Source organism: Streptomyces sp. NPDC059679, from assembly GCF_042734105.1.
Lineage (GTDB): Bacteria > Actinomycetota > Actinomycetes > Streptomycetales > Streptomycetaceae > Streptomyces.
Window position 1 is genome coordinate 115,344 of the sequence record NZ_JBHWES010000017.1, and the last position, 53,783, is coordinate 169,126.

Genomic DNA, 53,783 nt, shown 5'->3' on the forward strand with positions numbered 1-53,783 from the left:
GACGACGCCCCCGAGCCGCTGCGCGAGGACCTCCAGCAGGCCCAGGAGATCACCCGGGAGAGCCTGGACGAGGTCCGCCGCCTGGTGCGCCGGCTGCGCCCCGGTGTCCTGGACGACCTGGGCCTGGTCAGTGTGCTGACCTCGCTCACGCAGGACTTCGCCACCCACACCGGGCTGCGGGTCGTACGGCGCCTCGACGCCGATCTGCCCGCCCTCGACCGGGAGAGCGAGCTCGTCCTGTACCGGGTGGCGCAGGAGAGTCTGACCAATGTGGCCCGCCATGCGGACGCGCATCGGGCCGAGGTGAGCCTGTACCGCGCGGGTGAGGCGGTGGTGCTGGAGATCGCCGACGACGGCCGCGGCATCGAGGCCGCCTGCGAAGGCGCCGGGATCCGCGGTATGCGCGAACGGGCCCTGCTCGCCGGGGCCACCCTGGACATCACCTCGACACCCGGCACCGGCACCCGGATCCGCCTGATCACCCCCGTACCCAGGAAGCAGTCCTGACCATGCACGATCCGACCTCGTCCGAACCCACCGCGGCCCCGGCACCCGTTCCCACGGCCGCGACGCCGATCCGCATCCTGCTCGCCGACGACCACGCCCTGGTACGCCGCGGTGTGCGGCTGATCCTCGACCGGGAACCCGATCTGGAGGTCGTCGCCGAGGCCGGGGACGGCGCCGAGGCCATCGAGGCGGCCCGGAACCAGGAGATCGACCTGTCCATCCTCGACATCGCCATGCCGCGCCTGACCGGTTTGCAGGCCGCCCGTGAGCTGGTGGCGCTCAAACCGGGGCTGCGCATCCTGATGCTGACGATGCATGACAACGAGCAGTACCTCTTCCAGGCGCTCAAGGCCGGGGCCTGTGGCTATGTGCTGAAATCCGTCGCCGACCGCGATCTGATCACCGCCTGCCGGGCCGCGATGCGCAATGAGCCGTTCCTCTACCCCGGCGCCGTCACCGCCCTCATCCGCAATTACCTGGACCGCGTCCGGCACGGCGAGGAGAACCCCGACCAGTTCCTCACCCCTCGCGAGGAGGAAGTCCTCAAACTCGTCGCCGAGGGGCACTCCTCCAAGGAGATCGCCGAGATCCTGTTCATCAGCGTCAAGACCGTGCACCGCCACCGGGCCAACCTCCTGCACAAACTCGGTCTGCACGACCGGCTGGAGTTGACCCGCTACGCCATCCGCGCGGGTCTCGTCGAACCCTGACACCCGCCCTTCCGACACCGGGGCACCCCGTGTCGAGCACCCAGCAGGAAGCCGAACGCCCAGCAGGAAAGGGACGGTGCATGCGCCCAGCACCCCGCACCGTCCCGACCGCCGGTCGTCACGGGCTCCATCTGCTCCACAGGCACTGCGGGCTCCACCGGGTCCACCGGGTCCACCGGGTCCACCGGCTCGCGGGGACGCTCATCGTGCTCCTCGCCGTCCTGCTGGCGCTGGTGCCCGCGGATACCGCGCGCGCCGCTTTTGGGCCGGTGCCCGCCCCCGCCCCGGCGGCCACGCACGCCGAGCACCCGCACGCCGAGCGCCTGGACACCGGGCCCCGCGCGGACGACCCGGGTGCCGCCGGCTGCGCGGCCCAGGCCCGGGCCCGGCACGACCGCCCTTGCGACCGTCCGTACCCACCGGATCACCACGCCACCGACCCCCGCGGTACGGATACCGGCCCGGCCGTCGGTATCCGCGATTCGGCGCCTTCCACGTGCGCACCCCTCACTTCCGGCCGACCGGCCCACCTGCGCGGCCGGGCACCTCCGGCGCCTTCCGGTACCTGACGCACCCCATCACCCTTTTCTCCGTCGCGGCCGCGCGAGCCGCCGCCGCGACATGCCTGCCGGAGGCTCGTGTTGAAACGCCGGAACAACCAGAACAAGCGGAACAGCAGCCGGAACACGCGGCACAAGTCCCTGCGCGCGCGTGCGCTGATCGCCCTCGCCGTGATCGCCGGATCGCTGGCCATCGCCCTCACCGTGCCGGTCCGCCTCGGCCTCGACCTGCGTGGCGGCACCCAGATCATGCTGGAAACCCGCTCCACCTCCACCACCGAAGCCGACGCCGCGGCCACCGACCGCACCGTGGAGGTGCTCCGCGGCCGTATCGACGCGCTCGGCGTGGCCGAGCCGACCGTCGTCCGCTCCGGAGACCACCGCATCCTCGTCGAACTGCCCGGTGTCCATGACCCGAAGAAGGCCGCCGATGTGCTGGGCCGCACCGCGCAACTCACCGTCCACGCAGTCCTCGGCCCGGCCGGGACCTCCGACGGCGCCACCGCCACGCCGCCCGCCGACCCGGCCGACCCGGCCGAGGAGCGTGTGCTGCCGGACGAGTCCGGACAGGCCCTGCGGCTGCGAGCCGCGGACCTGACCGGACGGGACGTAGAAGGCGCCGACGCCCGCTTCGACCAGCAGGGCGGTGCCGGATGGCATGTCGCCGTCGACTTCACCAAGACCGGTCAGGACCGGTGGAAGCAGGTCACCGCACGAGCCGCGTGCCATTCGGCCGGCGATCCGCAGCGCCGGGTCGCCATCGTCCTCGACAACAAGATCATCTCTTCACCGCAGGTCGACCCCTCCGTAGCGTGCGGGGCCGGTATCCCGGGCGGCACCACCCAGATCACCGGCTCCTTCGACGACAGCGAAGCCCGCGAACTCGCCCTGCTCATCTCCGGCGGCGCCCTGCCCGTTCCCGTCGAGACCGTCGAACAGCGCACCGTCGGCGCCACGCTCGGCGACGCGGCCATCGAGGCCGCGGCCTGGGCCGCCGCCATCGGCACCGCGCTGACCGCGCTGTTCATCATCGCCGTCTACCGGCTCATGGGTCTGCTCGCGACCGCGGCCCTGGTCTGCTACGGCCTCATCTCGTACGCCGCCCTGGCCGCGCTCGGCGCCACCCTGACCCTGCCGGGCCTCGCCGGGTTCGTCCTGGCGATCGGCATGGCCGTGGACGCCAACGTCCTGGTCTTCGAACGGGCCCGCGAAGAGTACGCGGCCCGCAGCCGCCCCACCCCGCGCTCGGCCCTGACGGCCGGGTTCCGCGGTGCCCTCAGCGCGATCGCCGACTCCAACATCACCACGCTGATCGCCGCGGGCCTCCTGTTCGCCTTCGCCTCCGGTCCGGTACGCGGCTTCGGTATCACCCTCGGCATCGGAGTCCTCGCCTCGATGGTCAGCGCCCTGGTGATCAGCAGGGTGCTCGCCGAATACGCGGTCAACCGCCCCGCGGCCAACCGCCGCCCTCGTATCACCGGCATCGCGAGCACCGGATGGGTACGCGACCGGCTGCTGCGGCGCGATCCGTTCCTGATGCGCCGTCCGCGCCGCTGGCTGGCCGCCTCCGCTGTCCTCCTCGCCGTGGCCGCGTCGGGCATCCTCGCCCGCGGCCTGGACTTCGGCATCGAGTTCACCGGCGGCCGGCTGATCGAGTACGCGACCAACACCCCCGTCGACCCCGACCGGGTCCGCACCGCCCTCACCGACGCCGGGTTCCCCCGCGCGGTCGTGCAGTCCTCCGGCGACACCGGGCTCACGGTGCGCGCCGAGCACCTGACCAACGCCGAAGAGGCCACCGTCACCGAAACCATCGGCGGCCTCGGCGGCGGGACGAAGAAGATCCGCGACGAGCTGATCGGCCCCAGCATGGGCGACGAACTGCGCCGCAACGCCCTCATCGCCCTCTCCCTCGCGCTGGGCGCCCAACTGCTGTATCTCGCGGTCCGGTTCCGCTGGATCTTCGGGACCGCGGCCGTCGCCGCGCTCGTCCACGACGTGGTGGTCCTCATCGGTGTCTTCGCCTGGCTCGGCAAGCCGATCGACGGAATCTTCCTGGCCGCCCTGCTGACCGTCATCGGCTACTCGGTCAACGACTCGGTCGTCGTCTTCGACCGCGTCCGCGAACTGCTGGCCCGCGACCGCATCACACGGCTTCCCCGCCTGACGAACCAGGCGATCCTGCAAACCCTGCCCCGGACCGTCAACACCGGTATGGGTGCGGCACTCATCCTCACCGCCCTCGCCGTCCTGGCCGACGACACCCTCACCGACTTCGCTCTCGCCCTTCTCATCGGCCTGGCGGTCGGCACCTACTCCTCCGTCTTCATCGCTGCCTCACTCACCATCGAGTTGCATCCGCACCGGAGTGCGCCGCCTCGCCGCCGCCTCGCCAGGTGATTACCTCTTCTTTGAGAGGCCTCCTGGGGGCTCAGGCGTGACCTTCGCTCTCTTCGAGGGCGCTGATGGCGGTTGCGGTGAGGCTGTGCGTGATGTGGTCGCGCATGAGCTGGGCGGCCTCGGCGGCCTGGCGGCTGACGATGAGCTCGACCAGCTGGTGGTGTTCATCGAGGTCGCGGGTGCGGGGCTCGTCAGCAGGTTGCGGACGGCTGTCCGCATGGCGGCGATGTCGGCGTCCGTGCGGCGGATGGCGGGGAGTTCGATGCCGATGGACCCGGCGACCGCGGCCGCTAGGCCGCTGAGGATGTCGCCGAAGAGGTTGTAGGTGACGACGACGTCGAAGCGGGCCGGTTCGAGGACGAACTTGGCCGCCAGCGCGTCGATGTGCTCCTGGTCCCAGGCCACCTGCGGGAAATCCGTGGCCCGTTCGGCGACGAGCTGGTCCCAGAACGGCATGGTGTGCACGATGCCGTTCGACTTCGTCGCAGACGTCAGCCGGCCGCCGCGCCGCGCGGCGAGCTCGAAGGCGTAGTGCAGTACGCGGGTGACACCGGCCCGGGTGAAGACGGACTCCTGGACGGCCATCTCGTCCGGGAAGCCGCGGTTGAGCCGTCCGCCGACCTCGCTGTACTCGCCCTCCACGTTCTCGCGGACCACGACGAAGTCGACGTCGCCCGCCCGGGCGCCGCGCACCGGGGCGGAGCTGGTCGATGCCGTCGCCGGGAATCAGGGCAATACGGTGGTTCGCCATGCCGCCGATTCCAGCAAGGCAGCCGGCAGGGCGTCCAAGACGCATTCTGGATCTGCCTTATAACCGACGCCTATCTGTCAGGGGCTGGAGCTGGACGGTACCGCCGTCGTCCAGAAGGCCGCGGCGGCCGGCGACAGGGCGCCACGGCGGCTGACGAGCGAGACCCGCAGCGCGGTCGCGGGTTCGATGTCCAGGACATCGGCCCCCGTCTGCCGGGCGATATCCCGCCAGGACTCCGTCACCACCGCGAGCCCGACCCCGGCCGGCACCAGAGGCAGCAGCGCGACCCGGTGCTCGGTCTCGGCCGCCACGGTGAAGCCGATGCCCTTTTCGGGCGTTGTACTTGTATCCGGTGGATGGCGGGGTGTTGGGAGTTCCTCCCTCAGGAGCACCGCGCGGTGACGCCCGTGGTGGCGACGTCTGGTCTGTGTCGCCTGGTCACGGCCAGGAGTTCAGCTGCAGGGCCGACCAGGGGGCGTTCCGATGCCCATACGGCGCGCAGGACACGGTGCAGTTTGATGCCCTCGACCTCGACGGCTACCAGGCGGCGATCGGCGAGGTCCGTTCGCACAGCGAGTTCACTGATCACTGCCGGGCCGGTCCCGGCGATCACGGCGTTTCGCACGGCCGTCGCCGATCCGAGTTCCAGCAGGGGCCGGGGCTCAGCCGCCCCCGCCCGGCGCAGCGCCTGGTCCAGAGTTTCGCGTGTGCCCGATCCTCGTTCACGGAGGACCAGCGGCGCGGCGGCAAGCTCGGCGACGCCCAGCGGGCGACGGCGGCGTGCCCAGGGGTGACCCGGCGCAACCACCACGAGCAGACGGTCATAGGCGACCCGCCGAGCAGGCAATCCGGCTGGGGCCTGCGGTGACTCGATGAAACCGACATCCACCGCTCCACTGCGCAGCAACTCGGGGACGTGCTCGCTGTTGGTCACCTGGAGACCCACGTACAGCTCCGGCCGCATCCGACGCAGTTCGCCGAGCCAACCCGGTACCAAGTACTCGGCCACAGTCATGCTCGCCGCGACCCGAAGCTCGGCGTCCCGCTTGGTGCGCAACGCCTCCGCGCCGGTGAGCAGACCGTCCAAGTCCTGGAGAACCTGCTGGGCCCAGCCCGCCACGGCCCGACCCGCATCGGTGAGCTGTGATCCGCGCCGCGTCCGCTCCACCAGCACCAGGCCGAGCCTGCGCTCCAGCGTGGACAGCCGTTTGCTGGCCGACGGCTGCGCGAAACCGAGCTGCGCCGCCGCCCTGCTCAGACTCCCTACGTCTCCGACAAGGACGAGCAAGCGCAGCGATTCCAGATCCGGCAACTGGCTCATAGCTCCAGGGTATGGCTCAGGCCAGACCAGCAGTCACACCGCCAGGTGTCCAGCCGCTCTGTCATGCACTCCGGGTATGACGTCCCAAGTTGTTGACCGGTACCGCGCTCCGCGCAGCAGGATGACGATCAGGTCATGATCAAACCAGGACACCTTGTCGGGCGTTCCACGGCCGCTGCCAGGCCGGTTCGTTCACTGGCCCCGGGGCTGCTCGTGGCGGCTATCGGCACGGCTACCGCGTTCTCTGTCAACAAGCTGGTGCCTGCGGTGAGCGCGCTTACCGCCGCGGTGGTGCTCGGGGTCGCCGTAGGGGGTCGTCTTCCGGTGAAGACCCGGGAAGGTCTGGGCTGGGCGACGAAGAAGTTTCTGCGGCTCGGCGTCGTTCTGCTCGGCCTCCAGCTCGGGCTCGGCGAGGTCTTCGGGCTCGGTGCGGGCAAGGTGCTGGCGGTCGTGGTCACCGTGCTTGTGGCCTTCTTCGGAACACTCCTGCTCGGTCGGCTGATCCGAGTGTCGAAGGGGCTCGCGCTGATGGTGGCGACAGGGTTCTCCATCTGCGGTGCGTCGGCGATCGCGGCAATGGACAGTGTCACCGAAAGCGATAGAGAGGACGTAGCGACCGCTGTCACTCTCGTGACCCTTTACGGAAGCGCCACGATCGCGCTCGTACCGTTCGTCGGCCAGGCGCTGGGAATGAGTCCTGAGCACCTCGGGTCCTGGGCAGGACTTTCCGTTCACGAAGTCGCCCAGGTCGTTGCGGCCGCGTCACCGGCGGGCGCCGGGGCGGTTGCCATCGCCGTCGTCATCAAGCTGACCAGGGTCGTCCTGCTCGCCCCGATGGTCGCCGGCGTCAGCATCGTGCAGCGCCGGCGAGGCGGGGCCTCGACGGGGAAACGCCCGGCGATCGTTCCACCGTTCGTCCTCGGTTTCCTGGTCATGATGCTGGTTCGCAGCAGCGGTATCGTGCCGTCGACCGCGCTCTCCGTGGCCAAAGTCGGCACCACGCTGCTCTTCGCCGCCGCACTGTTCGGTCTGGGCAGCGGCGTCAAGATCGGTGCACTGCTTCGCGCGGGAAGGCGAGGTCTTGCCCTGGGCGCTTTGTCCACGCTTCTCGTCGCGGTGGTCGGCTACGGCGCGCTGGCCGTCGTCGGTGTCTGATATCAGAGCCGGCGCGCATCGGCCAGCTGCGTTCTCCAGCCCCCGAACCGGCGGAGAAAGTGCGCTGAGGGTCGGGTGGGCGTGCACGCTTCTCCTCGACGACTGCGACGTGCTGACCCAGTTGGGCGGCCCGACGGCGGCGACGTAGCCACCGGGCCCGGCCTCGAGTAGGACAACATCGTCCAGCGCCCGGTTCCCTTCTGGGCTGGGGCGTCGGCGACGATGTCGACGAGCGGCTTGCCGGTGGCCGAGTAGGTGCGGGCGAGGACTTCGGCGGTGATCTCCATCAGGTAGGAGCTCAGGCGGACGCTGTGCTCATGGTCGTGCCTGCTTCTGGGGGTGAGGAAGGCCGGGCGGGGCGCATGGCCCCGTCCGGCACCGCGGGATGGTGCCCGCGTCGGCCGGGCCAGCAGCGCGACCGCCCGGTCTCTCTGGCGGAAGCACCAGGGCAGGAGCGGAGTGGGGACTTGTACGAGGCGGGGCGGGAGCAGGTCAGTTGCGTCCGGCCATGACGCCGCCGTCGATGTCCCAGACGGCGCCGGTGACCCAGTCGGTCTGGTCCGACAGGAGGAAGGCCACGGTGGCGGCAATGTCGTCGGGGGTGCCGGTCCGGCCGAGGGGGTGGAAGGTGTTGAAGCCGTCGAGCGCGGAGTCGACGTCCGCCTTGGGGTGAACTCCTCATAGATGCGGGTGCGCACGACGGCGGGGGCGACCCCGTTGACGCGGATGCCGTGCGGGGCGAGTTCCATCGCGAGGTGCTGAGTCAGCGAGTGCAGCCCGGCCTTGGCCATCGAGTACGCCGACGAGGGCGTGGCGGCGACGGCCTGATGCGCCCACATGGAGCCGATGTTGACGATGGCTCCCTGCGCGCCGCGGGCGATCATGTTGCCGGTGACGGTCTGGGTGAGGAAGAAGAAGGCCCGGTTGATGGCCTGGTAGCGGTCGTAGTCCTCGGACGTGTGCTCCAGGAAGGGCTTCGGGGCGAAGACACCGGCCGCATTGGCGAGGAGGGTGGCGTCGGCGTGCTCCTCGGTGAGGATGACGCGCAGGCCGTCGACGGCCGCGGGTCGGCGAGGTCGGCTGCCAGGCCGACGGCGTTGCCGTGGGTGGACAGGGCAACTGCCGCTTCGTCGGCGCTGGACTGCGTGCGGCCGGTGACGACGGCGCTGCCGCCGGCGTCGAGGACGTGGCGGGCGACGGCGTAGCCCATGCCGCTGGTGACGCCGGTGACGACGACCTTCTGGCCGGAGAAGTCGAGGGTGGTACTGGACATGTGGTGCTCCTGTTTCAGGCGGGTTGGGGCGATCGGGGCCTCCCGCCACGGCGGCCTCGGCTTCGGTACCGCCGTCGAGGGTTCACACAGTGTCGTAGAGGCGCACCTCGGGTGCCGCCTTCAGCAACGGGGACAGGCCACCGACCACATCGCGGGTGAACAGGTCGCTCGCCAGGTACGCCTGCGCGTCGGCCACGGTCTGGAATCCGTGGAGGACCTGGACGTCCTCGTCGCGGACCAGGAGCTCCTTGCTGGTGGCACCCGGGACGGTTTCCAGGAACGGCTGCTTGTACTTCTCGTACACACCCGCGGCTGCGACACGGTTGGCCGGGTCCACCTGCAGCGTGATCTCAAGATATGCCATGGTTATGCCTCACTCGGTCGGCGCGGATTGAGCGATGCGGTTGATACCGCAACGTGCCTGCCAAATTAGGCGTTCCTCAGGAGGGCCGGTAGAGGATCCCGTTGAATCACGCTATAAGTGACGCGTATGGCTAACGGCGGGCGGCCACGAGGCTGTCGGCAAGGCGGAGCAGGTCCGCACTGAGCGGGGAGTCGGCGCTCCAGACCGCTTCGAAGGAGATCTGCACCTCGCGACCCTCGTCCATCAGGCGCCGGTGGGGCACATTGGGCGAGGTGAGCTTGGAGCGGGGGACCATGGCCGAGCCCAGACCCAGCTTGGTCCAGTCCTCCAGGACCCCGTAGCCGGCGGCTTCTCCCGGATAGGTGCGCAGGGGCATCTCGCGTGCCTGGAAGAGCTGTGTGGTGAAGGTGGTCAGGCCGCAGGTGTCCGGAACGAGGATGAAGCACTCCTTGCTGACTTCTCCGAGTTCGAGCGGAGTCACCTCTGTCACCTCCGCCCCCTCTGCGGAATCGGGACTGATGACGACAATCGGCTCGACGTCGACGACGCGGTGCTCAAAGCGAGGCATCGCGGTGACGGCCGGGATCAGGATGATATCGAGCTGGCCGGCCTGCAAGCATTCGCGCAGGTCCTGCATGTTCGCCTCGCGCAGCACGAGGTCGCGGGGCACGGGAAGGTCGCGCACCTTGCTGAACGCCCGGGCGACCAGATGCGAGCCGATCAGGGGCGAGAGGCCCATGCGGATCTTCTGCTCGCCGAGTTCGGTCAGCCGCCTGGCCTCCGCCGCGACGGCGTCGAGGGCCACCAGGGCGCGCTCGATCAGTGGAAGGATCCGGGTGCCGAAGGCGGTCTGGGTCACGCCGCGCGGCGACCGGTCGAAGAGCTTGTCGCCGAGGCGCTCCTCCAGCTTGGCGATCCCGTTGGACAGGGCTGGCTGGGTGACCCCGTAGGCCCGCGCGGCGGCACTGAACGACTTGGTCTCGGCGACCGCCTGCGCGTAGCGGAGTCCTTCGAGATTCAGGCGGTCCATCATAGCCATGCCTTATCGCTCCATTCACTGATGTCCCCTACCTGGCTTGTTTCCCTCCGCCTACGGTGGGGTCTCTACCACGATTCAGCTGCTAATCCAGCATAACCAGCAGCTATATGCATCATCGTGTTCGGATTGGAAAGGCACCATGTCAGACACCACTGCCGTGGCCATGGTCGTGACCGAGCCCCGAGGCCCTGTTCACCTCTCCGTGGCCGAGACGCCATCGCCGACCGGCAGGTCGGTCCGTGTCTCCGTTACGGCGAGCGGCGTATGCAACGCCGACATCGGAACGGCCGCGGCCACCGGCGCGGGTACGTCCTTCCCGGTGACCCCGGGGCATGAGGTTGCCGGTGTCATCGCCGAGCTGGGCGACCAGGTGGAGGGCTGGTCGGTCGGGGACCGCGTGGCCGTCGGCTGGTTCGGCGGCAGCTGCGGGCACTGCGCATACTGCCGGGCGGGCGACGTCGTCCACTGCCCCGAACGCAAGGTGCCCGGCCTGTCCTACCCGGGCGGCTGGGCCCAGAGCATCACCGTGCCCACTGACGCGCTCGCGCGCATCCCCGACGAGCTCGACCTGTTCGACGCCGCCCCGTTCGGCTGCGCGGGCGTGACGACCTTCAACGCCGTCCGCAAGGCCGGTACGCGCGAGGGCGGTCGCGTCGGCGAGGGCGGTCGCGTCGCCGTGTTCGGGCTCGGCGGACTGGGCCACCTCGCCGTTCAGTTCGCGGCGAAGCTCGGCTACGAGACCATCGCCATCGCCCGGGGCGGCGACCGCGAGAAGCTTGCCCGCGACCTCGGCGCCCACCGCTATATCGACAGCGACGCCCAGGCGCCCGGGGCCGCTCTCGCGGAACTCGGCGGCGCCGATCTCATCGTCTACACCGCCTCCTCCACCACCCCCGTGGACGAGCTGCTCACCGGGCTGAACGTGCACGGACAGCTCACCCTCGTCGGCGTCGACGCGGGATCCGTGACCGTTCCGGCGGCCCAACTCGTCATGAACGGCCACACCCTCACCGGACACCTGACCGGCAGCGCCCGCGAGACAGAAGACGCGATGCAGTTCGCCGTCACCAACGGCGTACGGCCCATGATCGAGCGCATGCCGCTGGAGCAGGCCGGCGAAGCCGTGACCCGGCTGCGCTCCGGGGCTCCCCGCTTCCGCATCGTCCTGGACACCAGGCGCACGGCAGCCGACGGCCAGTAATCACACCCTTCCGGCCGCTCCGCGTCACGGCCACGGCCGCGGCCACGGCCACGGCTCGGAGTGCCCGCCGCCTGCGTTGACGCCACCGGCTCGGCACGCTCCAGAAGCCGGACGCCGAAACACCACCGACAACAGCGGGGGTTCGGCCTGATCAAAAAGGAACCCACATATGTCCCACCAGGCCAGCCACAACGTGATCGTGGTTGGCGCCGGCGCCTCCGGACTGGCCGCGGCCACCGCTCTGCTCGCCGCCGGCCGCGACACGGTTTGCCTGGAGGCCCGCGACCGCATCGGCGGACGTCTGCTCTCTGCCCCCACATCGCACCCCGAGCGGGCCCTCGACCTGGGAGCCACCTGGTTCTGGGACGGTGAGGAGCGCGTGCGGACCCTGGCCGTGCGCAGTGGCATCGAGATCTTCGACCAGCACCTCGCCGGCGACACCATCCTTCAGGAGACCACCGGCACACGCCGCTTTGCCGGCAACCTGATCGACGCGCCCTCGCGCCGTTTCGCCGCGGGATCCCAGAGCCTCACCACCGCCCTCGCCGCCGCGCTGCCCACCGAATCCCTGCGGCTGAATACGCCCGTCACCGCCATTCGCCCACACGGCCAGGGCGGCCTTGCCGTGCTCACCCCGGCCGGAACCCTGCACGCCGAGCACGTCATCCTGGCCGTCCCCCCGGCCCTGGCGCTGGAGCACATCGACTTCGGCGACGCACTTCCCGCCGACCTCGTGCGCCTCGCCCGGTCCACGCCGGTCTGGATGGGTGCCGTCGCCAAGGTCGTCGCCCAGTACCCCTCCGCCTTCTGGCGGGAGGCCGGGCTGGCCGGTGCGGCGTTCAGCAGGACCGGCCCACTCCAGGAGATCCACGACATGTCGGGGCCTGACGGCCGACCTGCCGCACTCTTCGGGTTCGCGCACGCGCGCACCGTCGGCCCGGGCTTCGAAGAGGCCGTCACCGCACAGCTCGCGCGGCTCTTCGGCCCGGCCGCGGCCACCCCCGATGTCCTGCACGTACAGAACTGGAGCGCCGAGCGGTGGACGTCCCCGTCCACCGTGCAGCGCCTTTCCGACTACTCGTTCTTCGGCCACCTCCTCTATCAGCGGCCGGCGCTGGACGGCCGTCTGCACTGGGCGTCGACGGAGACAGCGACCGACCACGCCGGACACATCGAAGGCGCCCTCGCTGCCGGAGAGCGAGCAACGCAGACCGTACTGGCGGCGCTCGGCGCCCCGAACACCTTGGTGGCCGGAGAGAAGGATTCCACCAGTTACCTCGAATGGCGGGAATGGGTCGGCGGCGACTACTGCGCCGACGGGCACTGACACCGAGCCCGTTCCACGGCAACCGCGTCGAACCCCGACAACATCCGCGGCCGGCAGGCGCACCCAGGAGCTCGGCCATACAAGGCGGTGATGCGGACATTCGACTCCGTCCCCTACCGGCCCGCGATCCGGATCTCTACATTGGCGTCGGTGCGACGGCGTCAGCCGCACCACGTCGGACGTTCGGGAGCAAGACATCGCGATGGCTCATCGGCAGGCCGTCCTGCGGCCAGGTCCGGCCGCAAGGCCCGTACACCACCGTCGCCTTCGGAAACCCACAGACCGCCACCCCGAGTGGCGCGACCCTCCGACGGCCGACAGGTGACCACCGGGTCCCCCGGACCATCGAGCTGTCCCTTCCCTCGGTCCCACGTCGGCCGACTGCGGCGGTCCGTCGCGACATAACTCGGGCAGCGCCTTCATGGCCTCACCCCCGCCGGCTACTTCAAGGAGGAGTCATGTACGAGCTGGAAGCGCTGCTGCGTGAATACGACCGTGCCCGCGCCTACACCGACGAGCTGTGGCAGGACCTGACTCCGGACGAGGTGATCTGGCGTCCGCGCGAGGACTTCAGCGCCATCGGATGGCATCTCGGCCACCAGGCCCACGTCGCCCACTTCATGATCCGCAATCTGACCGCGGCCGAGCCCAGTCCCGATCCCGCTCTGGACTCCCTGATGGACTCCGCGTTGCCGGAACAGTTCCGGGGCGCGCTGCCGACGGTGCGTCGGCTCACGGCCTTCAGGGACACCGTCGCCGAGCGGGTGCACGCCCGCATCGGTGACATCGCGGCCGGGAAGGTGAGTGCCCCCACACAGATGACCATCGTCGGGACGCAGCTGCTGACCGCACTCATCAACCATGAGTACCAGCACGACCAGTGGATCGGCGAAGTCCGTTCCGAGCACCTCGGGCATGCACTGCCTACCGATCCGGACTCCGACCATGTCCACCGTATCGACGGCTACCTCGTCCTGCACCCCTACGTGTGACGCGCGGAGTGCGGCCGGCGGCCTGACCGTGACCGGGTGTGACGTGAGGTGATGTCAGTTCTTCCCCGGTTCAGCGCGGCAGGGACGATGGCGAGTGCGTGGGCGTGTGCGACGCGTGCTCCCTGGCCGTCCTTCGCCCTGCGAGAAGGTCTTCCTCACCTCGCCGGCGCACTCGCGCACTCTGTGCGCGGCCCGCACGTGACCGGTCGCGGGCGGCCCAGGCCCGATCCGGGCCGCCGTGTACCGACCACAGGTGAAGCCGCCCGCCCCGCCGAGATCCCAGAAGGAGTGCCGGTACGTGACCGCATCACAGGACATACGCGCGGTGCCATGGCAGGCCGCGGCACAGGTGCGCGCCGCGCAGAAGCGCGCGGTCCGGACCCTGGCCGCAGCGCAGATCGTCGGCGGGGTAGGCGTCGGCGTATCGGTGTCGATCGGTTCGTTGCTGGCCGAGTCAGTCGCCCAGAGCGAGACCTACGCCGGATTGGCTCGCACCGCCACGACGGCGGGCGCCGCCGCGGTCGGTGTGCCTCTTGCCCTCCTCGCGCAACGGCGAGGGCGCCGGTCCTCCCTGAGCGCCGGATGGCTCGCCGCCGCCCTCGGCGGAGTCCTGCTCGTGGGCTCGGCGGTGAGCAGATCAATACCCCTGCTCGTAGTGGGGATGCTGGTCTTCGGCATCGGAAACGCGACGAACCAGCAGAGCCGCCACGCGGCCGCCGACCTGGCCGCGCCGCACCGCCGGGCCCAGGCTCTGTCCATCGTGGTGTGGTCGACGACCATCGGTTCGGTGATCGGGCCCAACCTCGCCGATCCCGGTGCCGGCGTGGCATCGGCTCTGCACCTCCCTCGGCTGGCCGGCGCGTTCGTCCTGGCCACCGTCTGCATGGCGCTGGCATCGGTACTGCTGTGGGTCTGGCTCCGCCCTGACCCGCTCCTGCTGGCCCGGCAGCACCAGGACGCTGACAAGCAACCGGAAAGCGGCTCGAGTTCCCGGGCGGCACAAGTCGAGGCCACAAAAGAGGCGGGGCAGTCGCAGACCGGCACGCTGCGCGCGGGCCTGCGTCATCTTCGCCACGCCCCGCGGGCGGCCTTCGCGTTCGTGACCATTGTCGTGGCCCACACGGTCATGGGGGCCATCATGACGATGACGCCCGTCAGCATGTCCGAAGACGGCGCGAACCTCACCATCGTCGGCGTCACCATAAGCGGCCATCTGCTGGGCATGTACGCGCTCTCGCCCATCGTCGGCTGGCTCGCCGACCGGATCGGCCATCTGCCGACGGCGGTGGCCGGGCAGGCCATTTTCATCGCGTCCGCACTGCTGTCGGGCCTGAGTCACGGCTCGGTCGGCATGGTGATGGCAGGACTGTTCCTCCTGGGGCTGGGCTGGTCGTTCAGCCTGGTGGCCGGCTCAGCGATGCTCAGCGAGGCCACGCCCGCGGCTCTCCGGCCCGGAGTGCAGGGCACCACGGACACCGCGATGAACGTCGTCGCAGCGGTGGGCGCCGGCCTGGCCGGGCCCCTCATGGGCTGGATTGGCTTCGGCGGGCTGAACGCCGTCGCCGCGGCCTTCGTCCTGCCCGTAATCGCCTTCTGGATCTTCCTCTGCCGTCGGCCGGTCTGATGCGGCACGTGCACTCCTTCGCCCGAGGAGCGCTCATACCGGTGTGGGCGCCTGGGCGCCGATGTCGTCGGGGGTGGCGATGCGTTCGATCCGCGGGTGGGCGAGCCGGACGTAGTCGCCGCCGGAGATGACGGCGGAGCGGTCGAGGCGGGCGGCGTTGAAGTAGAGCTGTGGACGGGTGACGATCTCGGGGTCGGCGACGAGTTCGAGATCGGGATCGAACGCGAAGGGGAGGACCGTGCCGGGGACGGCGTGGGCCAGTCGTTCGGCGGTCGCCGCGTCGCTGAATCCGACGTAGCGGGCGTCGAACAGCCGGCGGACGGCGTCCAGGTCGACGCGCCGGTCGCCGGGGACGACCGCGAGCACGTGGCGGGTGGTGCGCCGGTCGGTCTTGACTCTGAGGATGATGCACTTGGCTGCGTGGGACACGGGGTGACCGCGCAGGGCACTGACCGATTCCGTGGTGCCGTCCGGTTCATGGTCGATGAGCCGATAGGGGGTCTGGGTGGTGTCGAACAGGGCGATCAGACGCTGGTAGGTGTCGGGGTGGGGCACGTGCTGTCCTCTTCCACGGTTTTGGCGGCGGCGGCGGTGGCGGCGGCGGTGCGATGGGTGCGTTCGATGGCCTGGCCCCAGTACGTTCCGGCGATCATGAGCACGGCGCCGAGGGAGGCCAAGACGGTGAGCCGTTCGCCGCCGAAACTGATCCCGATCGCGACGGCCCAGATCGGTTCGGTGCCCAGCAGCAGGCTGGCCCGGCTGGCGGAGGTGCGTTGCACGGCCCAGGTCTGGACGAGGAAGGCGAACACGCTGCAGAACAGGGCGAGATAGATCAGCTGCGACCATGTGGTGGCGCTGCTGTGGGCAAGGTCGGGCAGCTGCATGAGGGCGGGCACCAGGAACAACGCCGAGCCGACGACTGTCTGCGCGGTCGTCAGATGGAGCGGATCCATGGGGTGGCGGGCGGTGAGCCGTCCGACGAGCGCGACGTGCCCGGCCCGTACAACCGCGGCGGCGAGCACCAGGGCGTCGCCGAGCCGTAGCGCGTGCAATCCGCTGCTGGAGGTGAGCAGCCCGACGGCCAGCACGCACAGGCCGGCGGCGACGAAGAACGTCCAGGGCAGTCCGCGGCTGCTCGCGGTCCGGTCCAGCAGCGGCGTCAGCACAATGGTCAGGCTGATGATCAGCCCGGCGTTCGCGGCGCTGGTGTGCGCGACCCCGTAGGTCTCCAGTACCAGAACGGCTGCCTGCGTAACCCCCAGCAGCGACCCGGCGCGGACCTCCGCGCGGGTCCAGCGGCGCGCCCGGCGACAGGAGGCGACCAAGGCTCCGCACGCGAGCGCGGAGATCGCGTATCGGGCGAACAGCACGGTGGTAACCGGGAGCGCGCCGGTGGCCGTCTTGGCCGCCAGGTAGCTGGAACCCCAGACCAGCGCGATCAGGAACAGCGCTACATCGGTACGGCGTGCAACGGGCATATGCCCACGCTGCACCATCAGGATGTTGAAGACAATCACCAGCTTCTAAAGCAAAGCTGTAGCATCCCTACACCGAGACCTACACTGTCCGCATGGATGAGCGGCAACTTCAGATCCTGCGGGAACTGGGAGAACTGGGCAGTGTCAGTGCGGTCGCCAAGGCACTGCATGTGACGCCTTCCGCCATCTCGCAGCAGTTGCGCTTGCTGCAGCGCTCGATCCCCGTCCCGCTCACCGAGCGCGCCGGGCGCCGGGTGGTGCTGACCGAAGCCGGGCAAGCCCTGGCCCGCGCGGCCATCGAGGTGGAGACGGCCCTGGCCCGGGCGCGACACACCATCGCCGACTTCGCCGAACAGCCCGACGGCGACGTCTCGCTGGCGGCGTTCCACAGCGCGGCCTCCGCGTTCTTCCCCCTGGTGCTGCGCAGCCTCGCCGGGCCGGGCCACCCACGACTGGCTCTCGCCGACGAAGATGTCGCCCAGGACCGCTTCCCCGCCCTCACCCGTGAGTACGACCTCGTTCTCGCCCACCGCCTCGACCACGGCCCACCCTGGCCACGCACCGTCACCGCCAGCACCCTGCTGCGAGAGCCGCTCGATGTCGCCCTGCCGACCGGCCACCCGCTGGCCTCCAAGTCGCTGCTCATGCCACATGACGTGGCCGACCAGCCCTGGATCACCGTCCACGACGGCTTCCCCCTTATGACCACCATCGAAGCCATCGCCAGTGTCGCCAACCGCCGCCTCGACATCGCCCACCGCATCAACGAATTCGCCGTGGTCGCCGAGGCCGTAGCCGCCGGCGGCGGCCTGGCGCTGATGCCACGCTGGACAGCCCGCGAGCACCCCAACCTCGTCCTGCGGCCGCTGGGCGCAGTCCACGCCCGACGCCACATCGATGTCCTCCACCGACCGGAACGCACCGCACGACGGGCCGTCCGAACCGTCCTCGCCGAGTTGCACCGCGCCGCCGCAGAGATCCAAAGCCAGGACACCCACGCGTCCGAGCGCGCTTGACCGTGGCGGCGGCCAGAAAGACACCGCACGCCGCCAGTGGGTGCCGGAAACCTGTGTAGCGCACCCGGAACGAGCGTCAATTACAAGTTGACGACTCCGCATCGTCAACTTACGATTGACGCATGAGCCCACTCGACATCAGCCTCGCCGACCTGATCGCCCGTCTCGATGAGGAACTTTCCGACGCCGACGAACTGGCCCGCATCAGCGAGGCGCGGCTTCGTGCCCAGACCCTGTCCGACCTCGGTGACCAGCTCATCGACCACTACGTCAGCAAGGCCAAGCGGACCGGCGCGTCGTGGACCGAGATCGGCGACGCCATCGGGGTGTCCAAACAGGCCGCCCAGCAACGCCACAAGCCCGCCGCATTTGACCGGTTCACCAATCTGAACCGGCACAGCATCGTGCTGGCACAGGAGGCCGCCCGAACCCACAGGCACGACTTCATCGGCACCGAACACATCCTGCTCGGCCTGCTCGGCGAACCGCAGGGCCTGGCGTACGAGGTGCTGATGGCGAAAACCGAGTCGGAGCAACGCATCCGCGACGCGATCGAGGAAGCGATGCCGCCGGCCGGACAGAAGGCGCTGCGAGGTCACATCCCGTTCCGGCCGGAGAGCAAGGAGGCCATCGAGCAGGCGCACCGCGCGTCGGCCGACCTCGGCCACGACTGGGTCGGCACGGAACACACACTGCTGGGCCTGATCCGCGCCGAGGAGAGCCCCGCCGCGCAGATCCTGCGCAACCTCCGCTTCACGTCGGACGAGTTGCACGAGACGGTCAAGACCGAGATCGCCAAACGGCTCGCCGTGCGCGACAAGCAGTAACGAAACGAGCCGCCGCCGCGCCAAACCGGACCGATATCCCGCCGCAGGTCAGGCAGCGCGCCTGCTCACCCGTGATCAGCTCTGTTCGGTCAGGCGATGGGGTCGCCGACGGCCCCGCCGGTGGCCGTGCGGATCGCGTGGGCGAAGCGCACGGCGGCGGCCTTCACCTCGGTCAGTTCCGTGGAGTCGGCGCCGGTTCCGACACCGGCGCCGGCGCCGGCGAGGAATGCGACGCCGATCTGCTCATCCAGCACCCGCACCACCGCGGCGGTGGCCGCGGCGTGCAGCCGCACTTCCAGATCACCTGCCGGGCGCCCCAGTCGGCCGCCGATGATCACGCGCATCTGCTGTTCGGTCTGGTCACAGGCCATCAGCCAGGCCGTGCGCAGCGCCGGTTCAGTGTCGGCAAGCCGGATCATCTTCATCGCCAGCATCTCATCGGCCAAGTCGACCGGCCGCGTCTCGTACTGGAGCCGGACCAGCTCCCCCGCCAGGTGGTCTTCGAGGGACCTGTCCTTCGGCCAGCTGTGCAGCACGCTCATCAAGGTGACGACGCCCTGCATGACGATCGGCTCGGCGCAGGCTTCCTTGCTGCGGAAGTGGCGCCAGATGGTGCGCGTGGACAGCCCCACCGCATCGGCGATCTGGTCGCCGCTGGTCGCGGCCACGCCCTGCTTCCAGAACAGGCGCGCCGCCTCCCGGGAGATCTCCAGCCGCAGCCGCGTACGCCGCCGCTCGCTCATCCCTCCCACAGGGCGATTCCCCGTCGCCATAACATTCATCAACCCTTCTCCTTCTCCGTCCACAAGCGGCATGACGTCGCCAAGTGAGCCGATGCGCGGCGGTGCGCGGCGGCGGTGGTGTTACCAGCTGAGGGCGTTGTCCATCGACTGCTGCCAGTACGTGACGCTCAGGGAGTCATCCACGTAGACGCCCTCGGCGGGCAGAGACGGGTGGGCGACCCAGGAGGTGTTCTCCCCGGCGCGGTCCCGGAAGGTGACGGCGAGGGATTTCACGGTGTGGCCGTTCGTGCCACTGCCGTCGGTGGCCGACAGGTTCACCGCCGCGTAGCCGGACTTGCCCGGGGCAAGCGTGACGACGGCCTGCGGCTTGGAGTCCTCGTTGACCCGCGGCACCGACTGGGCCTCGCCGAAGCGGGCGGCCGGGTAGCCGTAGAGGTCGCAGGGGGCGCTGCCGGTGTTGGTGACCGTGAGCAGCATGTGGTTCACCGGGCGATTCACCGGGGACGCAACCGTCTTGATGCTGGAACTCTTGCAGGCGACGGCCTTGTTGCCACTCGCACCGGCGCCGCCGGACTTCACATCCTTACCGGCGGACGAGCCGGAGGACGAGCGAGAGGAGGAGCCGGTCGAGGAGCCAGCCGGGGAGCCACCTGCCGACGAGCCCTCATCAGACTCCCCCGATCCGTCGCTGCACGCGGTCAGGGCGAGAGCGGCGATCGCGACGGCTGCGGTGGCGGTCAGCAGGCGGGTACGGGTGTCCCGGACACTGGACATGTGGGTGGTGTGCCCTTCTGTGGTGCATGGGGGGTGCTGGATGACCGGAGTCTGTTGGGTGATCCGTCCCAGCCGCTACGAAGGACCGGCAATTGGATACGCTGGGACGGAAAACGGGCCTTGACCAGGAGCGATCCAGGCAGCCTGGAATACGGGAATGGGACGCGGCCAGCCGCCTGGGACGTGGCGAGGAACGGTGTCAGGGTCGATGGAGCTGGTCGTGGAGCGGATCACGGTCGGTGCTCAGCGCCTCGGTAGGTGCCAGGCGGGCGGCACGTACGGAGGGGTACACCCCGGCCAGGACGCCGATGGTTGTCGCCCCGCCCGTGCCCATGGCGACGGCGGTCAGCGGGATCACCGGCGGCCAGCCCTGATACGTCACGTAGGCGACCGTGGCCAGAGCGCCCATCACCGTTCCCGCTGCCACACCGCCGAGCAACGAGAGCACCACGGATTCGGTCATGAACTGGCCGCGAATCTGCCTGCGGTTGGCTCCCAGCGCACGCCGAAGACAGATCTCACTGCGCCGTTCGAGGACGGAGATGTACATGGTGTTGGCGACTCCGATGCCGCCAACCAGGAGTGCCACCCCCGACAGTCCTAGGAAGAGAGCCGAGAACGTGCTGTCCGCCGCCCGCTTTGCGGCCAGGGCATCGGATGGCCGACTGACCTGCACCAGCCCGGGGAGCTGCGGGTACACGGTGGCGGGAAGGACGTCGGCCACGGCCTCCATGGCGTCTTCATCGGCCCGCACATAGACGACGGTGGGGTGTCCGTCGAAGGCGAGCTCCTGTTGCGCCGTCTGCCAGCCCACCAGTACGGAGCGGTCGAGGTCCTCGGCAAGTGGTACCGGGTCGAGGATGCCGATGACGCTGAACCACGTCTGATCGATGATGACCTGCGGGGCCCGCTGCCCCGGAAGATACGGGGAATACCGGGCCGGGCGGCGGCCTGGTGGCCGAGCACGACGGTGGGCAGCCGGTCAGTGGACGGGCTCAGGAAGCGGCCCGATGCGCACCCCGGTGAGCAACATCCGGGGCTGGCTCGAGGCGGTCGAGGACGGCATCGCACGTCCCGACCCCGATCTGGTGACCTCCCTGCTGGGACAGTCGTGCCAACTGCAGCACATCATCGACGACCTCCGGGACCTTTCAGCGGCCGAGGCCGGCGAGCTTCGCCTGGCGCCGGAGCCCGTACAGGTCTCCGGACTGCTGTCGGCCACCGCCATGGCCAACCAGGCCACCGCCGCGGCAGCAGGTGTCACCGTCACCGTGGCGGACACCCTCACCATGGCGGACAGCGAAGCCATCCTGGCCATGACTGATCCCGTACGGGCACGGCAGATGGTGGGCAACCTCGTGTCGAACGCGATTCGCCACACACCTGCGGGAGGATCCGTCACCCTGAGCGCCCGTGCCGATCCCGAGACCGTTGAGATTGACGTGGCGGACACCGGAACCAGGATCTCAGCCGATGAGTTGCCGCATGTCTTCGACCGGTTCTGGCGGGCTGAGAAGTCCCGCGGCAGGCAGAGCGGCGGGAGCGGCCTCGGGCTGGCCATCGTGCGCCGCCTGGCCGAAGCGCGCAAGGGACCGGTCACCGCGGTCAGCACTCCGAACGTCGGTTCAACCTTCACGCTCCGCCTGCCGCGCCACTCAAGCGCCACGGAACCCGGACCGCGACACTGACGGCAGCGTTACGGCCGTGGCTTGTTCGCGAAGACCCACCGGTTGCCCGCCAGCGCGTCGCCCGGCTCGGGCAGCGGGCCGCGTCCGTGCCGGCGGGTGAAGTCGAAGGGCGTGTGGACCGATGTGGACCAGCCCTTGCCCACCAGATCGCCTGCGGAGTCGGGCCGCGGCTCGCCATCGAACAGGTTGAGCAGGTCGATGCCGATCTGGTGTTTCGTCGAGGTGTAGAGCGGGCTGTCGCTGAACTCCAGCAAGTCCTTCTCGAGCTTGACCTCGTATGCCAGGGCGCTTCCCTCCGTGCTCAACCGGTCCACCGTGTCGATGAGGTACGTCTCGGCGGCGCCTGGCAGGTAGAACAGCAACCCCTCGGCCAGCCAGACGCTCGGTGCGGCCGCGTCGAAGCCGGCGTCGGTCAGCGCTCCGACCCAGTCGGCGCGCAGATCGATCGGGATCGGTACGCGCGCTGCCTTCGGGGTTGCCGACAGTCCGCCGAGCACCTTGTGTTTGAACGCCAGCACGCCTTCCCGGTCGACCTCGAAGACCACGCAGCCGCAGGGCCAATCGAGACGGAACGCCCGCGAATCCAACCCCGCTCCGAGCAGGACCACTTGGCGGGCGCCCCCCGTGTGCACCGACCGGAGGAGAAAGTCGTCGAGGACCCTCGTCCGCAGACCGAAGTAACGCGCGAATCGCCCCCACAGCGGGTTCGCGTCCCCGTCCGGAACCTGTTGTATGCGGACCGGCCAGCCCGCGGACGCCGGTGCGGCGAGCACGAAGTGCTCTGCGTAGACGTCCCGTGCCAGGCTGTCGTGGCGGTGGGTCTCGATCGCCCGTGCCGCGGCGACCATGAGAGCGGTCAGACCGACACCCCCTTCCACACCTTCCACACCGGTGTTCCGATGCGCTGTGCCGACCATGTGTCCTCCCTTGGCGCGAGGGTGCGGTGTCCGTGGCTGCCCGCCAGATGGCGCCCGCCAGGTGGCGGCCCATCGGACAGGCGGCGGTGTTGAAACGCCTCGCTCATCGCCCCCTCCCCTGCGGAACCAGGACGGGTTTGACCACGCGGCCCGCGTCGCAGGCGCGTTCGGCCTCGTTGATGTCGGCGAGCGGGTACGTACGGATCAGCTGGTCGAAAGGGAACCAGCCGGCCTGCCACAGCCCGGTCAGCCGCGGAATCAGCAGTCCCGGCACCGCGTCCCCCTCGCAGATGTGGGAGATCCTGCGGCCCCGGTCCAGTGCCCCCGGTTCGAGCGGCAGCGCGGTGTGGAGCCGGGCCACCAGGCCGAGGTGGCCGGTCGGGCGCAGGGCCCGGAGCGCGTCGTTGATCAGCTGGGCGGAGCCCGTGGTGTCCAGCGCGTACTGCGCGCCGCCGTCGGTCAGCCGCTGAATACGGCCGGGCAGGTCGGCCGACGCCGCGTGCAGCGGGATCGCGCGAAGCCGCTCGGCGAGGGCCAGCCGTTCGGGGTGCCGGTCGACGGCCACCGTCACTGCCCCGGCGGCGGTGGCCGCCATCACCGCGGCCAGACCCACCGCTCCCGCGCCGAAGACCGCGACGGTGTCGCCGGGGCCGACGCCGAAGGAGTTGAAGACCGCTCCGGCGCCGGTGAGGAAGGAGCAGCCGAGCGGTCCGAGCAGTTCGACGGGCAGCGAGGGATCGACCCGGACGGCGTTGCGGGCCGGGACCATCGCGTACTCGGCGAAGGAGGACTGGCCGAACCACCGGGGAGCCAATTCGTCCCCGGCCGCGTCGGTGAACCGCGCCGCGTTCTCCTTGCGCCCTCCGAAGAGGTTGAGCGAGGCGAACGAGTCACAGTAGGCGGGGGCCGCGCCCATACAGTTCCGGCAGCGTCCGCAGGAGTCGAAGCTCAGCACGATATGGTCGCCGACGCTCAGGCCGGTGTCCGGGCCGCCCGTCTCCACCACGACCCCGGCCCCCTCGTGGCCGAGCACCGCCGGCAGCGGTGTGCGGCCCGCCGAACGCCGGACCGCGAGATCGGTCCGGCACATCCCACAGCCCGCGATCCGGACCAGGATCTCGCCGTCGGCCGGGCCCGCGTTCAGGATCACCTCCTCGACGGCGAAGCGGCTCTGGTACGAGCGCAGTACCGCCGCACCGAACCTCATCGTCACGCCTCCTCCGGACGGTGCACGACGAACGGCCGGAGGTTCCCGTAGAGCCCCCACGGCCCGCCCGCGACGCCGACACCGCTCTCCTTGATGCCCGCGAAGGGCTGGGCGAGGGACAGTTCGGCGTGGTGGTTGATCCACGCCGTCCCGCACTCCAGCCGGTCGGCCACCGCCTCGGCCCGGTCGAGGTCGGTCCCCCATACCGAGCCGCCCAGCCCGAAACCGGTGCCGTTGGCCGCCTCGACGGCTTCGTCGAGGCTCCCGTACGGCAGCACGGGCAGGACCGGACCGAACTGCTCCTCCGTCACCACCGGGCTGTCGGAGGGGACATCGGCCAGGATCGTCGCGGCGAAGAAGTAGCCCGGTCGGTCCAGCCGGTGGCCACCGGCCACGGCTCTGGCGCCGACTGCCAGGGCCTGGGTCGTGTAGCGCTCGACCCGGGCCAGTTGAGGAGCGTTGTTGACCGGCCCCAGCTGCGATCCCGGGTCGAGCCCTGCTCCGACGACGGCGGTCTTCGCGCGCTCTGCCAGGGCCTCGGCCACCTGGGAGTAGAGCCGGGCCGGGGCGTAGACGCGCTTGACCGCCATGCAGACCTGCCCGCAGTTGCGGAACGCCGCCCAGAACAACCGGTCCGCGATCCGCTCCACATCCACGTCCTCCAGCAGGATGGCGGCGTCGTTACCGCCCAGCTCCAGGGTGACCCGGGCGAGCGAGGCCGCCGCGCCCTCCGCGACGGCCCGTCCGGTGCGCATCGAACCGGTGAAGGTCACATGGCGGATCCCCGGATGGGACGCGAGGCGGGCGCCGAGGGGTTCGCGACCGGTGACGATCGTCAGTACGTCCTCGGGGAGCGCGGTGGAGATGACGGACCCCAGCAGCCGTGTGGCGAGGGGCGTGAACGGGGAGGGCTTGAGCACCATCGTGTTGCCTGCGGCGAGCGCGGGCGCGAACTTCGCCGACGCGAGCTGGAGGGGAAAATTCCACGGGACGATCGCGGCGACGGGCCCGAGCGGTCGCCAGCGGATCTCGCTGCGTACCGGCCGACCGTCCGTGATCGGCTGGGGCCCGGGGTCCAGCTCGGCGAAGTAGCGCAGGCGGGCCGCCGTACGGGCGATCTCCGCGTACGACTCGGCCAGGGGTTTGCCCTGTTCACGGGTGAGCAGCGGAGCGAGGTCGGCCCCGGCCGCCTCCACGGCGTCGGCTGCCGCGAGCAACGCGGTGGTGCGGGCGACGGGATCGGCCCGCCAGCCGCGCCAGGCCTCGTGGGCCCGCTCGACGATGGCGTCCAACTCGTCCGGGCGCTGATCGGGAGCCTCGTCGAAGGCCTCGCCCACTGCCGGATCGAGAACGGCGAAGCGCTCGCCGCGGGTCCCGGGCGCGCGACGGGGTAAACGTGTCAGCATGCCGGCGGTCAGCTCGCGGCGGCGACGGCAGCTGCGTGCTCCCGGGCATGCCGGTCCATCTCCGCCCGGAAGGCGGCCACCAGCTGCGGCTGAATCCTTCCGGTGGTGCGGTCGCCCCCCTGGCAGACCGCCCCGCGCACCCCCACGATGTCCGTGCCGATGCGGGTCAGCGCGCCGAGGTCTCCCACCTTGACGCTGCCCGCGAGGGCGGCGAGCAGATCGGCCTCGTGGGCCAGCCGGACGAACTCCGCGCAGACGTCGGGCGGAACGTGGTCGAACAGCCGTGTCCCGTCCTTGATCGCGGTGTCGAGCATGGCCGCGTCGGCCCCGGAACGGCGGGCGATGTCGGGCAGCGCGAGCGGGTTGACGCAGCCGATCCGGTCGGCGTCGGCGTAACCCGAGGCGACGACGAACGCGTCCGGCCGATAGTCCTTCACTGCCCGGACGACCCCTCGCATGACCTCGATGGCCTGTTCGGGCGTCGTGCAGCCGTAGAGGCCGACCTTGATATACGTGGCTCCGGAGACAACTGCACCGAGCGCCGCCTGAGCCACCGTGCCGGGCTTGTACGGGACGTCTCCCACGGTGGCGGACACCGGCTTGTCCGCCGGGACCGCATCGCGGATCTCCCTGATGACCCACGGGAAGTTCGCGCCCAGCGAGCCCTCGTCGGGCTTCTTGACATCGACGATGTCGAGGTGCTCCGCCGCCTTCGCGCAGTCGAGAGCCTCCTCGACGCTGTCCGGGGAGATGAGAAGCAACAACGTGGATTCCTTCCACCGCATATCCACCTGCCAAGGGGCAGGTGTGCGGAGTCGTCTGGATCACGTGCGGTCTGCTCATCATTGCTGCGGCCCGTGGCCACCGGCAGAGCGCACGGAGTCCGAACGGGTCGTTGCATGACGTGTCCGCGCCCCTCAGCACGCCGTCCACGCCGGTTCGAACCCTACGGCCTGATGGGGATGTGGGGAGCAGCGTCCAGGCCGATGCGATCTGCCACCATCTGCTGGAAATGAGCGCACTGGGTGAAGTCCTCGTGATCGCAGCCGAGGGCGCATTCGATGAGGTCGAGGGACGCCTGCGCAGCTGCGATACGGGAGCGAAGCGCCTCGGCCTCCTCGTACAGGATGTCCCGTCGCTGTGTCGGATCGGCGGCAGCGGCCAGAGAGCGGATGGTGTCGAGGGAGAGCCCTGCCTCCTTGGCGCGCAGGATGACGGCGACGCGCGTGAGGTCGGTGATGCCGTAGCGGCGCCGACCGGCGGCATCGCGTGCAGGGGTGAGGATCCCCATTGACTCCCAGTGCCGCAGGACGTGCGTGGCCAGACCGAAGCGTTGGGCGATGGCACCGATGCTCATGAGCTCGCGCCCGCCGTCGGCAGTCATCCCGTGCTCGCTTGACTTCATGCCGACATTAAGTCGCAGCCTTGGGGGTCATGAACAGGGAAACAGATCAGAAACCCCAGTCGGCGGACGATCTCATCGCGCTGCTCGACGCGGCCGACCGTCTACCGGGTGCCAAGGAACTGAGAGCTCTGTCCTGCGACTTGCTCGGCGCCGCCGCCGGCAAGTGGGTGGTCGACGTGGGGTGTGGCGCCGGACGGGCCGTGGCGGAACTGGTCGAGCAGGGCGTGAAGGCCGTCGGTGTGGACCCGAGCGAGCGGATGATCGCCGTCGCCCGCGGCCGGTGGCCCGAGGGGGACTACCGGATCGCGGGGGCATACGAGTTGCCGCTGCAGGACGCCTCAGTGGACGGTTACCGGGCCGACAAGGTGTTCCATGAACTGGGTGAACCGGAGCGGGCGTTGGCGGAAGCGCGCAGGGTTCTCGTACCCGGAGGGCGGATCGTGCTGGTCGGGCAGGACTGGGACACGTTCGTCATCGACTCCGCCGATCCGGCCCTTACCCGCACCATCGTGCACGCCCGCGCCGACCTGACCGCCGGCCCGCGTGCCGCTCGCCGATACCGCAACCTACTGCTGGACGCCTGCTTCGACGATGTGACGGTCGAGGTGCACACGGGCGTTTTCACCGGGCCGACGATGTTGCCCATGCTCACCGGCCTGGTCGAGGGAGCTTGCTCCGTCGGCGCCGTCACGCGCAAACAAGCGAACAGCTGGATCGCTGAGCAGCGTGAGCGGGCCGAGGCCGACCGGGTCTTCCTGGCGCTGCCGATGTTCGTGGCAGCGGCGACCGCACCGCGATGAAGCGGTAGCCGGCTACTACCCTGTGCTGGGGCCGACCGGGCGGGCCGGCCCCGGCACCGGGCAGGAGCCGTGACGGTCAGGCCTGGTACGCGACCAGCGCCATCATGCCGGCCTCTCCGTGGTACGCGTTGTGGCAGTGCAGCATCCACTGGCCGGGGTTGTCGGCGTCGAAGACGACGGACAGCTTCTTCTTGGGCAGCACGATGGCGGTGTCCTTGCGTGGGCCGGTGTTTCCGAGCTGGTAGGTGTGGCCGTGCAGGTGCATCGGGTGCCACATCTCCGTGGTGTTGACGAAGTCCAGCCGGACCCGCTGCCCTTCCTCGATCGTGAGCGGATGCGCGGCCGGGTCGTCCATGTCGAATGCCTTGCCGTTGATGGCCCAGTTGTACTTGTCCATGCCGCCGGTCAGCTCGACACGGTGCTCCCGGTCCACCTTCTTGGACGGCAGGCGGACATCGTCGGCCGCGCGCAGCTGGGACGCCGTCAGGATCCTGCCGTTCAGTTCCTTCGGGCGGACGGTCGCCTTCGGCGTGCTGCCGGATCCTGTACGCACCAGGGCCATGCCGGTGGCGTTCTTGCCCTCGGCCAGCGCGACGAGCGGGAAGACGCCGTCGCCGACGGTGACCAGGACGTCGTACCGCTCCCCCATGCCGATCAGCAGGGCGTCGACCCGCTGGTGCTCGACGGGGAACCCGTCGGTGTGCGTGATGGTCAGCTTATGGCCGCCGAGCGCCACCCGGTACGCGGTGTCACCGCCCGCGTTGATGATCCGCAGTCGGACCCGCTTGCCGGGCTTGCCCTGGTAGACGTCCGGGTCGGCCGGCACTCGGCCGTTGACCAGGTGGTACGGATACTTCACGTCGCCGGCGTCGCCGCCGAGCAGCTCGCTCTCGGCGCCCATCAGCATGAACTTCATCGACTTTCCGCCGGACCCGGGCGAGGCGGACGGGGACGCGGGGTCCTCCCCCATGTCCATGCTCCCCTTGCCGTGCATGTCGTGGCCTTCCATGCCTCCGGAGCCGGAGTCACCGCCCATGTCCATGCCACCCATGTCCATGCCGCCCATGCCTTGGCGCAGTTCGGCGAGGACCTCGTCGGGGGTGCCGGTGACTCCGTCGACCCAGTCGTCCAGGACGACGACCCATTCGTCGTCGTACGACAACGGCTCCTTGGGGTCCTCGACGATCAGCGGCGCGTACAGCCCGCGGTCGAGCTGGACGCCGACGTGGGGGTGGAAGAAGTACGTGCCGGGGGCGTCGGCGATGAAACGGTACGTGAAGTTGGCACCCGCCCGTACGGCCTGCTGGGTCACCGGGGGCACGCCGTCCATGTCGTTGCGCATGGCGAGGCCGTGCCAGTGGATGGACGTGGTCGTCTTGTTCGGGAGCTGGTTGGAGAGTTCGGCTGCCAAGGTGTCGCCGGCCGACAGGCGGATCTCCTTGCCGGGGGCCTGACCGCTGAATGCCCAGCTCTTGGCCATGATCCTGCCGCCGAGGTCGAGTATGGCGGGCGCGGCGGTCAGGGTCACCTTCTGCGTCCTGCCGGTGCCCTTCCGCTTCTTCTCGGTCGCGGCGACCGCCGAGCCGGAGGGGCTGATCAGGGCGGGCGTGCTGGTGGAGCCGCTGCTGCAGGCGGCGAGCGCGCCGGCGCCCGCGACGCCGAGCCCCGCGAGCAGGACGGAGCGACGGTTGATGCTGTTCATCGGTGTCCTCGATCTCAGTGTGCACATAAGGAGTTGGCGTGCTGGAACGGCTCCTCGGCATGACAAAGGCAGCACGAGAAAGCCGTGGGCACGGCCTAAATGCGCAGCTGAGAAAGTACGGACAGGTCCGGAGGCGCCCGGTCCACCGCCCCGGCGGCCTTCGGCCCCGCGGTGACACCTCCGTGCGCGGGGACATCCCACGGCACAAGGGTCTGTTGCGGTGCCGCGAGCTTCACGGCCTCGAGGCTTGCGGTCGAGCAGTGCTGCATGGCCGTACCGGAGCAGGCCGGGCCATCGGCACTGTTCGTCGCGGGGGCGGTCGCCGTCGGCGCGGCGGACTGTGCGGGGGAGCTTCCGTGCGCGTGCCCGGACATGGCCGTCGCCGGTGCGGCATGCTTGCCCGCCATCACCATGCCGGGCGTCATCACGTGTCCGGCGGACGAGGGCGTCGGTCCGATCGCCAGGACGGCCGTCTCGTGGTGGATCAGTACGGCGAGTGCCGCGAGCAGAGCGATGACGGCAGCGCGTGCCCAGCGGACGGCGGCGCGCGAGGCGCTGGTCCGCGGGGCCCAAGCTCCTTGTGCTGTCATCGCTGCCCTCTGGGTTCCCGGTGAGACGGTGCCGCCAATATACCCGGCGGGGGTAAGTGGCACTTCAGTACGGTCGCTCACACCGGGGTACGGAGAGCTCGGCCTCCGGGTCTGCGGCCACTCTTGGTCAGTGCACGTGCGGGCCGCCGGTCGACTGCGGCTTGCCTCGCGGTACGAGGCCCAGGGCCACGGCGGCACTGGCGGCCGCCGCCACCGCACACACGATGAACGCGTCGGCGAAGCCACCCACCGAGCCTCGCTCGAACCCGGAAGCCGCGACGGTGGAGACGACGGCGACACCGATCGAACCACCCACCTCGTGGAAGGTGTTGACGACTCCGGAGGCGAGCCCCGCCTCCCGGTGTTCCACCATGGCCAGTGCGGTCGTCGTGGCCGTGACGAACACAGCGCCGACGCCGAGCGAGGCGATCACGAAGCCCGGCAGGAGCCGGGCGTACACGCTGCCGGTCTCCGACAGCTGGGTCAGCGGGACGGTTCCGGCGGTGGCGACGAGCATGCCCGCGACAGCGGTCGGGCGGCTGCCGATCCGGCCGACGAGCCGGGAACCGAGGTGTGCCCCGATACCGGTGGCGACCGCAACGGGCAGGAACACCAACCCGGTGCGCAGCGGGCCCAAGCCCCGGATTCGCTGCAAGTACACAGACCCGAGGAAGAAGTACGCGATCAGCAGGGCGGTGGCGATCAGCATCAGGAAGGCCCCGGCGAGCACGGGCCGCCGGGTGAACATCCGCAGGTCCATCAGCGGGGCCCGGCCGGCCCGCTCGACCCCCGCGAACGCCGCGTACGCGAGCACCGCGCCGACCAGCGGCAGCAGGCTCGAGGCAGCCGCCCAGCCGGCGTCCCCCGCCTTGACCAGGCCGTAGATCAGAGCGGCGGTGCCCGCGGTGACCAGCAGCGCGCCGGGGACGTCGAGCCGTGCGGGCTGCGGCGCTCGGGCCGGGACGAAGGCGGGCAAGGCCACCAACAGGAGCAGCCCGACCGGCACGTTGATGAAGAACACCCATTCCCAGCCAGGCCCGTCGGTCAAGGCTCCGCCCAGGAGGACGCCGGCCGCGGAGCCGGTGCCGCCGATGGCCGCCCAGACACCGAGCGCCTTGTTGCGTTCGGCGCCGTGGAAGGTGGTGGTGACGATGGAGAGTGCGGCCGGGGAGAGCAGGGCTGCGCCGACGCCCTGGCCGACCCGGCCGCCGAGCAGTGTCGGGGCGTTCTCGGCCAGGCCGGTGACCAGCGAGGCGGCGGTGAACAGCGCGAGTCCGGCGAGGAGCGTACGGCGGGCGCCCAGGGCGTCGGCGAGTCGGCCACCGAGCAGCATCAACCCGCCGAAGCAGAGGGTGTAGGCGGTAACCACCCAGGTCACCGCCTCCCGGCCGAGGTCGAGGTCGGCCGCCATGTCGGGCAGGGCAACGTTCACGACGGTGACGTCGAGAATCAGCATGAACTGGGCGAGGCAGATCAGCGCGAGGGCTGCCCAGCGGCGCGGGTCGGTGGGCGGGTGGTCGTCGTGTTCGGCTGTATGCGGTGCACCGGCTTCGGAGTGGGTCATGACGGGTCCTTCTGGTGCGTGGTCAGGGTCGAGGGTCGTGTCCGTGCCGCGCACGGTCCCGCTCGACCGCCCGCAGAGATCTGAACCATACTGTTCAGTTCACATGAACTCAACCGTACAGTTCAGATGGATGCTAGGGTCGAAGTCATGAGCGTGGACAGCGTCAGACGACCGCCGAGCGGCCCTCGGGCAGAGCTCAAGCGGCAGGCCATCGTCCGGGCCGCCCGCGAGCTGTTCCTGCGGGAGGGCTTCGGCGTGGGAATGGACACCATCGCCGCCGAGGCAGGCGTGTCGAAGGTGACCGTCTACAACCACTTCGGCAGCAAGGAAGCCCTGTTCACGGCGGTCATCAGCGGCGCGCTCGACGAGTCGCTCGCCGGTGAGTCCTCAGCCGCCCTCGAGGGCCTGACGGAAGCCGATGACCTGCGGACAGCCCTCGTCGAGGCGGCCCGCACCTGGGTCCACGCCGTCCGCAGCAATCACGAGGTCACCGCTCTACGCAATCTCGTCGCCGCCGAACTCCACCGCTTCCCCGAGCTGGGCGAGGCATGGAAACACCACGCCACGGAGAGCCACCACCCCGCCGTCGCCGGCGCCCTGCGTTCCCTCGCCGAGCAGGGCCGGCTGGAAATCCCCGACCTCCAGGTGGCGATCATCCAGTTCTACGGGCTCCTGGTCTTCCCGCACATGGTCTTCAGCTCCTACGGCACACACATCGACGAGGACCTGACGGACCGTCTCGTCAGCAACGGAATCGACATGTTCCTGGATCACTACAGCCCACGGGACGCATAGCCTGTGCCGCTCGAGGCCGCCGAGGGCCCGCGTGCGCAGGACTTCATGAGTGTTGAGGTCATGCGCCGCGGCGCTGCGTGGCCACGTCACGAAGCTGGCCCCATTCGGTGTCTTCGCCCAGGTGGCCAACCGCCCCTTCCCCCACTCCCGTGATGAACCCGCCTCGGGATCGGGTCGCCGGGCTGGGCGTGGTTCAGACTCGCGGCGGCTGCACGTATCGCGCTGACGGTGGGCGCGTAGTCGTCGATCGTGTCGGAGCCGGGGTGCGGGCCGGCGGGGTCGAGGAAGTCGGTGCGGAAGAGTTCAGGCAGTGCGCAGGTCGAAGGCCGCGCGGTTTTGGGCGATGAAGCCCTCGACGTCGAGGGGGTCGCTGCCGCCGATCGTCTTCACCAGGTCGTTGGTGCCGGCGAAGACACCGTTGCGGTAGTCGACGGCCACGGCGAGCAGGTGCTGGATCAGGTGGTCCGGCGCGCCGCGCCCGCGCAGGATGGCGGCGAATTCGTCGAGTTCGATGGGAACGTAGGTGACTTCACGGTCCAGCGCCCGCGACATCTTCTCGGCGATCTCGTAGTGGTTGAGCTCCTCGGCTCCGTACAGCGGGTAGATCTGGCCGGCGTGCGGGGCGGGGTCTTCCAGGATGGCCGCGATCACCCTGGCCTGGTCGCTTTCCGCGATGGGGGCGTGGCGTCCGTCGGCGAACGGCAGGCGCAGTTCGCCGGTTCCGTCGGCCCAGGTGTCGATCAGCCACTGGGCGAAGAAGGTCGGGCGGATGTGGGTGACGGCGACCGGGGAGTGGTCCAGGACGCGCTCGGCGACCCAGTGCTGGCGGGCCGCGTTGCTGGCGGTATGGCGGCGGGCGGAGATCTGCGACATGTTCACGATCGCCTGGACCCCGTTCTCCTCCGCCGCCTGGGCCACGTTCGCGGTGGCGTCCATCAGGCCGGGACGGATCGGATAGGCGAAGTACAGGGCGTCGATCCCCTCGGTCGCCCGCGCCAGGGAGTCGAGGTCCAGGGCGTCGCCTTCGGCGAGGTCCGCCCCGAGGGCAGCGAGCCGCTCGGCGCGCCCGTCGAGGCCACGGACGAACGCGCGGACGCGATGCCCGCGCTGGAGCAGGAGTTCGGTGGTGTGACCGCCGGTCTTGCCGGTGGCCCCGATCACGAGGAGGTTGCGTTCCATGATCGCGAGTCCGTTTCTTGAGAGGGGGTGGCTCTTGAGAGGGAAGTGGCGGCAGCTCCAGCGTCGGTCCTTCGAGCGGGTGTCGCACGAGATGGGTGAGAGGCGGTGCGATACCCGTCCAGCGGGGCGGCTGTGGCCGCGGCCCTGTGCGGACATCCCGTCCGCCTCGCAAGAAAAGGGGCTTGACGGCCCCTTTTCGGTCCAGTTCCAGGAGACACCCATCGGAATGGGCTGTCAAGCCCTTTTTTGCGTTACGATTGCCGCCATGACCACCACCAGCGAAGCGCCGGGTCAGAAGCTGACCGCCAAGGGCCTGGCTACACGCGAACGCATCGTCAGGGCGGCGGCGGAGCTGATCTACGAACACGGCGCGCAGAACACCAACAACGAGCAGATCCGCGAGGCCGCCGGGGTCAGCGGCTCGCAGCTGACGCGCCACTTCCCCACCAAGGAGTCCCTGGTGCGCGCCGTGCTCGCCTGGCAGGCCGACCGCATCGTCGCCCGCCACCAGGCGCCCGAGCTGGGCGAGCTGGACAGCTTTGCCGCCCTGCGCCGGTGGGCCGACTCCTACATCGCCTCGCAGGACATGCTGCGCGGCGGATGCACGTTCGGCTCCCTGGCCGCCGAGGTCGTCAAGACCGAGCCCGCCCACCGGGACACGGTGGCCGACGGCTTCGACCGGTGGCAGGAGCTGTTCAAGCACGGCCTGAGCAAGATGCGCGAGCGCGGCGAACTGCGGCCGGAGGCCGACCCGGCCGCGCTCGCCCACCTGCTCACCGCCGCGTTCCAGGGCGGAGCGCTGCTGGACCAGGCGGCCGGCGAGTCCACACCCCTGCGTGACGCGCTGTACGGGGCCCTGGCCTATATCGAGTCATTCGCCGCGGAGCGCTGACCGTACTGCGGAGTGCGGACCCTCAACAGAGACGGGTTACGACGCGACCTCGGCGGGAACATCGCGAACGACCTCGGTCAGCTCGCCGGAATCGATGTCGTAGAAAAGGCCGTAAATCTCGATGTGCTTGGGCGTGCCCGGGCTGTTGCGGATCAGGCTCACGTCGTAGGTGAGCGACTTCTCGAAGTCGGCGATGGAGATGCCGTCCCAGTCGTACAACGACGAGATGTCAGTGTGCTGCTCGTGTTTCCACGCAGCGGTGATTCCCTCCGCCGCGAAGGAGGTCGCGCCGCAGAAGGAGTGGTGCACGACAACAACCCGCTCGATTCCGAAGAGGTGCTGGGAGACCGTGATCGAGCGAAGAGCGTCCGCCGCGCGCCCACCTCCGACGATGAGGGGGAACACGGTCGCTGTGGAGCCCATCTTCCTGCCGGTCTCGTCGAGGAGAAGTTCTCCGGGGTAGACCTCGTCGCCGAAGTAATCGGCCACCGCCTGCGCAGCCCCGGCCGCCCGGGGGTCGAAGCAGTACATGGCGATCGTCCTGACGGGAATCACACTGGCGATGATCTCCCGAGCCGCTGCTTCGTTGTAACCCGGCTGTCCTTGGAACGTGAACGCTGCAAAATCCCACTCCGGTTCTCGCGGTTGACTCCCCGGCTTCCTTGGCAAGCCGGGAACGTTTCGCGTAGGGAATGGGTACGTGGCACGGCCTCCGCGGCCTCCCGACGGAGGCTCGTGAGGGCTTCTCGCCTACTCCCCCCACGGACCGTTGACCACGCCGCGCTCCATGGTGCTGACGCCGTCCGCTGCCCGCTCCTGCGCAAGGTGGTAGGCCATCGTGCAGGGAGGCGCGGCTGTCTCGGAGCGGGCACCGTGGGCAAGGACTTCGTCGGCCAGATGGCGGACCATCGCAAGCCGCGGGTACGCGGCATGGATCTGACTCTGTTCCTCGGCCACGAGGTCGGCGTTCTTGCCGAAGTCGATCCAGATGCCTTCGTAGGTCAGGTAGGTCAGCAGCCCCATTCGTTCGGGGATCTGCGGAATGGTGTGCAGAGCGATGGCCTCCCAGACCTTGTCGACATCCACGGCCGGGGCGCCGAGACCGGTCAGCACGGCGGCGGCAAGATCGGCACCCTCCATCTCGAACCGGAGCCGGCCCGGTGCGTCCGGGCCGGTTCCCAGGTCGTGCATCACGTTCGCGGCGAAGAGGAGTTCCTCGTCGTAGTCCGCGTCGTTGAGAAGTCCCCGGTGGGCGGCGAACAGGCGGGCCCAGTAGAAGCCGCGGATGCAGTGGTTCAGCACGGACGGATGCACCGCGGCCCGTGCCGCGGCGAGGCTCGCCTCGACCAGTGGCCCGGAAGGGAGGGCGAGTACGTCGCCGTGCAGCCCGTTCGGGAGGGTAGGAGGAGGATTGGTCATGATGTGACGCTACGAGGGCAGACCTCGCGCAAAAAGTGGCACGGATGCCAACCAACGCTACAGTCGTGCCACTATGACCAAAAGACATCACGTTGCGGTGCTCGTGCTGCCCGGTGTCCTCGCGCTCGAATTCGGCACCGCGACGCAGATCTTCTCAACGGACCCGCACTACGAGCTGACCGTGCGCGCCGAAAGCGGGCCCTGACCCGTGCCCGGGTCCGGCTTCGCGATCACCGTCGCGGCCGGCCTTGAAGCGCTGGACGACGCCGACACCGTGATCATCCCGGGTTACGACGACATCGACACGACCCCGTCAGCCGGATTCCTGACGGCGCTGCGGGCGGCCCACGCCCGAGGCGCCCGGCTCGTCTCCATCTGCACCGGAGCCTTCGCCCTCGCCGCGGCCGGACTGCTCGACGGGCGCCCCGCCACCACGCACTGGCGGCAGGCTGAGCAACTGCGACGGCGCTACCCGCGCGTCAATGTCCTGCCCAACCAGCTCTACGTAGACGACGGCGACATCCTCACGTCCGCCGGCGTGACGGCGGGAATCGATCTGTGCCTGCACCTGATCCGCACCGACCTGGGCGCCGCGGCAGCGAACACACGCACGCGATCTCGTCGCGCCGCCACGGCGACAGGGAGGCCAGGCACAGTTCATCGAACAGTTCCGCCCCGAAGCCAGCGGAGACGAGCTCGCTCCCCTGCGGGAGTGGATGCTCGACAACCTCGCGGACCCACTCACCGTCGACGACCTCGCAGAACAAGCCCATATGTCCCGGCGCACCTTCATCCGCCGCTTCCGCGAGGAGACCGGCACTACGCCGATGGCCTGGCTGACCGACGCACGCATCGACCGAGCACGCGAACTGCTGGAGGCGAGCGCTGTGCCCGTCGAACAAGTCGGCCGCCTCACTGGCTTCGGTGCCCCCGCTTCCCTGCGGGCCGCCTTCCACCGGCACCTCGGCACCTCGGCACCTCGGCACCTCGGCACCTCGGCACCTCGCCCCAGGAATACCGGACTCTGTTCCGCCACAAGGCGGAACGGACGCGGACCTGACCGCGCAACCGCCGCCGGCAGGTGAGTGCTCAGGAGGCGTCGGAGACGACTGGGCGGGGCGCCCGCTGAGACCGGGCCCGCGCCGTAAGCGGGAGTCCTTCGAATGCCTGATCGGCGACGCGCTCCAGCGCGACCGCGTCGCACCCGGCCTTGGCCAGCACTTCCATGCCCCGGTTGATCGCCATGAGCAGTTGGCTGATTCCGGGGGCGTCCACCTCGGGATCGAGAGACACCGACATGGCCAAATTCCTGCTCAGCATCCACGTGCTGGCAGCGATCCTGCTCATCGGACCGGTCACCATCGCGGCGAGCTTGTTCCCGCGTTTTGCGCGCCAGGCACTGGCAGACGGGCCCGAGCAGCAGTCGGCTGAGGGCCCGGTCCGGCTGCTGCATCGGATCTGCCGGGTCTACGCCGTGGCCGGCATCTCCGTCCCGATCTTCGGTGTCGGCACCGCCCAGGTGATGGGCGTCATGGGCAGCCCCTGGCTCATCGCCTCCATGGCTCTGACAGCGGTGGCCGCCGTCCTGCTGGGCATCGCGGTGCTCGGCACCCAGGACAACGTGGTCAGCCAGCTCGACAAGTCCGAACGGACGTCGACCGCCGCGGAGTCCCTGATCGCCCGGCTGCCCCGCCTGTCGGTGATCACCGGCCTGTTCGCGCTCGCCTGGCTGATCGTGGTGGTCCTGATGATCGTCCGCCCCGGCTCGACGACAGGCGCATAACGGCTCAGCCACCGAAAAGCAGGATGGGAATTGTTAGAGTGCGTCAATGGGCTGGAACATAGAGGTGGTTGCTGTCCGGCAGGACGAGCTGTACGAAGCGGTGCCGGACGTGTTCATCGAGACGAGCACCACGATGTGTTTCGAGGACGCAACCTCAGGCAGGCGGGTACCGAATCTGTGCGCAACGAAGGTCGGCGACTGGGTGGTCGTCATCGATGCGGGCTGCAGGCTGTCGGGGGACTACGACTACCTGGATGAGGCATCAGCGTCGACAGACCTGCATCTTGTGCGGATCGCCGACAAGCCGATCGCACTGCACTACCGCAACGGTCAGCAGGTGTTGGAAGCGACCGGCAGCGACGCGGTTCCCGAGATGACGCCTGACGATGACGGAGAGTCGTGGGCGCTGCATGCGCTATTCAAGAGAACCGGCGTGAATTTCGGGGAAGAAGGCCCATTGGGTCTGTGGAACGCGAAATTCACGCTCTTCACCATCTGACTGATTCGACCCGTTGATCGGTCGGCGATCCTGGATTCGCAGTCAGCCGCTGGAACCGCGGACCACGAGCTCGGGTTTCAGGACGACATCACCGCTGCCGCCGTCGAGGAGCGCGAGGGATGCCTCGACCATGCGCTCGGCGGTCGAGCCCAGGGTGGTGAGTCCCGGCGCGGCGGTGTCGGAGATGTACGTGCCGTCGAAACTCGTGATCGCGTACTCAGCGGGCACGCGCTTACCGGCGTGCTGAAGCGCCGTCAGCAGGCCGAGCGCGACAGTGTCAGCGGTGCAGATGATCGCATCTGTGTCGCCGGGGTTCGCGAGCAGCCGCTTCGCCGCGTCGATGCCGCTCGCCACGGTGAAGTTCGGCATTTCCAGAACCCGGTCGTCCGGCCCGGCGAGCGCACGGAACGCGGTTGTGCGCTCGATGCTCGACGAGGAGTCTTCCTGGGCGTCGACCATCAGGATGCTGCGGCGGCCTCGCGCCCGCAGGTGATCCACGAGCAGGCGGACCCCCGCCGCGTTGTCGAGCCGTACCGACGGCGCTTCGACGCCTCGTGCGCGGCGGTCGACCTGCACGACACGGTTCGACCGCGCGAGCTCCGTGATCGCCTCGCCACTCCGCTCGAACGCCGCAGGCACCACGAGTACCGCGTCCACCAGCACCCGATCCATGGCGCCGAGCTGGCGCTGCTCGGTCTCCGGGCTCTCGCCCGTGTCGATCGTCACCAGCCGCTTGCCCTGAAGATCCAGGCGGCGCGAGTACGCCGACACCAGCTCCGCGAAGTACGCGTTCGCGATCGCGGGAACGACAAGCGCCAACGAATCCGTCGACTGAATCCGCAGCGCCCGCGCCGCCGCGTTCACCCTGTAGCCCAGTTCGTCGCATGCGTTCCGCACCCGCAGCGCCAGCTCCGGGTCGACGTTGCGCTGAACACCGGAGAGCACACGGCTCGCCGTCGGCACTGAGACCCCTGCGCGCAACGCCACGTCCTTCAAGCCGATGCGCGCGCCCATCTTGATCTCCCCTGGCTGCTGGCCGTCGATGTTATCAGGGCGTTCCCGGCGACCCGTTGACGCGGCAGGGACCAGCGTGCTTAGGTTCGGAAATGGTTTTCCCGACGATGAGAGTACCGCGTGACCACCCGTCCGCCGCCCCAGGGGGCGGCGCACGGGTGCTTGTCGTCGGATCGGTCCCGCTCATCGCTTGCGGCGGCAGCCGCATCGTCGTCCACGCGGGAGCCGGCGATCTCCTGAAGCCCGCGCATGTCCGCGCGCTCGCTTCCCCTCTCGCCGGCGGTTTAGCGGTCCACCCCACCGCTTAGCGGTCCGCCTCACCGCCGTACGCACGTCCCCGTACACGCGTCCGCCGCGACCGCCGCGACCGCGATAACCGTCACCGCGCACGTCGCATGCGGAGCCGCGTCGTCCCCCGACGCGGTCGACGCGCTCCTCGAACGCGAACCCACGAATTCCCCGAAGTTCCAACCACCCGCCCCTCCCCACATCGCCATACATCGAAAGGCGCCCTTCCATGAGCAGTGAGGCTCAGCAAGGTCGTAGAGGCACGACCGTCGAATCGAACGGCGTCAACCCCGTTCCCGATGCCGAACGGCGCGGGAGGCCGAGCGGCCTGTTCGCTGTGTGGTTTGCCTGGAACATCTCGATCCTCGGCATCAGTTACGGCATCTTCGTCTTCGGTCTCGGTCTGAACGTCTGGCAGACGATCGTCGCCGGGACCATCGGCTACCTCGCCTCGTCCGCCCTCGTCGGCATCCTCGCGGTCGGCGGGCCCCGCACGGGACTGCCGACCCTCGCCCAGACGCGCTTCGCGTTCGGCATCAAGGGCAACAGGATCCCCGCGTTCTTCGCCTACCTGTCCAATATGGGCTGGAAGGTGACAATTATCACCCTTGCCTCGACCACCGGTGCGAACCTGTTCGCGAAGCTGTGGCCGTCGGTGTTCGCCGATACGGACGGGTCGAGCGCCACGTTCACGATCGTGCTGTGGTTTGTGCTCGTGCTCGCCGTGACAATGACGGTCTCCGTCCTCGGCCATGAGTTCATCATGAAGGTCGAGGTCTGGATCTCGTGGGTGACCGGCATCATGACGGTCGCGTTCCTCGGATTCATGGTGCCTGAGATCGAGTGGTCGCACCTCGGTGACACCCCTGCGGGCGGACCGCTGGTGTTCATCGGCGGCATCATCATGGCGATGACCCTCGTCGGCCTCGGCTTCCTCAACTACGGCGGCGACTTCGCCCGTTACCTCCCGCGCGATACTCCGGCACGCGGCGTGATCAGCTGGACGGTCGCCGGGCTCAGCCTGCCGGTCGTCATCCTCCTCGCCGTCGGCGCGCTTCTCGTCGGCGGGGATTCGAAGCTCGGTGCCGCCACAGCGTCCGACCCGATCGGCGCGCTCACCGCGCTCCTGCCGATGTGGTTCTTCGTTCCCTTCTCCATCATCATCGTCATCTCGCTCGTTTCGGCCGCCATCACCGGCATGTACAGCTCCGGCCTCGCGCTCATGGCGGTCGGCGTACGGCTGCGCCGCTCCGTGACGACCGCGATCAACGCGGTCATCATCGCGGCGGGCGCCTTCTACCTGCTGTTCATCTCCACCTCGTTCCTCGCGACGTTCCAGTCGTTCCTGTCGCTCATCGCCGTGATGATGGGCACCATGGGCGGCATCCAGATCGTCGACTTCATCCGGCAGCGCCGCATGGGCTGGAACACCGATATGGCGAACCCGCGTGGCTACGGCGGCCGCGACGCGCGCTGGACGGCGATTCTGAGTCTGATCACCGGAACCGTCGTCGGTCTCGGCCTGGTGACGAGCTCCGACCCGAACTTCGGGAAGATCACAGGGTTCCTCCTCACCGAGAGCGGCCGCACCGGCGTGTTCGGGTCGAGCGGGCTCGGCATCGTCATCGCCCTGGCGCTCGGCGCCGCGCTCTACGCGATCCTCACGTTCGGGCTCCGGCTGGACCCGAAGCCCGACTACTCGCTCGTGACCGCGGGAGACGCCGCTCGCGGGAAGGGCGGGCACGGGGAGGGCGGGCGCAGGGTTCCGACTCCCGACGCGGCCGGCAGGCATGCGGCCGAGCGCACCGAACGCTGACCGACCCGTGGCGGCGAGGCCCACGCGGGTCTCGCCGCCGCTCGAGGAGCTGACCGCTCGAGGAGCTGACCCCCTTGTCCGCACATGAGACCGCGCTGCGGCGATTCCGGAACCCGGACCCGTGGCATGCGCCCGCCGCCTACTGGTTCTGGCATCGGCTGCCCGCCAAGGACACGATCCGCGCCCAGGTGCGGCAGATGCACGACGCCGGGATCCGGAGCTTCCAGGTGCAGGCGCGGCTGTCGTACCCGATCGAGGGTTACCTGAACGACGACTACCTCGCCGCCTGCCGTACGGCCGTCGAGACGGCCGCCGAGCTCGACATGATCGTCGGCATCTATGACGACTACAACTGGCAGACCGGTCACGCCGCGGGCCGGGCCGTGGCCGACCACGACGAACTGCGCGAACGGCACCTGTTCTGGGTGCGGATCCCCGCGGGCGCGAGGGACGGCTCGCTCAGCGGGATCCGCTCGGCGACGGAGAACCTCGGCCCGGCCGCGATGGACTGGCACTACGAGGGCGGCGTCGTCGCCTGGGCCGACTGGCGGGTCGAGTACGCGCTCGTCGTGGAAGGGGAGCAGGGCGCGGTCGCCGAGCGGCCCGAACTCGTCGACGGCGTGGACGGCACCGCCGACAGGTGTCGTATCCGCCTCGCCGGCCCCGTGCCCGACGGCGCGGAGGCGATCGTGTTCGTCTCCGCCCGCTGCGCGACCTCCCGGCTCGTGAACCCCGTCGACCCGGTCGCGGTCGATCGCTTCATCGAGGCCGGCTACCAGCCGTTCGCCGACGCCCTGGGCGACTTCTTCGGCTCCACCGTCGCCTACATGTTCTTCGACCAGCCGCACGCCGTGTACTACGACTGGCCGGAGCGCACCGGAGACCTGCGTTCTGCGATGCCGTTCCACGAGAGCCTGGCCGTCTCGATCCGGGAGCGCTGGGGCGGGCAGACCCCCCAGGTGCTCGCCGCCGTACTCGACGGGGACGACCCGGAGCGGCTGAGCCTTCGCGCCCAGTTCTACGAGCACTTCAGCGGCTACGCGATGGAGACGTTTCTCGGCAAGCTGCGCACCTGGAGTCACGCCCACGGCCTGCGTCAGACCGGCCATGAAGTCCTCGGGCACGTCGGCGGCTGGGCGCTCGACACCGCGTTCTCGAACTGGGACCTGCGCGTGAACTTCGGCCTCGACCACTTCGGCGTGGACGGTTACCGCGACCTCACCGCGGTGGATGCGCAGGACGCGCTGGTGCAGCTCAGCCCCGTGTTCGGCGACTCCGTCGCCCGCCACCACGGCCGCGGCGGGACGATGGTCGAGCAGTACTTCCTCACCCCGCCCGAAGGCGGAACCCCGTGGTCCGGCCACTGGGGGCTGACCCTGCAGGAGCTGCGCACAACGGCGATCAACCACCATCTGCAGGGCATGCGGCAGATGGTCTTCCACGGCTTCTATCAGACCCACGGCCACGGAGACGATCACGAGTCGCTGCGGAATCCGCGCTTCGACTTCCCCCCGGGCATCAATTTCGAACCGTGGTTCGCCGATCATCACCTGCGGTTCGCGCTCGAGAGCGCGCGGCTGAGCGAGTTCCTCGAGCCGGTGTCACCGCAGAGCGACGTGGCGGTCCTGTACCCGTTGCGTACGGTGTGGACCGCGGGTCAGCTCGGCGAGCAGGCGTCTGTGATGGGCGAATGGGCCCGCGCGCTCACCGAGGCCCGGGTGGGCTTCCACCTCGTGGACGAACGCGATCTCGACGCCGCCGCTGTGGAGGAAGGTGCGGTGCGCTTCGGGGACCACCAGTACCGGGCGCTCGTACTCCCCGCCGTCACGACGCTGCGCTCGGCCGCATCGCTGCACCGGCTTCGCCGTCTGGCCGAATCGGGGGTACGGGTGCTCGCGAGCGGTGCGACACCCGCTGTCTACCAGGACGGCCCGCAGACCGCCGTCGAGGACTGGGCAGGCCTCGCCCCGGCCGTGGAGGTGTTCGCCACGGTCCCCGAGGAGGCGGTCCTGAGCGGGCTCGTCGCACAGCGTGGGCGGACCGAGCCGACGCTGCGCGTTCCCGCGGGCTCGCCGGTGCGCTGGCGCGGCGGCCCGGACGCGGCCGACGGCTTCCGCTTCGCGTGCTTCGCCGAGGCCGAGGGCACGGTGGAGCTCCTGCTGCCCGACGGGCCCTGGCGCATCGAGGAGTGGGAGGCCGCCGACGGTTCCGTGCACGCCCTCGAAGCAGACACCCTCGAAACAGCCGAGGGCCCGGTCGTGCTGCGGCTGGAGCAGAACGCAGTGCGTTTGTTGCGTGTGTACCGGGGCGCGGAGGCCGCTTCCGGCCGGGCCGACGCCACGGAAGATTCCGAGGCCGCGGCCGGTCGCGGCACGCCGGAATGGTCGGCGCCGGAGGCGCCCGAGGAGCTTGAGTCCGGCTGGCTGCTCGAGGTCGCCGAGGGCGCGTACGAGGAGGCGGGCACCCGCCGCGACATCGCGGTGACGCACGGCTGGGAGCGCCAGGGCCTTCCGGCGTTCGCGGGCACCGCCGACTATGTGCGGCAGATCGAGCTCGACGCGCCGGTCCGCCTGGAGCTGACGCTCCCGGCTGTCGCCGGAGCTGTGACCGTGTCCGTGAACGGCGTGCGGGTGGGGGCGCGCGCCTGGGCGCCGTACCGCGTCCCGATCCCCGCCGATGTCCTGCGGCCCGGGGCGAACGAACTCCGCATCCGGGTCGCGCCGTCGGCGGCCAACCGCTACTACGCCGGGACCGGGCTCCGCGCCGAGCCCGAGCCGTGCGGACTGCTCGCGCCTCCGCTGCTGAGCCGCGCGCTCGCGACTTCGGACCTCGGTGCGCCCCCGGACGGTTTCGACACCGGCCCCCGCGACTCCGGCCCCCGCTCATCCTCGATCACGGAAGGCTGATCCACCTTGCTCAAAGGACTCGACCCGCTCCTGACCCCGGACCTGCTGTACGCGCTCGCGCAGATGGGACATGGAGACACGATCGCGCTCGTCGACAGGAACTTCCCCGCGCACTCCGTGAACGACCGGGTGATTCGGCTGGATGGCACCGACGTCGTCTCGGCGGGCCGGGCGGTGCTGGGACTGCTGCCGCTCGACACGTTCATCCCCGAGCCCATCGCGAGGATGGCGGTGGTCGGCGACGCCACCGCCGAGCCGCCGGTACAGACGGACTTCGTCGCCGCCGCGGAGGAGGCATCGGGCCGTCCGCTGGCGGTGGAGGCGGTCGAACGCCACGCGTTCTATGCGCGTGCCCGCTCCGCGTTCGCGGTGGTCATCACGGGCGAGGACAGACCGTACGGGTGCTTCCTGCTCACCAAGGGCGTGCTGCCGGAGTTCTCTCCGGAGCGTTGACGCCTGCCGCCGAGCCGTCACCTTCACATAGCACCACTTCCAGGGTGCGCGGTCCGTGCACCCCCTCGACCCGGTCCAGCTCGATGTCGCTGGTGGCGGACGGACCGGAGATCCAGGTGAGTGGTCGCGACGGGTCGAGCCGTTCGAGCGAGCGCGCCGCACCCGGCCCAGGATCACGTCCTTGCCGCTCATTTGTCTGCGTCCTTTCCGCCGTCCGTCCGTCGCCACCAGTCGCGGAACGGTTCGACCGGCATGGTCGGCAGGTCTCATGTTGCCGTCCATCCTTTGCCTGGGCCCGGGATGAGCAGGGATTCTCTATGATTCATGCCATGACCGATGGGACTCGACAGGATGCGCTGACCGATCGCGTATACGAAAGCGTCAAGGCGATGATCATGGACCATGAGATCGCACCTGGCGCCCGCGTAAGCATCGAGGGACTGGCCCGTCAGCTCGCCGTGTCGGCGACCCCGGTGCGAGAGGCGCTCGCCCGGCTCGAATCGGAGCGGCTCGTGGTCAAGCGGCCCAACGCCGGCTATCGCGCCACCGACCTGCTCGACCGCGACGCCCTGCTCGACCTGTTCGAGATGCGGCTGTTGCTCGAACCCCGGGCCGCTTCACTGGCCGCGGAGAACGCGAGCGACGACGAACTGCGTCAACTGCGGTCCGTCGTCGAGGAGATGCGCCGCCAGCCAGACCTGGGCGAGAAGTACGCGGACTATCGCCGATTCGCCGCGCTCGACCAGGAGTTCCACGATGTGCTGGCCCAGGCCGCGGGGCGGCCGCTGCTCGCCGACGCGGTGAACCGCCTCCACGCCCATCTGCACATGCTGCGGCTGAACAGCGCGCCCGGATCCGTCGACGCCACCGTCGCCGAGCACGAGCACATCCTGAACGCTCTCGTACAGCGCAACCCGGAGAAGGCGGCCGAGGCGATGGCCACACATCTGCGCTCCAGCCGGGTACGCCACCGCCCGCAGCCCCCGGCGCGAAGCCGGACCGCGTCCCGCTGAGCGTCAGAGCCGCGTTGTGCGGCTCGCCCGGCACGCTGCCCCGCGAGCTGGGGCGCCCTGTCAGGATTCGCCGGTGTTCCTCAGGCGCGACCTCGACGCCTCCAAGTGGTCGTGCATGGCGCGCGCCGCGGCCCCCGGGCCCTTGGCACGGATGGCGTCGAGCACCGCCTGGTGCTCGACGACGGCCTCACCGGCGATGCTGTGCCGGAAGTAGAGCCGGTAGGTGTGGGTGTGCGCCCGGAACCGGCGCAGCGTGTCGGCGATGAGCGGGCTGCGGCTCGCCTCGGCGATGGCGTTGTGGAAGGCGGCGTCGAGTTCCGCGAAGCCGCGATACGCCTCGTAGGTGTCGCCGCGCAGCGGCGGTCTCATCTGCTCGAGCAGGTGGTGCATGCCGTCCAGTTCGGCTGAGGTCGCGTACCGTGCCGCGCGTTCAGCGGCGGCCGGCTCGAGGAGCAGGCGGATGTCGTAGAGGTCGTCCAGGCCGGTCCGGTCGAGCAGGGGGGCGACCAGGTAGCCGGCGTTCGGCCGGCGCACGACGAGGCCCTCGGACTCGCATCGGGCGAGAGCTTCGCGGACCGGCGTCTGGGACACCTCGAGTTGGCGGGCGAGCCCGGCGATCGACAGCTTCGTACCGGGCTCCAGGTCGTGATCCATGAGCAGGGTCATCAGCGCCTGGAAGACCGACTCACGAACGTTGATCTTGACCGATCCCCGGGAACCCGAGCTGTTCATCGCGGCTGCGACCGTCAGCGGCATGGGCTCACTCATCGACCCTCCACATCGTCGATCACTGAATCTACGCGCTTGACGCCGCTTCCATCAGGAGGACGGCTTCGATCGTTCTGAAATCTTCGCGACACCTGTTGACGCACGATCGGAATAGCTGCATCCTCAATCAAATCCTATAGTATCCGATCTGGGATCAAGATCCTCTCGATGCGGAGGGTGACCCTCGTGACCATTCCCGACTGGTTCGATGAAGCGGCCTTCGGGCTCTTCGTCCACTGGGACCACGCCAGTCAGCAAGGCGTGGAAATCGGCTGGCCGCTGGTCGGCCATTCGATCCTTCCGGGCCGTACCGAGCCTGAAGCCGACATCACGGTCGCGCAGTACCAGTCGACCGCCGCGACCTTCGATCCGCACCGCTGGGATCCGCGGGCAGTCGCCCGCCTCGCCCGTGCCGCGGGTGCGCGCTATGTCGTCTTCACCGTCCGGCACCACGCCGGCTACTCGATGTACCACACCGAACATTCCGACTTCTCCATCGCGGCGTCACCGTACGGACGGGACATCACCCGCGAGTTCTTCGACGCGCTGCGCGCCGAGGGCCTGCGGGTCGGCGTCTACTACTCGCTGCTGGACTGGAACCATCCGGACTACCCCGCGTTCACCGACGCCGACCGCCCCTACCCGCACAACCTGTACCGCCGGCCGTCGCCGGAGCAGTGGGCGCGCTACATCGGCTATGTCAAGGGACAGCTCACCGAACTGCTCACCCGGTACGGGACGATCGACCTGCTCTGGTTCGACGGGGAGTGGGAACGCACCGCGGAGGAGTGGCATGCCGCCGAGCTGCGCGAGCTGATCAAGTCGCTGCAGCCGGATGTGATCATCAACGACCGGCTGCCGGGCCAGGGCGACTACGCCACTCCCGAGCAGGGCATGCCGCGCCGTCCGCCGGGCGGACCGTGGGAGCTGTGCCTCACCATGAGCGACAGCTGGGCGTACCGGCCCGACGACCTGGACTACAAGAGCCCGCGCCTGCTCGCCGGCTACCTCAGCGAGGTCGTCTCGCGCGGCGGCAACCTCCTGCTCAACATCGGGCCGCGCGGCGACGGAACGCTTGTGCCGACCGAGGTGGCCATACTCAAGCGGCTCGGCGCCTGGCTCGCCAGCCACGGCGAGAGCCTCTTCGGCGCCGGGCCGGCGTCCGAACGCCTCGACTTCCACGGCCCCGCCACCCAGCACGGCGACACCGTCTACCTGCACCTGCTGTTGCGGCCGCAGGACCTCCTCGTCGTGCGCAACGTGCCTATCGGCTTGGTGGCCGGCGTGCGCATGCTCGGCACCGAGCAGCCCCTGGAGTACTCCGTCAATGAGGAAGTGCACAAGGCCAACGGCGCCGAGGACGAGCCCCTCGGCGAGCTCTTCATCACCGTGCCGCCACCGACCGGCGCCCTCATCGACGTGATTGCCATCGAACTGTCCAACTCCCGGAAAGACGAGTCACGTGCGGCCCTTTAACACTTCCAAGGCGGCCAGGCGTGCCGTGGTCCTGCTCGCGGCCGCGAGCATCCTCTCGGCGTGCGGCACCGGTCCGGGCGCTTCATCCGGCGACGGCAAGTCGCTGCGTGTGCAGATCCCCGCCGGGCCGATGGCCGATCGGATGCAACAGGTCGGCAAGGACTTCGAGAAGGCCAACCCCGGCACCAAGGTCACCTTCGAGAGCGTCGACTCCAACAGCTCCCGCGGCCCGAATGTGGCCCTGCTCAGCTCGACCGCCACCCCGGACATCGGCTACCTCCAGCGCAGTACCGGCGTCTGGTCGGCGCTGCTGAAGAACAAGCAGCTCACCCCGATTGACGATGTGTGGAATGCCGCTGGTCTGGCGGACAAGTACACCAAGAGCCAGACCGCCTACTACACGACCAACGGGCATCATTACGGCGTTCTCTACGAGGAACTGCTGATCGCCCCGATCTACTACAACAAGGCGGCGTTCGCCAAGGCCGGCATCCCCGACCCGGCCGATCACCAGGTCGCCTCCGTCGCCGAGTTCGAGTCCATGGCGGCCAAGTTGAAGTCCGCGGGGTACGAGGGCCTCGGCGTCGGCGGGTCGAGCCCGTACGACCTGGGGCACACGCTCGACGCGCTGCTGCCCACCGCGGTGTCGGAGAGCGACTACCAGGCCATGCTCACGAACTTCAAGCCGGGTTCGCCGACGAACGTCAAGTACACCGACCCGGGCTTCGTGAAGGCACTGCGGACCATCCAGGGCTGGCAGAAGAAGGGCATCTACCAGAAGGGGATGCTCGGCATGGACACCACGCAGGCCCAGGCGCTGTTCACCAGCGGCAGGCTCGCGATGCTGCAGGGCGGCAACTACAGCTACGCGGACCTGAAGGCGGCCAAGCCGTCGTTCGACATGGGCTGGTTCCTGCTGCCGCCGCTGACGAAGGGCCGCAAGACACCGTTCAACGCCTTCAACGGCGACACCCTCGTCATCCCGGCCAAGGCGGCGAACCCGGGGCTGGCCAAGAAGTTCCTCAAGTTCTTCATGACCGACAAGTACCAGGTCAGCGTGGTCGCCGCCAGCGGCTCCCTGCCGGTGTTCACCTCGATCAAGCCGTCGAGCCTGTCGAACCTGGGCGACCTGGTGCAGCAGCAGTTCGAGCTGTCCAAGTCCGTCGGACTGGTCAACATCTGGGACTCGACCGTGCCGTCCACGCTCGGGCAGTCGTTCGCGGTGCCGGTGCTGCAGAAGCTCGTCTCCGGCAAGCTGACCCCGCGGCAGGCGGCCCAGCAGTTCCAGAACGGGCTGGAGGATCTGCAGTCCGGCAAGGTCTCCGGGGCGACGGACTGATGACCGCCCAGGAGATCCCCCCGGTTGCCGCCACCACCCGCAGGCCACGACGCAGTGCACGGAAGTTCCCGATTCTGATCCTCGCACCGGCGCTGGTGCTGATGACCCTGCTCATCGCCTACCCGGTCGCGGAGTCGGTGCACATCAGCCTCGGCTCGTGGGACGGCGTCGGATCCGTCACCTACCGCGGGCTGGCCAACTACCGGCGGCTCATCAACGACTCGCTGGTCCGGCAGTCGATCGTGACCAGCCTGGTGTTCTTCGTCGGCACCGTGGTCTGCACCGTGGTGATCGCGACCTTGCTCGCCAACGCGATCAACCGGAAGGTCCCCGGTGCCCGCTTCTTCAAGATCATCTGGTTCCTGCCGGTGATCGTCCCGGTCAGCGTCGCGGGCGTCTTCTGGTCCAACTCGTTCCAGCCCTCCACCGGCGTGGTGAACACAGTGCTCGGCTCACTCGGACTCGGCGACGCACACGCCTGGCTCGCATCGCCGACGACCGCGCTGATGGTGACGATCTTCGTCGCGGTGTGGACGCAGACCGGGTACGCGATGCTGATCCTGCTGGGCGCGATGGACACCATTTCCCCCGAGGTCCACGAGGCGGCCACGCTCGATGGCGTGTCCGAGGCCGGACGGCTCTTCCGGATCACGCTGCCGAACATCGTGCCGATGCTCGGTACGGTCACGACCCTGATGTCGGTGTTCTCCTTCAACGCCTTCGGCATCATCTACGCGATGACCCGGGGCGGGCCCGGCAACGCCACGAGCATCCTGCCGGTGCTGGTCTACAAGCAGTCGTTCATCGACCAGGACTACGGCTACGGCTCGGCCACCGCCGTCGTGACGACGCTGATCGTCAGCGTCATCGGCGTCGTGGTCCTGCAACTGTTCCGCCAGCAGCGGCTGGACGCGCGATGACGGCCCCGACGACACCGGCGCGGCTCGCGAAGACCCGTACGGCCGACATGGCGGCAGACGCACACCGACACCGACGGCAGCGACGGCTCCGGCGACGCGGCCCGCTGTGGTACCTCGGGTACCTGCTGCTGCTCGTCTGGACGTTGATCACCGTCGTCCCGTTCCTGTCGATGCTGTTGCTGTCACTGCATCCGACGGCCGACATCTACGCCCATCCGCTGGGCCTCAGCGGTCGCTGGATGCTGTCGAACTACTCCACCGCCTGGCGCGGCACAGTCGGCGGCGCACCTCTGCCGACGTACATCGTCAACAGCCTGCTGATCACGCTCTGCAGCCTCGCCATCGGCGTGACCTGCGGCAGCCTCGCCGGCTACGGCCTGGCCCGGGCGACCCGGGCACTGTCGGGCGCGGTCAGCCGCATCATGGTGCTCGCCCTGAGCATCCCGCTGATCGTCGCGCTGATCCCGACGTTCGAAATCCTCGGCAGGTACCGCCTGCTCAACAGCGTGCTCGGCATCTCGCTGGTGTACGCGGCGTTCATGACGCCGACCATCGCCCTGATCATGCGGTCGGTGTTCGCCGCCGTGCCGCGCGAACTGCTCGAGGCCGCCAAGATCGACGGGTGCGGGGAGTTCGCCGCGCTGCTGCGCGTCGTACTGCCGATCAGCAAGGGCGGCTTCATCTCGGTCTCGATGCTCGGGCTGATCTTCGTCTGGAGCGAGGTGCAGTTCGGCGTGGTCCTGCTGACCCGCCCGCAGAACCGCACGCTGTCGGTCGGGCTGCTGTCCTTTCAGGGACAGTTCGTCAGCGATCAGGGAGCCTTCTTCGCCGGCCTCACCATCGCGACGTTTCCCATCGTCATCCTCTTCCTCATCTTCCAGCGCTACGTCACGAACGGCATCACGCTGGGCGCCCTCAAGTGAGCCGTAGCCCCCAAGTGAGCCGTATCGTGCCCCGATCCAGGAAGCCCACGACATGACCCGAATCGAACGCATCGACGTCCAGCTGGTGGATCTCGAGCCGGCGGCCGTACGCGTCGACGCGATGCAGTCCTTCGTCAAGCAGGAGACGGCCCTCGTCACAGTCCACACGTCCGACGGGCTGTCCGGCATCGGGTACTCCTACACCATCGGGACCGGCGGGCGGGCCGTCGTGTCGCTCATCCGGGACCACTTGGCCCCGGCACTGCTGGGGCGGGACGCCCGGCCCATCGAGGCGCTGTGGCGGCACATGCTCGACCAGACCCGGGCGACGACCGTCGGGGCGATCACCTCGCTGGCGTTCGCCGCGGTCGACACCGCGTTGTGGGACCTGCGCGGTCGCCGTACCGGCGAGTCACTGTGGCGGATGGCGGGCGGCGCCCACGAGCGGCTGCCCGTCTACGACACCGAGGGCGGCTGGCTGCACCTGCCGATCGAAGACGTCGTGGAAGGCGCGCGGCAGTCGGCAGCGGCCGGGCTGCGCGGCGTGAAGATCAAGGTGGGCAGGCCGTCGCCGGCCGAGGACGCCGAGCGGCTCGCGGCCGTCCGCGCGGCCGTGGGCCCGGAGCTGGAGGTGATGGTCGACGCGAACCATGCCTTCACGGCCGCCGACGCGATCCGCCGCGCTCGCACGTACGAGCCGCTTGACATCGCCTGGTTCGAGGAGCCTCTGCCGGCCGACGACCTGGCCGGGCACCGTCGGCTGTCCGCCTCCACCAGCGTGCCGGTGGCCGTCGGCGAGTCGCTGTACTCCGTCCAGCGGTTCGGTGCCTACCTGGCCGCGGGCGCGGCCGGGATCGTCCAGGTCGACGTCGCCCGCGTCGGCGGGATCACCCCCTGGCTGAAGGTCGCGCACGCCGCCGAGGCCTGCAACGTCGCGGTGAGCCCACACTTCCTCATGGAGCTGCATGTCAGCCTTGCCGCGGCCGTGCCGAACGGGATCTTCGTGGAGCACATACCGCAACTCCAGGCGATCACGCACAGCACGCTCGCCATCGAGGACGGCTGTGTGACCCCTCCCGACGTACCCGGCATCGGAATCGACTGGAACCCCGACGCCCTCGACGACCACCGGGTCGCCTGAACGACTTAAGGAGCAAGGAGCCTTGATGAAATGGGTGGACCGCGCTGAAGCCTCGACAAGCGTGGCGGGACCGCCACGTGTCGACGCGCACCACCATGTGTGGGACCTGTCGGTCCGGGACCAGCCATGGACACGGGACCTGCCCGCGCTGCGCCGCGACTTCACCATGACGGACCTGGCGCCGCAGCTCGACGCGCATGGCATCGACGCGACCGTGGTCGTCGAGACGGTGGACTCGGCGGACGAGACCGTGGAGCTGCTGCGGCTGTACGCGCGCGACATCCGCGTTGCCGGTGTCGTCGGCTGGGCCGAACTCACCGCCCCCGACCTGGCCACCACCCTGGACCGGCTGCGCGCGGCGGAGGGCGGCACCGGCCTGGTCGGCCTGCGGCACCAGGTTCAGCTCGAACCGCCCGGCGCGGCAGAGGGAGACTGGCTGCTGCGCCCGGACGTCGCCGCCGGCCTGGACGTCCTGGGCGACCGCGGGCTGGTCTTCGATCTGATCGTCACCGCCGCACAGCTCCCCTCGGCGATCGAGGCGGTACGGCGCCACACCGGCACGTCCTTCGTCCTCGACCACGCGGGCAAGCCGCCCATCGCGGCGGGCGCGATCGAGCCGTGGGCGACGCACATCGCCGAGCTGGCGGCCCTGCCGAACGTCGCGGTGAAGTTCTCCGGCCTGCTCACCGAGGCCGGCGACGGGCAGCGCGACGCCGAGCACCTGCTCCCGTACGCCCGGCCGCTGCTGGAGGAGTTCGGCGCCCGGCGGCTGATGTTCGGCTCGGACTGGCCGGTGTGCACCCTGGCCGCCGACTACGGGCACACCTTGTCGATCACTGCGGCGCTGCTGGAGACGCTCGACGACGCGGACCGGGCCGCCGTGTACGGGGGCACCGCGAGCCGTTGGTACGGACTCGCTGTCGGCAGTGGGGCCGCCGCGTGAACCGCCGGCGGATCGGACGGACCGGCGTCCACGTGACCGAGCTCGGCTTCGGCAGCGCGCCGATCGGGAACCTGTACGCCGCCGTCGACGACGAGCAGGCACTGGCCACCGTCGACGCGGCCTGGCAGGCCGGCGTCCGGTACTTCGACACGGCGCCGCACTACGGGCTCGGCCTGGCCGAGCAGCGGCTCGGCCGGGCGCTGGCGTCCAGGCCCCGCGCCGAGTACGTGATCTCGACGAAGGTCGGGCGGCTCCTCGTCCCCAACGACGATCCGCGAGGCACGGATCTCGGCTCGGGGTTCGCCGTACCGGACACGCTGCGCCGGCGGCTCGATTACTCCCCTGCCGGGGTCAGGCGCAGCCTCGAAGACAGCCTGACCCGGCTGGGCGTCGACCACGTCGACATCGTCCTCGTACACGACCCCGACCTGCACGTCCCGCAGGTGATCACCGAAACGGTGCCTGAGCTGCTACGGATGCGCGACGAGGGCCTGGTCTCGGCGGTCGGCGTCGGCATGAACTACTGGCAGCCGCTCGCGGAGATCGTGGACCGCTGCGACGTGGACGCCGTGATGCTCGCCGGACGCTGGACCCTGCTCGACCGTTCCGGCGAGCCGCTGCTGCACCGCTGCGCCGAGCGCGGCGTGTCGGTGCTCGCGGCGGCGCCGTTCAACTCCGGCATTCTCGCGCGGACCGAGCCGGGCGAGGACGACACCTTCGACTACGCGCCGGTGACCGAGCCGGTGCTGCGCCGCGCCCGCGAGCTCGCCGCGCTCTGCCGGGCCGCGGGCATCGAGTTGGCCCACGCCGCGCTCCGCTTCCCGCTGCGGCGGCCGGAGGTGGCGTCGGTGGTCGCCGGTATGGCCTCCCCCGAC

The 53,783-nt window shown here is 69.6% G+C and carries 54 protein-coding genes and 6 pseudogenes (1 of these 60 only partly in view); 31 read left to right on the forward strand and 29 right to left on the reverse strand.

What is annotated here, in order from left to right:
- The 4 genes from ACFV2X_RS20180 to secD all read left to right on the forward strand — a co-directional run.
- On the forward strand, positions 1-507 hold the 3' portion of the coding sequence (locus tag ACFV2X_RS20180) for a HAMP domain-containing sensor histidine kinase (protein ID WP_385618100.1). Its footprint begins 456 nt before the window's first position; only the last 507 of its 963 coding nucleotides appear in the window; the start codon falls outside the window, past its left edge; the stop codon is at positions 505-507.
- A gap of 2 nt (positions 508-509) precedes the next feature.
- A complete protein-coding gene (locus ACFV2X_RS20185; protein ID WP_385618102.1) occupies positions 510-1,217 on the forward strand; it encodes a response regulator in 708 nt (235 codons plus the stop codon).
- Between the two features lie 80 nt (positions 1,218-1,297).
- A complete protein-coding gene (locus ACFV2X_RS20190; RefSeq protein ID WP_385618105.1) occupies positions 1,298-1,786 on the forward strand; it encodes a hypothetical protein in 489 nt (162 codons plus the stop codon).
- Positions 1,787-1,858: 72 nt separating this feature from the next.
- A complete protein-coding gene (secD, locus tag ACFV2X_RS20195) occupies positions 1,859-4,177 on the forward strand; it encodes a protein translocase subunit SecD (RefSeq protein ID WP_385618107.1) in 2,319 nt (772 codons plus the stop codon).
- Between the two features lie 261 nt (positions 4,178-4,438).
- On the opposite strand, the pseudogene ACFV2X_RS20200 reads toward secD, so the two are convergent.
- From ACFV2X_RS20200 to ACFV2X_RS20210, 3 genes and pseudogenes are all read right to left on the reverse strand, one after another.
- Positions 4,439-4,876: pseudogene (locus ACFV2X_RS20200) on the reverse strand (isocitrate/isopropylmalate family dehydrogenase); the annotation flags it as partial.
- Between the two features lie 129 nt (positions 4,877-5,005).
- Positions 5,006-5,260 (reverse strand): annotated as a pseudogene (locus ACFV2X_RS20205) (LysR substrate-binding domain-containing protein); the annotation flags it as partial.
- A gap of 50 nt (positions 5,261-5,310) precedes the next feature.
- Positions 5,311-6,249 (reverse strand): LysR family transcriptional regulator, encoded by a 939-nt coding sequence (locus ACFV2X_RS20210; RefSeq protein WP_385618110.1) that lies wholly within the window; start codon positions 6,247-6,249, stop codon positions 5,311-5,313.
- A gap of 135 nt (positions 6,250-6,384) precedes the next feature.
- Here ACFV2X_RS20210 and ACFV2X_RS20215 point away from each other — a divergent pair, with 135 nt between their 5' ends.
- Complete coding sequence (locus ACFV2X_RS20215; protein WP_385618113.1) at positions 6,385-7,404, forward strand: YeiH family protein; 1,020 nt, start codon at positions 6,385-6,387, stop codon at positions 7,402-7,404.
- Positions 7,405-7,406: 2 nt separating this feature from the next.
- Here ACFV2X_RS20215 and ACFV2X_RS20220 read toward each other — a convergent pair whose 3' ends face one another.
- From ACFV2X_RS20220 to ACFV2X_RS20245, 6 genes and pseudogenes are all read right to left on the reverse strand, one after another.
- Positions 7,407-7,895 (reverse strand): hypothetical protein, encoded by a 489-nt coding sequence (locus ACFV2X_RS20220; protein ID WP_385618213.1) that lies wholly within the window; start codon positions 7,893-7,895, stop codon positions 7,407-7,409.
- Position 7,896: 1 nt separating this feature from the next.
- The gene (locus ACFV2X_RS20225; RefSeq protein WP_385618215.1) at positions 7,897-7,983 is read right to left on the reverse strand and encodes a hypothetical protein; all 87 of its coding nucleotides are present in this window, start codon (positions 7,981-7,983) and stop codon (positions 7,897-7,899) included.
- Positions 7,984-8,111: 128 nt separating this feature from the next.
- Positions 8,112-8,381 (reverse strand): annotated as a pseudogene (locus tag ACFV2X_RS20230) (SDR family NAD(P)-dependent oxidoreductase); the annotation flags it as partial.
- On the reverse strand, positions 8,285-8,677 hold the full coding sequence (locus ACFV2X_RS20235) for an SDR family NAD(P)-dependent oxidoreductase (RefSeq protein WP_385618116.1): 393 nt from the start codon (positions 8,675-8,677) through the stop codon (positions 8,285-8,287). The pseudogene ACFV2X_RS20230 and the gene ACFV2X_RS20235, both read right to left, overlap by 97 nt.
- Before the next feature lie 82 nt (positions 8,678-8,759).
- Positions 8,760-9,041 (reverse strand): hypothetical protein, encoded by a 282-nt coding sequence (locus ACFV2X_RS20240; RefSeq protein WP_385618118.1) that lies wholly within the window; start codon positions 9,039-9,041, stop codon positions 8,760-8,762.
- A 130-nt stretch (positions 9,042-9,171) separates the two neighbouring features.
- Positions 9,172-10,080, reverse strand: coding sequence for a LysR family transcriptional regulator (locus ACFV2X_RS20245; RefSeq protein ID WP_385618120.1), 909 nt, complete (start codon positions 10,078-10,080; stop codon positions 9,172-9,174).
- A gap of 139 nt (positions 10,081-10,219) precedes the next feature.
- Here ACFV2X_RS20245 and ACFV2X_RS20250 point away from each other — a divergent pair, with 139 nt between their 5' ends.
- The 4 genes from ACFV2X_RS20250 (at position 10,220) to ACFV2X_RS20265 (ending at position 15,224) form a co-directional block, all read left to right on the forward strand.
- Positions 10,220-11,281 carry an alcohol dehydrogenase catalytic domain-containing protein gene (locus tag ACFV2X_RS20250; RefSeq protein WP_385618122.1) on the forward strand — a complete coding sequence of 354 codons (1,062 nt, stop codon included), beginning with the start codon at positions 10,220-10,222 and terminating at the stop codon, positions 11,279-11,281.
- A gap of 169 nt (positions 11,282-11,450) precedes the next feature.
- Complete coding sequence (locus tag ACFV2X_RS20255) at positions 11,451-12,608, forward strand: flavin monoamine oxidase family protein (protein WP_385618124.1); 1,158 nt, start codon at positions 11,451-11,453, stop codon at positions 12,606-12,608.
- Positions 12,609-13,066: 458 nt separating this feature from the next.
- Entirely contained in the window at positions 13,067-13,600 is a 534-nt protein-coding gene (locus ACFV2X_RS20260) for a DinB family protein (protein ID WP_385618126.1), read from the forward strand.
- A gap of 298 nt (positions 13,601-13,898) precedes the next feature.
- On the forward strand, positions 13,899-15,224 hold the full coding sequence (locus ACFV2X_RS20265) for an MFS transporter (RefSeq protein WP_385618128.1): 1,326 nt from the start codon (positions 13,899-13,901) through the stop codon (positions 15,222-15,224).
- A 33-nt stretch (positions 15,225-15,257) separates the two neighbouring features.
- Here ACFV2X_RS20265 and ACFV2X_RS20270 read toward each other — a convergent pair whose 3' ends face one another.
- Both ACFV2X_RS20270 and ACFV2X_RS20275 read right to left on the reverse strand, forming a co-directional pair.
- Positions 15,258-15,779: a YbaK/EbsC family protein gene (locus ACFV2X_RS20270; protein ID WP_385618131.1), complete on the reverse strand. Its 522-nt coding sequence runs from the start codon at positions 15,777-15,779 to the stop codon at positions 15,258-15,260.
- On the reverse strand, positions 15,749-16,702 hold the full coding sequence (locus tag ACFV2X_RS20275; RefSeq protein ID WP_385618133.1) for a DMT family transporter: 954 nt from the start codon (positions 16,700-16,702) through the stop codon (positions 15,749-15,751). The genes ACFV2X_RS20270 and ACFV2X_RS20275 overlap by 31 nt, the downstream gene beginning before the upstream one ends.
- Before the next feature lie 92 nt (positions 16,703-16,794).
- Here ACFV2X_RS20275 and ACFV2X_RS20280 point away from each other — a divergent pair, with 92 nt between their 5' ends.
- Both ACFV2X_RS20280 and ACFV2X_RS20285 read left to right on the forward strand, forming a co-directional pair.
- Positions 16,795-17,718 (forward strand): LysR family transcriptional regulator, encoded by a 924-nt coding sequence (locus ACFV2X_RS20280; protein ID WP_385618135.1) that lies wholly within the window; start codon positions 16,795-16,797, stop codon positions 17,716-17,718.
- Positions 17,719-17,840: 122 nt separating this feature from the next.
- A complete protein-coding gene (locus ACFV2X_RS20285; protein WP_385618137.1) occupies positions 17,841-18,545 on the forward strand; it encodes a Clp protease N-terminal domain-containing protein in 705 nt (234 codons plus the stop codon).
- Between the two features lie 89 nt (positions 18,546-18,634).
- On the opposite strand, the gene ACFV2X_RS20290 is transcribed toward ACFV2X_RS20285, so the two are convergent.
- The 3 genes and pseudogenes from ACFV2X_RS20290 to ACFV2X_RS20300 form a co-directional block, all read right to left on the reverse strand.
- On the reverse strand, positions 18,635-19,360 hold the full coding sequence (locus ACFV2X_RS20290; RefSeq protein WP_385618140.1) for a TetR/AcrR family transcriptional regulator: 726 nt from the start codon (positions 19,358-19,360) through the stop codon (positions 18,635-18,637).
- A gap of 48 nt (positions 19,361-19,408) precedes the next feature.
- Entirely contained in the window at positions 19,409-20,062 is a 654-nt protein-coding gene (locus ACFV2X_RS20295; protein ID WP_385618143.1) for a DUF4232 domain-containing protein, read from the reverse strand.
- Between the two features lie 199 nt (positions 20,063-20,261).
- A pseudogene (locus tag ACFV2X_RS20300) lies at positions 20,262-21,073 on the reverse strand (ABC transporter permease); the annotation flags it as partial.
- Between ACFV2X_RS20300 and ACFV2X_RS20305 the strand changes: the two are divergent.
- Positions 21,073-21,750: a sensor histidine kinase gene (locus tag ACFV2X_RS20305; RefSeq protein WP_385618145.1), complete on the forward strand. Its 678-nt coding sequence runs from the start codon at positions 21,073-21,075 to the stop codon at positions 21,748-21,750. The pseudogene ACFV2X_RS20300 and the gene ACFV2X_RS20305 sit on opposite strands and share 1 nt — an antisense overlap.
- An 8-nt stretch (positions 21,751-21,758) precedes the next feature.
- Here ACFV2X_RS20305 and ACFV2X_RS20310 read toward each other — a convergent pair whose 3' ends face one another.
- The 5 genes from ACFV2X_RS20310 to ACFV2X_RS20330 form a co-directional block, all read right to left on the reverse strand.
- A complete protein-coding gene (locus tag ACFV2X_RS20310) occupies positions 21,759-22,667 on the reverse strand; it encodes a class I SAM-dependent methyltransferase (RefSeq protein WP_385618148.1) in 909 nt (302 codons plus the stop codon).
- A gap of 103 nt (positions 22,668-22,770) precedes the next feature.
- Positions 22,771-23,874, reverse strand: a complete 1,104-nt coding sequence (locus ACFV2X_RS20315; RefSeq protein ID WP_385618150.1) for an NAD(P)-dependent alcohol dehydrogenase — start codon at positions 23,872-23,874, stop codon at positions 22,771-22,773.
- A gap of 2 nt (positions 23,875-23,876) precedes the next feature.
- On the reverse strand, positions 23,877-25,280 hold the full coding sequence (locus ACFV2X_RS20320; protein ID WP_385618152.1) for an aldehyde dehydrogenase family protein: 1,404 nt from the start codon (positions 25,278-25,280) through the stop codon (positions 23,877-23,879).
- Between the two features lie 8 nt (positions 25,281-25,288).
- A complete protein-coding gene (locus ACFV2X_RS20325; protein WP_385618153.1) occupies positions 25,289-26,065 on the reverse strand; it encodes a (5-formylfuran-3-yl)methyl phosphate synthase in 777 nt (258 codons plus the stop codon).
- 161 nt (positions 26,066-26,226) lie between these two features.
- Complete coding sequence (locus tag ACFV2X_RS20330; protein ID WP_385618155.1) at positions 26,227-26,685, reverse strand: MerR family transcriptional regulator; 459 nt, start codon at positions 26,683-26,685, stop codon at positions 26,227-26,229.
- Between the two features lie 29 nt (positions 26,686-26,714).
- On the opposite strand from ACFV2X_RS20330, the gene ACFV2X_RS20335 reads away from it, so the two are divergent.
- Entirely contained in the window at positions 26,715-27,485 is a 771-nt protein-coding gene (locus ACFV2X_RS20335) for a methyltransferase domain-containing protein (RefSeq protein ID WP_385618157.1), read from the forward strand.
- Between the two features lie 76 nt (positions 27,486-27,561).
- On the opposite strand, the gene ACFV2X_RS20340 is transcribed toward ACFV2X_RS20335, so the two are convergent.
- From ACFV2X_RS20340 to ACFV2X_RS20350, 3 genes are all read right to left on the reverse strand, one after another.
- Positions 27,562-29,187, reverse strand: a complete 1,626-nt coding sequence (locus tag ACFV2X_RS20340; protein WP_385618159.1) for a multicopper oxidase family protein — start codon at positions 29,185-29,187, stop codon at positions 27,562-27,564.
- Positions 29,188-29,282: 95 nt separating this feature from the next.
- The gene (locus ACFV2X_RS20345) at positions 29,283-29,777 is read right to left on the reverse strand and encodes a hypothetical protein (protein WP_385618161.1); all 495 of its coding nucleotides are present in this window, start codon (positions 29,775-29,777) and stop codon (positions 29,283-29,285) included.
- A 127-nt stretch (positions 29,778-29,904) separates the two neighbouring features.
- Positions 29,905-31,341, reverse strand: a complete 1,437-nt coding sequence (locus tag ACFV2X_RS20350) for an MFS transporter (RefSeq protein WP_385618163.1) — start codon at positions 31,339-31,341, stop codon at positions 29,905-29,907.
- Positions 31,342-31,488: 147 nt separating this feature from the next.
- Here ACFV2X_RS20350 and ACFV2X_RS20355 point away from each other — a divergent pair, with 147 nt between their 5' ends.
- On the forward strand, positions 31,489-32,136 hold the full coding sequence (locus tag ACFV2X_RS20355; protein ID WP_385618165.1) for a TetR/AcrR family transcriptional regulator: 648 nt from the start codon (positions 31,489-31,491) through the stop codon (positions 32,134-32,136).
- A 303-nt stretch (positions 32,137-32,439) separates the two neighbouring features.
- Here ACFV2X_RS20355 and ACFV2X_RS20360 read toward each other — a convergent pair whose 3' ends face one another.
- Positions 32,440-33,315 (reverse strand): NAD(P)H-binding protein, encoded by an 876-nt coding sequence (locus ACFV2X_RS20360; RefSeq protein ID WP_385618168.1) that lies wholly within the window; start codon positions 33,313-33,315, stop codon positions 32,440-32,442.
- A gap of 265 nt (positions 33,316-33,580) precedes the next feature.
- Here ACFV2X_RS20360 and ACFV2X_RS20365 point away from each other — a divergent pair, with 265 nt between their 5' ends.
- Complete coding sequence (locus tag ACFV2X_RS20365; protein WP_385618170.1) at positions 33,581-34,207, forward strand: TetR/AcrR family transcriptional regulator; 627 nt, start codon at positions 33,581-33,583, stop codon at positions 34,205-34,207.
- Positions 34,208-34,243: 36 nt separating this feature from the next.
- On the opposite strand, the gene ACFV2X_RS20370 is transcribed toward ACFV2X_RS20365, so the two are convergent.
- Positions 34,244-34,762, reverse strand: coding sequence for a carbonic anhydrase (locus tag ACFV2X_RS20370; protein WP_385618172.1), 519 nt, complete (start codon positions 34,760-34,762; stop codon positions 34,244-34,246).
- Between the two features lie 195 nt (positions 34,763-34,957).
- Positions 34,958-35,626: a hypothetical protein gene (locus tag ACFV2X_RS20375; RefSeq protein WP_385618174.1), complete on the reverse strand. Its 669-nt coding sequence runs from the start codon at positions 35,624-35,626 to the stop codon at positions 34,958-34,960.
- Between the two features lie 73 nt (positions 35,627-35,699).
- On the opposite strand from ACFV2X_RS20375, the gene ACFV2X_RS20380 reads away from it, so the two are divergent.
- The 3 genes and pseudogenes from ACFV2X_RS20380 (at position 35,700) to ACFV2X_RS20390 (ending at position 36,711) form a co-directional block, all read left to right on the forward strand.
- Positions 35,700-35,831: a hypothetical protein gene (locus ACFV2X_RS20380; RefSeq protein ID WP_385618176.1), complete on the forward strand. Its 132-nt coding sequence runs from the start codon at positions 35,700-35,702 to the stop codon at positions 35,829-35,831.
- Positions 35,832-35,900: 69 nt separating this feature from the next.
- Positions 35,901-36,143 (forward strand): annotated as a pseudogene (locus ACFV2X_RS20385) (DJ-1/PfpI family protein); the annotation flags it as partial.
- Positions 36,144-36,342: 199 nt separating this feature from the next.
- Positions 36,343-36,711, forward strand: a complete 369-nt coding sequence (locus ACFV2X_RS20390; RefSeq protein WP_385618177.1) for a helix-turn-helix domain-containing protein — start codon at positions 36,343-36,345, stop codon at positions 36,709-36,711.
- Between the two features lie 4 nt (positions 36,712-36,715).
- Here the strand turns inward: ACFV2X_RS20390 and ACFV2X_RS20395 are convergent, their stop codons facing one another.
- Positions 36,716-36,925, reverse strand: a complete 210-nt coding sequence (locus ACFV2X_RS20395; RefSeq protein WP_385618179.1) for a hypothetical protein — start codon at positions 36,923-36,925, stop codon at positions 36,716-36,718.
- Here ACFV2X_RS20395 and ACFV2X_RS20400 point away from each other — a divergent pair.
- Positions 36,924-37,409 carry a DUF2269 family protein gene (locus ACFV2X_RS20400; protein ID WP_385618180.1) on the forward strand — a complete coding sequence of 162 codons (486 nt, stop codon included), beginning with the start codon at positions 36,924-36,926 and terminating at the stop codon, positions 37,407-37,409. The genes ACFV2X_RS20395 and ACFV2X_RS20400 overlap by 2 nt on opposite strands.
- A gap of 46 nt (positions 37,410-37,455) precedes the next feature.
- A complete protein-coding gene (locus ACFV2X_RS20405; RefSeq protein WP_385618182.1) occupies positions 37,456-37,908 on the forward strand; it encodes a hypothetical protein in 453 nt (150 codons plus the stop codon).
- A gap of 42 nt (positions 37,909-37,950) precedes the next feature.
- Here ACFV2X_RS20405 and ACFV2X_RS20410 read toward each other — a convergent pair whose 3' ends face one another.
- A complete protein-coding gene (locus tag ACFV2X_RS20410; RefSeq protein WP_385618184.1) occupies positions 37,951-38,922 on the reverse strand; it encodes a LacI family DNA-binding transcriptional regulator in 972 nt (323 codons plus the stop codon).
- Between the two features lie 517 nt (positions 38,923-39,439).
- Here ACFV2X_RS20410 and ACFV2X_RS20415 point away from each other — a divergent pair.
- From ACFV2X_RS20415 to ACFV2X_RS20425, 3 genes are all read left to right on the forward strand, one after another.
- Positions 39,440-41,026, forward strand: a complete 1,587-nt coding sequence (locus tag ACFV2X_RS20415; RefSeq protein WP_385618186.1) for a purine-cytosine permease family protein — start codon at positions 39,440-39,442, stop codon at positions 41,024-41,026.
- Between the two features lie 74 nt (positions 41,027-41,100).
- Positions 41,101-43,932 (forward strand): hypothetical protein, encoded by a 2,832-nt coding sequence (locus ACFV2X_RS20420; protein ID WP_385618188.1) that lies wholly within the window; start codon positions 41,101-41,103, stop codon positions 43,930-43,932.
- Positions 43,933-43,938: 6 nt separating this feature from the next.
- Positions 43,939-44,385: an RbsD/FucU family protein gene (locus ACFV2X_RS20425; protein WP_385618190.1), complete on the forward strand. Its 447-nt coding sequence runs from the start codon at positions 43,939-43,941 to the stop codon at positions 44,383-44,385.
- Here ACFV2X_RS20425 and ACFV2X_RS20430 read toward each other — a convergent pair.
- A pseudogene (locus tag ACFV2X_RS20430) lies at positions 44,345-44,539 on the reverse strand (LUD domain-containing protein); the annotation flags it as partial. The gene ACFV2X_RS20425 and the pseudogene ACFV2X_RS20430 sit on opposite strands and share 41 nt — an antisense overlap.
- Before the next feature lie 175 nt (positions 44,540-44,714).
- Here ACFV2X_RS20430 and ACFV2X_RS20435 point away from each other — a divergent pair.
- Positions 44,715-45,398 carry a GntR family transcriptional regulator gene (locus ACFV2X_RS20435; protein WP_385618192.1) on the forward strand — a complete coding sequence of 228 codons (684 nt, stop codon included), beginning with the start codon at positions 44,715-44,717 and terminating at the stop codon, positions 45,396-45,398.
- Positions 45,399-45,458: 60 nt separating this feature from the next.
- On the opposite strand, the gene ACFV2X_RS20440 is transcribed toward ACFV2X_RS20435, so the two are convergent.
- Positions 45,459-46,166, reverse strand: coding sequence for a GntR family transcriptional regulator (locus ACFV2X_RS20440; protein ID WP_385618195.1), 708 nt, complete (start codon positions 46,164-46,166; stop codon positions 45,459-45,461).
- 186 nt (positions 46,167-46,352) lie between these two features.
- Between ACFV2X_RS20440 and ACFV2X_RS20445 the strand changes: the two genes are divergently transcribed.
- From ACFV2X_RS20445 to ACFV2X_RS20475, 7 genes are all read left to right on the forward strand, one after another.
- Positions 46,353-47,642 carry an alpha-L-fucosidase gene (locus ACFV2X_RS20445; RefSeq protein WP_385618197.1) on the forward strand — a complete coding sequence of 430 codons (1,290 nt, stop codon included), beginning with the start codon at positions 46,353-46,355 and terminating at the stop codon, positions 47,640-47,642.
- Between the two features lie 25 nt (positions 47,643-47,667).
- Positions 47,668-48,981, forward strand: coding sequence for an ABC transporter substrate-binding protein (locus ACFV2X_RS20450; protein ID WP_385618199.1), 1,314 nt, complete (start codon positions 47,668-47,670; stop codon positions 48,979-48,981).
- Positions 48,981-49,901, forward strand: a complete 921-nt coding sequence (locus ACFV2X_RS20455; protein ID WP_385618201.1) for a carbohydrate ABC transporter permease — start codon at positions 48,981-48,983, stop codon at positions 49,899-49,901. Before ACFV2X_RS20450 ends, ACFV2X_RS20455 begins: the two co-directional genes overlap by 1 nt.
- A complete protein-coding gene (locus ACFV2X_RS20460) occupies positions 49,898-50,824 on the forward strand; it encodes a carbohydrate ABC transporter permease (RefSeq protein WP_385618204.1) in 927 nt (308 codons plus the stop codon). The genes ACFV2X_RS20455 and ACFV2X_RS20460 overlap by 4 nt, the downstream gene beginning before the upstream one ends.
- Positions 50,825-50,876: 52 nt before the next feature.
- Positions 50,877-51,965: a mandelate racemase/muconate lactonizing enzyme family protein gene (locus ACFV2X_RS20465; protein ID WP_385618206.1), complete on the forward strand. Its 1,089-nt coding sequence runs from the start codon at positions 50,877-50,879 to the stop codon at positions 51,963-51,965.
- A 25-nt stretch (positions 51,966-51,990) separates the two neighbouring features.
- Positions 51,991-52,908, forward strand: a complete 918-nt coding sequence (locus ACFV2X_RS20470) for an amidohydrolase family protein (protein WP_385618208.1) — start codon at positions 51,991-51,993, stop codon at positions 52,906-52,908.
- A 32-nt stretch (positions 52,909-52,940) separates the two neighbouring features.
- Positions 52,941-53,783, forward strand: an 843-nt coding sequence (locus ACFV2X_RS20475; RefSeq protein WP_385618210.1) for an aldo/keto reductase, incomplete at its 3' end; no start/stop codon positions are given.

Coding starts and splice junctions, on each gene's coding strand:
- ACFV2X_RS20185 (WP_385618102.1), top strand. CDS start 510: ATGCACGATCCGACCTCGTCCGAACCCACCGCGGCCCCGGCACCCGTT.
- ACFV2X_RS20190 (WP_385618105.1), top strand. CDS start 1,298: ATGCGCCCAGCACCCCGCACCGTCCCGACCGCCGGTCGTCACGGGCTC.
- ACFV2X_RS20210 (WP_385618110.1), bottom strand. CDS start 6,249: ATGAGCCAGTTGCCGGATCTGGAATCGCTGCGCTTGCTCGTCCTTGTC.
- ACFV2X_RS20215 (WP_385618113.1), top strand. CDS start 6,385: ATGATCAAACCAGGACACCTTGTCGGGCGTTCCACGGCCGCTGCCAGG.
- ACFV2X_RS20235 (WP_385618116.1), bottom strand. CDS start 8,677: ATGTCCAGTACCACCCTCGACTTCTCCGGCCAGAAGGTCGTCGTCACC.
- ACFV2X_RS20240 (WP_385618118.1), bottom strand. CDS start 9,041: ATGGCATATCTTGAGATCACGCTGCAGGTGGACCCGGCCAACCGTGTC.
- ACFV2X_RS20245 (WP_385618120.1), bottom strand. CDS start 10,080: ATGGCTATGATGGACCGCCTGAATCTCGAAGGACTCCGCTACGCGCAG.
- ACFV2X_RS20250 (WP_385618122.1), top strand. CDS start 10,220: ATGTCAGACACCACTGCCGTGGCCATGGTCGTGACCGAGCCCCGAGGC.
- ACFV2X_RS20255 (WP_385618124.1), top strand. CDS start 11,451: ATGTCCCACCAGGCCAGCCACAACGTGATCGTGGTTGGCGCCGGCGCC.
- ACFV2X_RS20260 (WP_385618126.1), top strand. CDS start 13,067: ATGTACGAGCTGGAAGCGCTGCTGCGTGAATACGACCGTGCCCGCGCC.
- ACFV2X_RS20275 (WP_385618133.1), bottom strand. CDS start 16,702: ATGCCCGTTGCACGCCGTACCGATGTAGCGCTGTTCCTGATCGCGCTG.
- ACFV2X_RS20280 (WP_385618135.1), top strand. CDS start 16,795: ATGGATGAGCGGCAACTTCAGATCCTGCGGGAACTGGGAGAACTGGGC.
- ACFV2X_RS20285 (WP_385618137.1), top strand. CDS start 17,841: ATGAGCCCACTCGACATCAGCCTCGCCGACCTGATCGCCCGTCTCGAT.
- ACFV2X_RS20290 (WP_385618140.1), bottom strand. CDS start 19,360: ATGCCGCTTGTGGACGGAGAAGGAGAAGGGTTGATGAATGTTATGGCG.
- ACFV2X_RS20295 (WP_385618143.1), bottom strand. CDS start 20,062: ATGTCCAGTGTCCGGGACACCCGTACCCGCCTGCTGACCGCCACCGCA.
- ACFV2X_RS20305 (WP_385618145.1), top strand. CDS start 21,073: ATGCGCACCCCGGTGAGCAACATCCGGGGCTGGCTCGAGGCGGTCGAG.
- ACFV2X_RS20310 (WP_385618148.1), bottom strand. CDS start 22,667: ATGGTCGGCACAGCGCATCGGAACACCGGTGTGGAAGGTGTGGAAGGG.
- ACFV2X_RS20315 (WP_385618150.1), bottom strand. CDS start 23,874: ATGAGGTTCGGTGCGGCGGTACTGCGCTCGTACCAGAGCCGCTTCGCC.
- ACFV2X_RS20320 (WP_385618152.1), bottom strand. CDS start 25,280: ATGCTGACACGTTTACCCCGTCGCGCGCCCGGGACCCGCGGCGAGCGC.
- ACFV2X_RS20325 (WP_385618153.1), bottom strand. CDS start 26,065: ATGCGGTGGAAGGAATCCACGTTGTTGCTTCTCATCTCCCCGGACAGC.
- ACFV2X_RS20330 (WP_385618155.1), bottom strand. CDS start 26,685: ATGAAGTCAAGCGAGCACGGGATGACTGCCGACGGCGGGCGCGAGCTC.
- ACFV2X_RS20335 (WP_385618157.1), top strand. CDS start 26,715: ATGAACAGGGAAACAGATCAGAAACCCCAGTCGGCGGACGATCTCATC.
- ACFV2X_RS20340 (WP_385618159.1), bottom strand. CDS start 29,187: ATGAACAGCATCAACCGTCGCTCCGTCCTGCTCGCGGGGCTCGGCGTC.
- ACFV2X_RS20345 (WP_385618161.1), bottom strand. CDS start 29,777: ATGACAGCACAAGGAGCTTGGGCCCCGCGGACCAGCGCCTCGCGCGCC.
- ACFV2X_RS20350 (WP_385618163.1), bottom strand. CDS start 31,341: ATGACCCACTCCGAAGCCGGTGCACCGCATACAGCCGAACACGACGAC.
- ACFV2X_RS20355 (WP_385618165.1), top strand. CDS start 31,489: ATGAGCGTGGACAGCGTCAGACGACCGCCGAGCGGCCCTCGGGCAGAG.
- ACFV2X_RS20360 (WP_385618168.1), bottom strand. CDS start 33,315: ATGGAACGCAACCTCCTCGTGATCGGGGCCACCGGCAAGACCGGCGGT.
- ACFV2X_RS20365 (WP_385618170.1), top strand. CDS start 33,581: ATGACCACCACCAGCGAAGCGCCGGGTCAGAAGCTGACCGCCAAGGGC.
- ACFV2X_RS20375 (WP_385618174.1), bottom strand. CDS start 35,626: ATGACCAATCCTCCTCCTACCCTCCCGAACGGGCTGCACGGCGACGTA.
- ACFV2X_RS20380 (WP_385618176.1), top strand. CDS start 35,700: ATGACCAAAAGACATCACGTTGCGGTGCTCGTGCTGCCCGGTGTCCTC.
- ACFV2X_RS20390 (WP_385618177.1), top strand. CDS start 36,343: ATGCTCGACAACCTCGCGGACCCACTCACCGTCGACGACCTCGCAGAA.
- ACFV2X_RS20400 (WP_385618180.1), top strand. CDS start 36,924: ATGGCCAAATTCCTGCTCAGCATCCACGTGCTGGCAGCGATCCTGCTC.
- ACFV2X_RS20395 (WP_385618179.1), bottom strand. CDS start 36,925: ATGTCGGTGTCTCTCGATCCCGAGGTGGACGCCCCCGGAATCAGCCAA.
- ACFV2X_RS20405 (WP_385618182.1), top strand. CDS start 37,456: ATGGGCTGGAACATAGAGGTGGTTGCTGTCCGGCAGGACGAGCTGTAC.
- ACFV2X_RS20410 (WP_385618184.1), bottom strand. CDS start 38,922: ATGGGCGCGCGCATCGGCTTGAAGGACGTGGCGTTGCGCGCAGGGGTC.
- ACFV2X_RS20415 (WP_385618186.1), top strand. CDS start 39,440: ATGAGCAGTGAGGCTCAGCAAGGTCGTAGAGGCACGACCGTCGAATCG.
- ACFV2X_RS20435 (WP_385618192.1), top strand. CDS start 44,715: ATGACCGATGGGACTCGACAGGATGCGCTGACCGATCGCGTATACGAA.
- ACFV2X_RS20440 (WP_385618195.1), bottom strand. CDS start 46,166: ATGAGTGAGCCCATGCCGCTGACGGTCGCAGCCGCGATGAACAGCTCG.
- ACFV2X_RS20455 (WP_385618201.1), top strand. CDS start 48,981: ATGACCGCCCAGGAGATCCCCCCGGTTGCCGCCACCACCCGCAGGCCA.
- ACFV2X_RS20460 (WP_385618204.1), top strand. CDS start 49,898: ATGACGGCCCCGACGACACCGGCGCGGCTCGCGAAGACCCGTACGGCC.
- ACFV2X_RS20465 (WP_385618206.1), top strand. CDS start 50,877: ATGACCCGAATCGAACGCATCGACGTCCAGCTGGTGGATCTCGAGCCG.
- ACFV2X_RS20470 (WP_385618208.1), top strand. CDS start 51,991: ATGAAATGGGTGGACCGCGCTGAAGCCTCGACAAGCGTGGCGGGACCG.